Origin of the sequence: Staphylococcus sp. AntiMn-1 (assembly GCF_001663395.1) — a bacterium.
Lineage (GTDB): Bacteria > Bacillota > Bacilli > Staphylococcales > Staphylococcaceae > Staphylococcus > Staphylococcus equorum.
Window position 1 is genome coordinate 2,479,068 of record NZ_CP012968.1, and the last position, 57,671, is coordinate 2,536,738.

The 57,671-nt window shown below is 33.4% G+C and carries 55 protein-coding genes, 3 pseudogenes and 1 riboswitch (2 of these 59 cut by a window edge); of the genes and pseudogenes, 35 read left to right on the forward strand and 23 right to left on the reverse strand.

All coding sequences use genetic code 11. The features are described from left to right. A protein-coding gene (locus AOB58_RS11860) for a LysR family transcriptional regulator (protein WP_021338462.1) crosses the window boundary here: on the reverse strand, positions 1-490 show its 5' portion. Its footprint begins 386 nt before the window's first position; 490 of the gene's 876 nt are visible here — the first part of the coding sequence; its start codon is at positions 488-490; its stop codon lies off the left edge, out of view. A gap of 143 nt (positions 491-633) precedes the next feature. Between AOB58_RS11860 and AOB58_RS11865 the strand changes: the two are divergent. From AOB58_RS11865 to AOB58_RS11905, 9 genes and pseudogenes are all read left to right on the forward strand, one after another. After that, a pseudogene (locus AOB58_RS11865) lies at positions 634-1,907 on the forward strand (YjiH family protein). Between the two features lie 47 nt (positions 1,908-1,954). Beyond that, the gene (gene hutU, locus AOB58_RS11870) at positions 1,955-3,619 is read left to right on the forward strand and encodes a urocanate hydratase (protein WP_021338460.1); all 1,665 of its coding nucleotides are present in this window, start codon (positions 1,955-1,957) and stop codon (positions 3,617-3,619) included. Further along, complete coding sequence (gene hutI / locus AOB58_RS11875; protein ID WP_064783493.1) at positions 3,616-4,854, forward strand: imidazolonepropionase; 1,239 nt, start codon at positions 3,616-3,618, stop codon at positions 4,852-4,854. Before hutU ends, hutI begins: the two co-directional genes overlap by 4 nt. Before the next feature lie 209 nt (positions 4,855-5,063). Continuing rightward, positions 5,064-6,236, forward strand: coding sequence for a SulP family inorganic anion transporter (locus AOB58_RS11880; RefSeq protein WP_021338459.1), 1,173 nt, complete (start codon positions 5,064-5,066; stop codon positions 6,234-6,236). After that, positions 6,236-7,360, forward strand: a complete 1,125-nt coding sequence (locus AOB58_RS11885) for an amidohydrolase (RefSeq protein WP_064783494.1) — start codon at positions 6,236-6,238, stop codon at positions 7,358-7,360. The genes AOB58_RS11880 and AOB58_RS11885 overlap by 1 nt, the downstream gene beginning before the upstream one ends. Positions 7,361-7,445: 85 nt before the next feature. Then, positions 7,446-8,327, forward strand: coding sequence for an SDR family oxidoreductase (locus AOB58_RS11890; RefSeq protein WP_064783495.1), 882 nt, complete (start codon positions 7,446-7,448; stop codon positions 8,325-8,327). Between the two features lie 70 nt (positions 8,328-8,397). Continuing rightward, positions 8,398-9,009, forward strand: a complete 612-nt coding sequence (locus AOB58_RS11895) for a flavin reductase family protein (protein WP_056935839.1) — start codon at positions 8,398-8,400, stop codon at positions 9,007-9,009. A gap of 127 nt (positions 9,010-9,136) precedes the next feature. Next, a riboswitch (SAM riboswitch) is annotated at positions 9,137-9,238 on the forward strand. Between the two features lie 122 nt (positions 9,239-9,360). Then, the gene (locus AOB58_RS11900) at positions 9,361-10,653 is read left to right on the forward strand and encodes a Na+/H+ antiporter NhaC family protein (protein ID WP_021338455.1); all 1,293 of its coding nucleotides are present in this window, start codon (positions 9,361-9,363) and stop codon (positions 10,651-10,653) included. Positions 10,654-10,933: 280 nt separating this feature from the next. Then, positions 10,934-11,440, forward strand: coding sequence for an SRPBCC family protein (locus AOB58_RS11905; RefSeq protein ID WP_002506882.1), 507 nt, complete (start codon positions 10,934-10,936; stop codon positions 11,438-11,440). Between the two features lie 322 nt (positions 11,441-11,762). Here the strand turns inward: AOB58_RS11905 and AOB58_RS11910 are convergent, their stop codons facing one another. Beyond that, positions 11,763-12,527: a MurR/RpiR family transcriptional regulator gene (locus tag AOB58_RS11910; RefSeq protein ID WP_002506883.1), complete on the reverse strand. Its 765-nt coding sequence runs from the start codon at positions 12,525-12,527 to the stop codon at positions 11,763-11,765. Positions 12,528-12,747: 220 nt separating this feature from the next. Between AOB58_RS11910 and AOB58_RS11915 the strand changes: the two genes are divergently transcribed. Beyond that, complete coding sequence (locus AOB58_RS11915; RefSeq protein ID WP_064783496.1) at positions 12,748-14,346, forward strand: alpha-glucoside-specific PTS transporter subunit IIBC; 1,599 nt, start codon at positions 12,748-12,750, stop codon at positions 14,344-14,346. A 72-nt stretch (positions 14,347-14,418) separates the two neighbouring features. On the opposite strand, the gene AOB58_RS11920 is transcribed toward AOB58_RS11915, so the two are convergent. Then, a complete protein-coding gene (locus AOB58_RS11920) occupies positions 14,419-14,949 on the reverse strand; it encodes a hypothetical protein (RefSeq protein WP_021338452.1) in 531 nt (176 codons plus the stop codon). Positions 14,950-15,215: 266 nt separating this feature from the next. On the opposite strand from AOB58_RS11920, the gene AOB58_RS11925 reads away from it, so the two are divergent. The 3 genes from AOB58_RS11925 (at position 15,216) to AOB58_RS11935 (ending at position 17,131) form a co-directional block, all read left to right on the forward strand. Further along, complete coding sequence (locus AOB58_RS11925; RefSeq protein ID WP_021338451.1) at positions 15,216-16,130, forward strand: bile acid:sodium symporter family protein; 915 nt, start codon at positions 15,216-15,218, stop codon at positions 16,128-16,130. Between the two features lie 160 nt (positions 16,131-16,290). Further along, positions 16,291-16,935, forward strand: coding sequence for an HAD family hydrolase (locus AOB58_RS11930; protein WP_064783497.1), 645 nt, complete (start codon positions 16,291-16,293; stop codon positions 16,933-16,935). Positions 16,936-16,939: 4 nt separating this feature from the next. Further along, positions 16,940-17,131 carry a hypothetical protein gene (locus AOB58_RS11935; RefSeq protein ID WP_002506888.1) on the forward strand — a complete coding sequence of 64 codons (192 nt, stop codon included), beginning with the start codon at positions 16,940-16,942 and terminating at the stop codon, positions 17,129-17,131. 130 nt (positions 17,132-17,261) lie between these two features. On the opposite strand, the gene AOB58_RS11940 is transcribed toward AOB58_RS11935, so the two are convergent. The 3 genes and pseudogenes from AOB58_RS11940 to AOB58_RS11950 form a co-directional block, all read right to left on the reverse strand. Beyond that, the gene (locus AOB58_RS11940; RefSeq protein ID WP_002506889.1) at positions 17,262-17,444 is read right to left on the reverse strand and encodes a hypothetical protein; all 183 of its coding nucleotides are present in this window, start codon (positions 17,442-17,444) and stop codon (positions 17,262-17,264) included. Next, on the reverse strand, positions 17,441-17,800 hold the full coding sequence (locus tag AOB58_RS11945; protein ID WP_002506890.1) for a hypothetical protein: 360 nt from the start codon (positions 17,798-17,800) through the stop codon (positions 17,441-17,443). Before AOB58_RS11945 ends, AOB58_RS11940 begins: the two co-directional genes overlap by 4 nt. A gap of 72 nt (positions 17,801-17,872) precedes the next feature. Continuing rightward, a pseudogene (locus AOB58_RS11950) lies at positions 17,873-18,702 on the reverse strand (formate/nitrite transporter family protein). A 293-nt stretch (positions 18,703-18,995) separates the two neighbouring features. Between AOB58_RS11950 and AOB58_RS11955 the strand changes: the two are divergent. Continuing rightward, positions 18,996-20,384, forward strand: coding sequence for an amino acid permease (locus tag AOB58_RS11955; RefSeq protein ID WP_002506892.1), 1,389 nt, complete (start codon positions 18,996-18,998; stop codon positions 20,382-20,384). Between the two features lie 226 nt (positions 20,385-20,610). After that, a complete protein-coding gene (locus AOB58_RS11960; RefSeq protein WP_064783498.1) occupies positions 20,611-22,041 on the forward strand; it encodes an alkaline phosphatase in 1,431 nt (476 codons plus the stop codon). A gap of 155 nt (positions 22,042-22,196) precedes the next feature. On the opposite strand, the pseudogene AOB58_RS11965 reads toward AOB58_RS11960, so the two are convergent. The 6 genes and pseudogenes from AOB58_RS11965 to AOB58_RS11990 form a co-directional block, all read right to left on the reverse strand. Further along, a pseudogene (locus AOB58_RS11965) lies at positions 22,197-23,071 on the reverse strand (MurR/RpiR family transcriptional regulator). Between the two features lie 2 nt (positions 23,072-23,073). Further along, entirely contained in the window at positions 23,074-24,513 is a 1,440-nt protein-coding gene (locus AOB58_RS11970; RefSeq protein WP_021338444.1) for a PTS transporter subunit EIIC, read from the reverse strand. A gap of 76 nt (positions 24,514-24,589) precedes the next feature. After that, positions 24,590-25,477: an N-acetylmuramic acid 6-phosphate etherase gene (gene murQ, locus AOB58_RS11975; RefSeq protein WP_064783499.1), complete on the reverse strand. Its 888-nt coding sequence runs from the start codon at positions 25,475-25,477 to the stop codon at positions 24,590-24,592. A gap of 2 nt (positions 25,478-25,479) precedes the next feature. After that, positions 25,480-26,532 (reverse strand): MupG family TIM beta-alpha barrel fold protein, encoded by a 1,053-nt coding sequence (locus AOB58_RS11980; protein WP_021338442.1) that lies wholly within the window; start codon positions 26,530-26,532, stop codon positions 25,480-25,482. 98 nt (positions 26,533-26,630) lie between these two features. Further along, positions 26,631-26,960: a hypothetical protein gene (locus AOB58_RS11985; protein WP_002506898.1), complete on the reverse strand. Its 330-nt coding sequence runs from the start codon at positions 26,958-26,960 to the stop codon at positions 26,631-26,633. A gap of 224 nt (positions 26,961-27,184) precedes the next feature. Beyond that, positions 27,185-27,877, reverse strand: coding sequence for a helix-turn-helix transcriptional regulator (locus AOB58_RS11990; RefSeq protein ID WP_021338440.1), 693 nt, complete (start codon positions 27,875-27,877; stop codon positions 27,185-27,187). A gap of 452 nt (positions 27,878-28,329) precedes the next feature. Between AOB58_RS11990 and AOB58_RS11995 the strand changes: the two genes are divergently transcribed. From AOB58_RS11995 to AOB58_RS12025, 7 genes are all read left to right on the forward strand, one after another. Further along, the gene (locus AOB58_RS11995) at positions 28,330-29,124 is read left to right on the forward strand and encodes an inositol monophosphatase family protein (RefSeq protein ID WP_064783500.1); all 795 of its coding nucleotides are present in this window, start codon (positions 28,330-28,332) and stop codon (positions 29,122-29,124) included. 128 nt (positions 29,125-29,252) lie between these two features. Continuing rightward, positions 29,253-30,206 (forward strand): LCP family glycopolymer transferase, encoded by a 954-nt coding sequence (locus tag AOB58_RS12000; protein ID WP_064783501.1) that lies wholly within the window; start codon positions 29,253-29,255, stop codon positions 30,204-30,206. 318 nt (positions 30,207-30,524) lie between these two features. Beyond that, positions 30,525-33,479: a formate dehydrogenase subunit alpha gene (gene fdhF, locus AOB58_RS12005; protein ID WP_002506902.1), complete on the forward strand. Its 2,955-nt coding sequence runs from the start codon at positions 30,525-30,527 to the stop codon at positions 33,477-33,479. Next, positions 33,479-33,943, forward strand: a complete 465-nt coding sequence (locus AOB58_RS12010; protein ID WP_064783502.1) for a helical membrane plugin domain-containing protein — start codon at positions 33,479-33,481, stop codon at positions 33,941-33,943. The genes fdhF and AOB58_RS12010 overlap by 1 nt, the downstream gene beginning before the upstream one ends. A gap of 291 nt (positions 33,944-34,234) precedes the next feature. Next, entirely contained in the window at positions 34,235-34,468 is a 234-nt protein-coding gene (locus AOB58_RS12015) for a hypothetical protein (protein ID WP_021338436.1), read from the forward strand. 25 nt (positions 34,469-34,493) lie between these two features. Further along, a complete protein-coding gene (locus AOB58_RS12020; protein WP_064783503.1) occupies positions 34,494-35,270 on the forward strand; it encodes an N-acetylglucosaminidase in 777 nt (258 codons plus the stop codon). A 181-nt stretch (positions 35,271-35,451) separates the two neighbouring features. Continuing rightward, complete coding sequence (locus tag AOB58_RS12025; RefSeq protein ID WP_064783504.1) at positions 35,452-36,576, forward strand: FAD-dependent monooxygenase; 1,125 nt, start codon at positions 35,452-35,454, stop codon at positions 36,574-36,576. A gap of 101 nt (positions 36,577-36,677) precedes the next feature. On the opposite strand, the gene AOB58_RS12030 is transcribed toward AOB58_RS12025, so the two are convergent. The 5 genes from AOB58_RS12030 to AOB58_RS12050 form a co-directional block, all read right to left on the reverse strand. After that, entirely contained in the window at positions 36,678-37,634 is a 957-nt protein-coding gene (locus AOB58_RS12030; RefSeq protein WP_002506907.1) for a 2-hydroxyacid dehydrogenase family protein, read from the reverse strand. 266 nt (positions 37,635-37,900) lie between these two features. Continuing rightward, entirely contained in the window at positions 37,901-38,215 is a 315-nt protein-coding gene (locus AOB58_RS12035) for a DMT family transporter (RefSeq protein WP_002506908.1), read from the reverse strand. Continuing rightward, complete coding sequence (locus tag AOB58_RS12040; protein WP_064783505.1) at positions 38,215-38,535, reverse strand: DMT family transporter; 321 nt, start codon at positions 38,533-38,535, stop codon at positions 38,215-38,217. Before AOB58_RS12040 ends, AOB58_RS12035 begins: the two co-directional genes overlap by 1 nt. Positions 38,536-38,895: 360 nt before the next feature. After that, complete coding sequence (locus AOB58_RS12045; protein ID WP_002506910.1) at positions 38,896-39,360, reverse strand: CHAP domain-containing protein; 465 nt, start codon at positions 39,358-39,360, stop codon at positions 38,896-38,898. 339 nt (positions 39,361-39,699) lie between these two features. After that, positions 39,700-40,071 carry a DUF4870 domain-containing protein gene (locus tag AOB58_RS12050; protein WP_002506912.1) on the reverse strand — a complete coding sequence of 124 codons (372 nt, stop codon included), beginning with the start codon at positions 40,069-40,071 and terminating at the stop codon, positions 39,700-39,702. 258 nt (positions 40,072-40,329) lie between these two features. Between AOB58_RS12050 and AOB58_RS12055 the strand changes: the two genes are divergently transcribed. From AOB58_RS12055 to AOB58_RS12065, 3 genes are all read left to right on the forward strand, one after another. Beyond that, complete coding sequence (locus AOB58_RS12055) at positions 40,330-41,400, forward strand: NAD/NADP-dependent octopine/nopaline dehydrogenase family protein (protein ID WP_002506914.1); 1,071 nt, start codon at positions 40,330-40,332, stop codon at positions 41,398-41,400. Positions 41,401-41,427: 27 nt separating this feature from the next. Continuing rightward, on the forward strand, positions 41,428-42,822 hold the full coding sequence (nhaC, locus tag AOB58_RS12060; protein WP_002506915.1) for a Na+/H+ antiporter NhaC: 1,395 nt from the start codon (positions 41,428-41,430) through the stop codon (positions 42,820-42,822). A 121-nt stretch (positions 42,823-42,943) separates the two neighbouring features. Next, positions 42,944-43,441 carry a hypothetical protein gene (locus AOB58_RS12065; RefSeq protein WP_064783506.1) on the forward strand — a complete coding sequence of 166 codons (498 nt, stop codon included), beginning with the start codon at positions 42,944-42,946 and terminating at the stop codon, positions 43,439-43,441. A gap of 186 nt (positions 43,442-43,627) precedes the next feature. Here AOB58_RS12065 and AOB58_RS12070 read toward each other — a convergent pair whose 3' ends face one another. After that, positions 43,628-44,377, reverse strand: a complete 750-nt coding sequence (locus AOB58_RS12070) for a CHAP domain-containing protein (protein WP_002506917.1) — start codon at positions 44,375-44,377, stop codon at positions 43,628-43,630. A 497-nt stretch (positions 44,378-44,874) separates the two neighbouring features. Here AOB58_RS12070 and AOB58_RS12075 point away from each other — a divergent pair, with 497 nt between their 5' ends. From AOB58_RS12075 to AOB58_RS12090, 4 genes are all read left to right on the forward strand, one after another. Further along, on the forward strand, positions 44,875-45,927 hold the full coding sequence (locus AOB58_RS12075) for an LLM class flavin-dependent oxidoreductase (protein ID WP_002506918.1): 1,053 nt from the start codon (positions 44,875-44,877) through the stop codon (positions 45,925-45,927). Between the two features lie 14 nt (positions 45,928-45,941). Beyond that, the gene (locus AOB58_RS12080) at positions 45,942-46,301 is read left to right on the forward strand and encodes a hypothetical protein (RefSeq protein ID WP_002506919.1); all 360 of its coding nucleotides are present in this window, start codon (positions 45,942-45,944) and stop codon (positions 46,299-46,301) included. Positions 46,302-46,651: 350 nt separating this feature from the next. Beyond that, entirely contained in the window at positions 46,652-46,999 is a 348-nt protein-coding gene (locus AOB58_RS12085) for a transcriptional regulator, SarA/Rot family (RefSeq protein ID WP_021338429.1), read from the forward strand. 185 nt (positions 47,000-47,184) lie between these two features. Continuing rightward, complete coding sequence (locus tag AOB58_RS12090) at positions 47,185-48,264, forward strand: PTS sugar transporter subunit IIC (protein ID WP_002511464.1); 1,080 nt, start codon at positions 47,185-47,187, stop codon at positions 48,262-48,264. Between the two features lie 71 nt (positions 48,265-48,335). Here AOB58_RS12090 and AOB58_RS12095 read toward each other — a convergent pair whose 3' ends face one another. From AOB58_RS12095 to AOB58_RS12110, 4 genes are read right to left on the reverse strand one after another with little or no spacing between them, the layout of a single operon-like run. Continuing rightward, positions 48,336-49,034, reverse strand: coding sequence for an amino acid ABC transporter permease (locus AOB58_RS12095; protein ID WP_064783507.1), 699 nt, complete (start codon positions 49,032-49,034; stop codon positions 48,336-48,338). Positions 49,035-49,048: 14 nt separating this feature from the next. Continuing rightward, positions 49,049-49,732 carry an amino acid ABC transporter permease gene (locus tag AOB58_RS12100; protein ID WP_002506924.1) on the reverse strand — a complete coding sequence of 228 codons (684 nt, stop codon included), beginning with the start codon at positions 49,730-49,732 and terminating at the stop codon, positions 49,049-49,051. Continuing rightward, positions 49,732-50,586 (reverse strand): amino acid ABC transporter substrate-binding protein, encoded by an 855-nt coding sequence (locus AOB58_RS12105; RefSeq protein ID WP_064783508.1) that lies wholly within the window; start codon positions 50,584-50,586, stop codon positions 49,732-49,734. The genes AOB58_RS12100 and AOB58_RS12105 overlap by 1 nt, the downstream gene beginning before the upstream one ends. Then, positions 50,586-51,332, reverse strand: coding sequence for an amino acid ABC transporter ATP-binding protein (locus tag AOB58_RS12110; RefSeq protein WP_002511462.1), 747 nt, complete (start codon positions 51,330-51,332; stop codon positions 50,586-50,588). Before AOB58_RS12110 ends, AOB58_RS12105 begins: the two co-directional genes overlap by 1 nt. Positions 51,333-51,482: 150 nt before the next feature. Here AOB58_RS12110 and AOB58_RS12115 point away from each other — a divergent pair, with 150 nt between their 5' ends. The 4 genes from AOB58_RS12115 to AOB58_RS12130 all read left to right on the forward strand — a co-directional run bounded on the left by AOB58_RS12115 (position 51,483) and on the right by AOB58_RS12130 (position 55,209). Beyond that, on the forward strand, positions 51,483-52,634 hold the full coding sequence (locus AOB58_RS12115) for an acyl-CoA dehydrogenase family protein (RefSeq protein WP_102134931.1): 1,152 nt from the start codon (positions 51,483-51,485) through the stop codon (positions 52,632-52,634). Positions 52,635-52,796: 162 nt separating this feature from the next. Continuing rightward, on the forward strand, positions 52,797-53,699 hold the full coding sequence (locus AOB58_RS12120; protein WP_064783509.1) for an ABC transporter substrate-binding protein: 903 nt from the start codon (positions 52,797-52,799) through the stop codon (positions 53,697-53,699). A 177-nt stretch (positions 53,700-53,876) separates the two neighbouring features. After that, complete coding sequence (locus AOB58_RS12125) at positions 53,877-54,425, forward strand: biotin transporter BioY (protein ID WP_002506929.1); 549 nt, start codon at positions 53,877-53,879, stop codon at positions 54,423-54,425. Positions 54,426-54,462: 37 nt separating this feature from the next. Further along, positions 54,463-55,209, forward strand: coding sequence for a GNAT family N-acetyltransferase (locus tag AOB58_RS12130; protein WP_031265836.1), 747 nt, complete (start codon positions 54,463-54,465; stop codon positions 55,207-55,209). 122 nt (positions 55,210-55,331) lie between these two features. On the opposite strand, the gene fdhD is transcribed toward AOB58_RS12130, so the two are convergent. After that, positions 55,332-56,138: a formate dehydrogenase accessory sulfurtransferase FdhD gene (gene fdhD, locus AOB58_RS12135; protein ID WP_031265834.1), complete on the reverse strand. Its 807-nt coding sequence runs from the start codon at positions 56,136-56,138 to the stop codon at positions 55,332-55,334. 199 nt (positions 56,139-56,337) lie between these two features. Between fdhD and AOB58_RS12140 the strand changes: the two genes are divergently transcribed. Both AOB58_RS12140 and AOB58_RS12145 read left to right on the forward strand, forming a co-directional pair. After that, the gene (locus AOB58_RS12140; RefSeq protein WP_064783510.1) at positions 56,338-57,351 is read left to right on the forward strand and encodes a LacI family DNA-binding transcriptional regulator; all 1,014 of its coding nucleotides are present in this window, start codon (positions 56,338-56,340) and stop codon (positions 57,349-57,351) included. A 96-nt stretch (positions 57,352-57,447) separates the two neighbouring features. Continuing rightward, a protein-coding gene (locus tag AOB58_RS12145) for a galactokinase (RefSeq protein ID WP_064783511.1) crosses the window boundary here: on the forward strand, positions 57,448-57,671 show its 5' portion. It continues 937 nt past the right edge of the window; the window shows 224 of its 1,161 coding nt (coding positions 1-224); it begins with the start codon at positions 57,448-57,450; the stop codon falls past the right edge of the window.

The following is a 57,671-nucleotide window of genomic DNA, read 5'->3' on the forward strand; positions in this document are numbered from 1 at the left end:
ATTCTTCGTATAAAGGAATAGATTTAATATCTTCATGACTAATTTGTTCGTTTGTCAAAGCGAGATGATTTTCAAAATTGATGAGTTGTTCCAGTATTTTATTTTGGTCATGCACTTCAGATACAAGATAAGTCTGATTAGGATTATATTTTAAATGGATAGAAAGCACTTGAGAAATCCATTGATTTGCTGATTCTAAAATAGATAATTTGATTTTAGGCGCATGTCCCATATTGAGGTCATACATTTTTTCGATTGTTTGATGATAGTTCTGTATCAATTGTTGCGCGTAATTATAAAAATGAATTCCTTTTTCAGTGATTTTAATATCCTTAGTAGTTCTCATAAAAAGGTCATAACCTAAATTGGCTTCCATTTTTTTTATTGTGGTCGTTAAAGACGGTTGACTAATATGTAAAAAGTTAGCAGCTTTAGTGAAACTATTATATTTCACAACGGCGACAAAATACTCTAATTGAATGATTTTCAATATAATTCCTCCGTGAATATGTATTTACCTTATAGTTTTAAACTATCAATAATTAGTTTATTTATATTGGTAGTATATACCATATCATATTATACTGAGAGATATAGCGGGAGGCGTACTTTCATGTTAGGGGCGTGAAGTACATGTGGAAATTTTTCATTTATAGCTTAATTGGCATTATATGTTTCTTTGTACCTATAACGATTAATGGTAAATCAACAATTCTGATTGATCATATTGTTCAGTGGATTACATTTTTGGTGAATCCAATTTTACCTTATTATGTATTACTTTTAATCATTATAGGTGCATTGCATCCATTTATTAATAAAAAATGGAACAAATCAAAAACTGATATTATCTTTAGCTTATTTAAAGTATTAGGCGTCTTTATTGCTTTCATGATTGTCTTTGATTTTGGACCAGGATTTGTATTGAAAGAAAGTATTGGACCGTTTTTATACGATAAATTAGCGATACCGCTAAGTGTGTTAATCCCAGTAGGGGCTATTTTATTAACATTTTTAGTAGGTTACGGATTATTAGAATTTATTGGCGTAATTATGAGACCAGTCATGAAGCCTATTTTTAAAACGCCTGGTAAATCAGCAGTTGATGCGGTTGCCTCGTTTGTAGGTAGTTATTCAATTGGCTTATTAATTACAAATAAAGTCTATAAAAATGGTGGATATACACATAAAGAAGCAGTTATTGTTGCGACAGGTTTCTCAACTGTATCTGCTACTTTCATGATTATAGTAGCCAATACATTAGGTATTATTGAACATTGGAACCTTTATTTTGGTTCACACTTGCAGTGACTTTTATAGTTACTGCTATCACCGTACAACTCCCACCTATAAGATTTGAGAAAAACACGACATATCAGAACCAACCATATAAAGAAGAAAAACGCAGAAATATGCCTTTATTAAAAGAATCTTGGTTAGAAGCTAAGTTGGCAGTTAAAAATGCTGACTCATTAATAGGGAACGTACGTGAAAATTTACGTGACGGCGTCGTAATGACAATTGCGATATTACCATCTATTATGTCTATCGGCTTCTTAGGTTTAATTATTGCTGAATATACACCGATAATAGAATATGTATCTTATATTTTTTATCCATTTATAAGTATATTCCCAGTTCAGGATGTAGCAATATTAGCACAAGCTTCAACCATTTCAATTGTTGAGATGCTATTACCTGCTGCCATTGCACAAACTGCTGATTTAGCTACGAGATTTATAGTAGCAGTAATAAGTGTTTCGGCGATTATCTTTTTCTCGAGTGTGGTACCTGTGATTCTTTCAACTGAGATAAAAATTTCAGTTGGTAAATTGGTCTTGATATGGTTTGAAAGAGTAGTGCTTACATTACTAATCACGATACCATTCGCATTATGGCTATTTTAAGATTTATTAAACAAAGGTTAATTAATTAAAATGAGGAGTGATTTTTCATGAGAAAAATAGTAGCAAAAAAAGGTTTAGATATTGAATGTAAAGGCTGGGAACAAGAAGCAGTGCTTAGAATGTTGTATAACAACTTAGACCCAGAAGTAGCTGAACGTCCTGAAGATTTAGTTGTATATGGCGGTATTGGTAAAGCTGCTAGAAATTGGGAAGCATTTGAAGCGATAGAAGAGACGTTACGTTCATTAGAAGCGGATGAAACAATGTTAGTGCAATCCGGAAAACCAGTTGCTGTATTTAAAACACATGAAGAAGCACCGCGTGTATTAATTTCAAATTCCGTACTTGTACCTGAGTGGGCAAATTGGGATCACTTTAACGAATTAGATAAAAAAGGGTTAATGATGTATGGACAAATGACAGCGGGTAGCTGGATATATATTGGTTCCCAAGGTATTGTTCAAGGTACTTATGAAACATTTGGTGAGCTTGCTAATCAACATTACGATGGCAAGTTAAATGGAACAGTAACTTTAACAGCTGGTCTAGGTGGCATGGGTGGTGCGCAACCACTGGCTGTTACGATGAATGGCGGTGTTGTAATTGGTGTAGATGTTGATGAGACACGTATTGATAAACGTATAGAAACGCGTTATTGCGATGTGAAGACACATGACTTAAATGAGGCATTACGTTTAGCCGAAGAAGCACGACAAGAGGGCAAACCATTATCTATAGGACTTGTTGGTAATGCTGTAGACACACACAGAGCCATTTTAGATAAAGGATTTAAAATTGATGTTGTTACTGACCAGACAAGTGCACATGATCCATTGAACGGATATATTCCACAAGGTTATTCCTTAGAGGAAGCAAAAGCGCTACGTGATAAAGACCCTAAAGAATACGTTGCATTATCGCAAGATTCAATGAGAAAACACGTTGAGTTAATGATTGAATTCCAAAAAAATGGTGCAGTTGCTTTTGATTACGGGAATAACATTAGACAAGTTGCCTATAATAATGGCTTAGAAAATGCTTTTGATTTCCCAGGATTTGTACCAGCGTATATTAGACCTTTATTCTGTGAAGGTAAAGGACCATTCCGCTTTGCAGCTTTAAGTGGAGATCCTAAAGATATCGAACGTGCAGATGAAGAAATGAGAAAACTATTCCCAGATAATGAAAAGCTTATTCGCTGGTTAGATTTAGCTCAAGAAAAAATTGCATTCCAAGGATTACCTTCTCGTATAGCTTGGTTGGGCTTTGAAGAACGTGCCAAAATGGGCTTAGCCTTAAATCGTTTGGTTCGTGACGGAGAAATTTCTGCACCGGTCGTTATCGGGCGTGATCATCTTGATTCAGGATCTGTTGCGAGTCCAAACCGTGAGACAGAAGGTATGAAAGATGGTTCAGATGCTGTGGGAGACTGGGCAGTATTAAATGCTTTAATTAACACAGCGGCTGGTGGCTCGTGGATTTCGTTCCATCATGGCGGTGGTGTAGGTATGGGTTACTCATTACATGCTGGTATGGTCATTGTCGCTGATGGTTCAGAACGCGCAGATCGTCGCTTAGGACGTGTATTAACGACAGATCCGGGTATGGGTGTTGTAAGACATGCAGATGCAGGTTATGAATCAGCAATTAATGTTGCTAAAGAAAAAGGTATCAAAATTCCAATGATTACGGGTAAAGGAGATATAAAATGAACGATTTAATTATTCAAAACATTAAAGAATTAATTTTACCAAAATCTACAGAGCGTCCTTTAAAAGGAAAAGATTTAGACGAATTAGAAATCATTGAAAATGGAACGGTTGTTGTTAAAGATTGCAAAGTGGTTTACTCGGGTGCCCATACAGATGAATATGAGGCGAAGGAAACAATCGACGCTACAGGGAAAGTTGTATCACCATCACTTGTTGAAGCACATACTCATTTAGTGCATGGCGGTTCAAGAGAACATGAAATGTCGCTTAAAAGACAAGGCGTTTCATATTTAGAAATACTTGAGCAAGGTGGAGGTATTTTATCCACAGTAGAAGCTACACGAAATGCAACTGAAGAAGAGCTATTTAATAAAGCTGAAAAGAATTTGTTAACGATGATACAACATGGAGTCTTAGCTGTTGAAAGTAAGAGTGGTTATGGTTTAGATAAAGAAAGTGAACTCAAACAACTACGTGTATCCAAAAGTTTAGCAGAAAAATATAACTTAGATATGAAACATACTTTCTTAGGTCCGCATGCAGTACCAAAAGACGCGAAATCTAATCAAGCTTTTTTACAAGAAATGATTGATTTACTACCTGAAGTTAAACAGTATGCTGATTTTGCAGATATCTTTTGCGAAACAGGCGTATTTACAGTAGAAGAATCTAGAAAATATATGCAAGCAGCAAAAGATTTAGGTTTTGATGTTAAAATCCATGCAGATGAAATTGATCCATTAGGTGGTCTAGAATTAGCAATTGATGAAGGTGCAATTTCTGCAGACCATTTAGTTGCGTCAAGTACAGAAGGTAAAGCGAAACTTAAAGATAGCGATACAGTAGCTGTATTACTACCAGGTACCACATTTTATTTAGGTAAGGAGCAATACGCAGATGCTAGAGGTATGTTAGATAATGGTGGAGCTATCGCAATTGCAACAGACTTTAATCCAGGGAGTTGTGTGACAAACAACTTACAACTTGTGATGTCGATTGCTGCGTTGAAATTAAAATTATCACCGAATGAGATTTGGAATGCTGTTACAGTGAATGCAGCGAAAGCAATTGATGTTGATGCTGGAACAATTAATAAAGGTGACAAAGCCAATATCGTTATTTGGGATGCACCAAACCATGAGTATATTCCGTATCATTATGGTATAAACCATGCTGAAAAAGTAATCAAAGATGGTCAAATACTTGTTGATAACCAAATTAAATTAAATAACTAATAATATTGAGTCTGGGGCATATACGTATGTCTCAGATTTAATTGTTATATTGTTGTGAATTGAGTGAACTTGAAAAGAGCTAATGCAAAGCTCTTTTTCAAGTTCACTCTTCTTTTTTAAGTGTAAATTAATTAAGTTTGAGTTGATTAAATATTTTGACAATTATGGTACCATGTTATTTAAAGCATACATGGGAGGTGACATCGAATGTGGGGCAAACTACTTATGTTAAACAATGGAGCGGGGATTTAAGTCAAAATATGCTCACAGGTATATTACTTGCCCTTGCATTACTTCCAGGCGCAATTGCATTCTCTTTCATCGCTGGCGTAAGTCCAACGATAGGCATGTTAAGTACTGGTTTGATGATGCTCGTGTTGAGCTTTACTGGCAATAGAACGTTGATGGTCTCAGCGCCAAGTAGTGGTGTGTCGCTAGTAGTTGCACCATTAATGGCAAGTCATGGTCTGAAAGCGCTTATTTTAGCTACATTGTTTATGGGCGTCATACAAATCATATTAGGATACTGTCACATAAATAAATTGTTAAACTTTGTACCTACGGGTGTTGTTATTGGTTTTATGAATGCATTAGGTTTATTATTGTTTACATCCCAATTAAAGCATATATTTAATATTTCAGCTTCGACATATGCGTTTGCAATAGCTTCATTCTTTATTATTTGGCTTGCAGGGCAATATATCAAACTTATACCAGCACCTTTAATAGCAATTATTATATTGACGCTACTTGCGGGAGTGATTAAGCCAAACATTCAATATGTTTCTGATATGGCTTCAATACATATAAAAATGCCAATACCTTCCATACCAAATGAAATGAGTGATTTGAATATAGTGATGGTTGCATTACTTTATGGTGTAGCAATGGCTATCGTAGCCGTAATCCAAACGACGTTAACAGCACAAATGGTTGATGTTGTAACTTCGACAACTAGTGATAAGAATAAGGAATCTATTGGTCAAGGCATTGCAAACTTTATCGTTGGCTTGTTTGGAGGTTTTGGCGGTAGCGCACTTGTTGGACAATCGCGCTTTAACATAGCTATGGGTGCAAATTCGAGAGTGTCTACTTTCATCACAGGCAGTTTTTTATTGATTTGTTTATTTATATTTGGAGAAATTATCGGACGAATACCTATGGCAGTGTTAGCTACTGTGTTGATCACAATTTCACTTGGTACATTTGATAGACGAACGGTGCCATTCATTCGCAAAGCACCTTTGTTAAATAGTACTTTAATTATATCTACTGTATTGCTTATTTTAATTACGAATAACCTTGCATTAGGCGTCGTTGTTGTAACGATAAGTTATTACATGATTTTCCGTTTTATTAATAAGAAAGGACGTGACATATAATGCCACAATATGAAGATTACGTGAATTGGAGAAGAACTTTACATCAATACCCTGAACTTTCAGATGCTGAATATGAGACGACAAAAAGATTGAAACGAATATTAGAAGCGTATGATATTAAAATAATTGATTTACCATTAGAGACTGGTTTAGTTGCTGAAGTAGGACAAGGTGAAACATTCGTAGCTGTAAGAACAGACATTGATGCTTTGCCTATTCATGAGCAAGTGGTACATGAATTCACTTCAACAAATAAAGGCGTTATGCATGCATGTGGACATGATATACACATGGCCAGTATTTTAGCCGTAGCAACAAGACTTAAAGACATTGAAAGCCAATTAAAAGGGCGTGTCCGCATTATTTTTCAACCTGCAGAAGAACTGGGTTATGGTGCACTACATATCACTGAATCAGGAGCGATTGATGGTGCAAAAGCTGTGTTAGGCTATCACAATTATCCGTCGTTAGACGTGGGTGAATTTGGAGTGAAACCTGGTGTAATTACGTCATCTGTAGATCGTTTTGAATTTAAAATAAAAGGCACAGGCGCGCATGCTGCTAAACCAGAACAGGGTAATGATCCTGTCATCGTTCTAGGACAATTAATTAACAGTGTTCAATCGATTGTGAGTAGAAATCTATCTGCTTTTGATAGCGCAGTTGTAACTATAGGTGAAGTATCTAGTGGAAATACATGGAATGTCATCGCTGATCAGGCATATGTCCAAGGTACTGTGAGAAGCTTTGATGAAGATAAACGTGTTTATATTGAAGAACGACTTAGAGCAATTGGAAGTGGGCTTGCAGAAGCGTTTGATGTCGAAATAGAAACACTATATCATCGTTTACCAGGCGCCGTTAAAAACGATGAGAAATTAACGGATGACGCTATCGAAGTAGCGAAACAAGTTGGATATAATGTAGAAGTTATGGATAAACCTTTAACAATTGGGGAAGACTTTTCTGGTTTTTCAAATAAATATCCAAGTGTCTTTGCATTTATTGGGTCGAATAGTGAATATGATTTACATCACCCTAAGTATGACCCAGATGAACGTATTCTAGAAAAAGTACCTGAGTATTTTGTTACATTTGTGCAAAAATTATTGAACGAAGTATAAGTTGTCAAACACTTTATATATGTATTAACTCCTATAAAATTTGGGTAATGTAAAGATATAATAATTATTGAAGGAGTGTTGTATTATGGCAGCCCAAGATCCAAGAACAAAATTTTCAAATGCAGATTTTCCAAAACAAGAACAAGCGGTTCCTGGTTTACAAAAAGAATTAGAACCTAAACCAGATTGTGGGGAAACTTCATATATTGGTTATGGCAGATTAACAAATTATAAAATGTTGGTGACGGGTGGAGATTCTGCCATTGGAAGAGCAGCAGCTATAGCGTATGCAAAAGAAGGCGCAGATGTAGCGATAAATTATCTTCCTGAAGAACAAGCAGACGCCGAAGAAGTACAAGAAGTGATTGAAGCAGCAGGTAGAAAAGCTGTTTTAATACCAGGAGATCTCCGAAATGAACAATTTAACTATGATTTAGTAGAGCAAGCTTATAATGCACTAGGCGGTTTAGACAATGTAACCCTTGTAGCAGGACATCAACAATACAGAGATGATTTAAAAAGTTTTGATACAGCTTCATTTACTCAAACATTTGAAACGAACGTTTATCCTATATTTTGGACAGTTCAAAAAGCACTAGATTATTTACAACCGGGTGCTACAATTACGACGACTTCATCAGTGCAAGGATATAATCCAAATCCAATTTTACATGATTATGCAGCCTCAAAAGCAGCAATCATTTCATTAACTAAAAGTTTATCTGAAGAATTAGGTGCTAAAGGTATTCGTGTGAATTGTGTAGCACCTGGGCCGTTTTGGTCTCCTTTACAAATATCTGGTGGCCAGCCACAATCTAAAATACCTACATTTGGTCAAAAAGAAGTATTAGGTAGAGCAGGACAACCTGTTGAACTTTCAGGAGTGTATGTACATTTAGCTGCCGAAGAATCGAGTTATACGACTGGGCAAGTTTATGGTGTAACAGGCGGAACTCAGTTAGACTAATGATATCAAAAGTTAGAAATCTCTATGAGATTATCTAGCTTTTATTTTTTGAAAGGTATGATAATACAATATGAAACAATTTAAAGCAGATACACTCTCTAAAAAACAAAATTATAAATTACTGAGTGGGAGTATTATTCCAAGACCGATTGCATTTGTTACTTCTCAAGACAAGTCAGGTCATTTAAATGCAGCGCCATTCAGTTTCTTTAATATAGTGAATAGCGCACCGCCAATGATTATGATTTCTACTGTACGCTCAGAAGGTAAACGAAAAGACACGTCAGTCAATATTGAAGAAACCGAAGAATTTGTCGTTCATATTACTGATGAAACCATAGTTGAAGAAGTTAATAAAACGGCAGCACCAATAGAACGTACAAGTAATGAGCTAGAAAGAACAAATTTAACATGTATTGATTCAGAACTTGTTTCTGTGCCAGGGATACAACAAGCAAAAATCCGTATGGAATGTAAATTAAACAGAATTATTCCATTAGGGGATCCACAAGAAGGTTCTGATTTAATTATTGGTGAAGTCGTTATGTTCCATATCGATGATGATGTATACTTTGAAGACAGTAAAATTGATGCCCAAGCGTTAACAGCTATTTCTCGCTTAGCTGGCAATGACTATGCATCTTTAGGAGAAACATTTACGATTGTGCGACCTACTGAATAAGGGTGTTACACTTGTTGAAAATATCGTATGGTTGCAAAGTAATGTTGACAAACGTGCTTTAACGTATTAAGCTAAATCAGTATTTCACGAATTACAGTTAAAATATACTGTAATAAAACAATTTAATAACTTATCTAGAGAAGTGGAGGGACTGGCCCGTCGATGCTTCGGCAACATGATGATGCGTGTGCCAATTCCAGTAGCATAGATGTATGCTAGAAGATAAGAATGAAGACACAACGTTTACTCTTTTCTTCAATAGAAAAGAGTTTTTTTATTTTCAAAAAGAAACACAAAGAAATAGCGGTGAATAAATTTCACGCTTTTACCCTTATAGAAAGTTGGTTTTGTATGGAGAAGACAAAGAAAGGTAATGCTTGGGCATTGATTCCATTGCTCGTATTTGTAGGTTTATTTTTAGGTGTAGGTATTGGTACAGGAGATTTTTCAACAATGCCTTTAAATGTAGCTATTTTAGTAGCATCTATTGTAGCTTTGATTTTAAATAGAAAAGAAACGTTTCATAAAAAAGTGGAAGTCTTCACAAAAGGCGCGGGTCATTCAAATATTATTTTAATGATGCTCATCTTTATACTGGCTGGTGCCTTCTCTCAAACTACTGAAGACATGGGCGGCGTACAATCTACAGTTAATTTAGGACTGTCACTTATTCCAGAGAATTTAATTATCGTAGGCTTATTTATTATTTGTATGTTTGTTTCGCTTTCAATGGGTACATCTGTAGGTACAGTAGCAGCTATAGCGCCTGTTGGATTTGGATTGAGTCAAGCAACAGACGTCTCAGCAGCTATTACAATGGCTACAGTTGTAGGTGGTGCAATGTTTGGCGATAATCTATCAATGATTTCAGATACAACAATCGCTGCCGTACGTACTCAAAAGACAAAAATGAGTGATAAATTTAAAGTGAATATTAAAATTGTGTTGCCAGGTGCTATATTTACGATTATAGCTTTGTGGTTTTTAACAAATGGAGCACAAATTGATGCAAGTAAAAGTTATGATTATAATATTATCAAAGTCTTACCTTATTTAATGGTACTAATATTAGCATTAATTGGTATTAATGTAATTATTGTACTTATCGGTGGGATCGCATTATCAGCAATAATCGGCCTTATAGATGGATCATTTGGTTGGACAGGCTTATTAGAGTCCATTTCAAAAGGTATTATTGGTATGGAAGATATTGCGATGATTGCCTTACTTATCGGAGGCCTCGTAGCGCTTATTCAACATAACGGCGGTATCACATGGTTACTTCACTTTGTTCGTAATAGAGTGAAATCGAAACGTGGCGCAGAATTAGGTATAGCTGGGTTAGTCAGTGCAGCGGATATTTCAACAGCGAATAATACGATATCGATACTGATGTCTGGCCCATTAGCAAAAGAAATTTCAGAAGAATATGATATAGATCCAAGAAAATCGGCAAGTATTTTGGATATGTTTGCGAGTTGTTTCCAAGGTCTCTTACCTTATAGCCCGCAGTTAATTGCAGCAGCAGGCGTGGCGTCTATATCGCCATTTGAGTTATTACCCTACTCTATTTATCCAATGATTTTGGGCGTTTGTGGTTTGATTGCAATCTTCTTTAACTTACCAAGATTAAATAAGAAATAAGGCGTTAAAAGGGAAGGCGAATCAGTGCAGTGTTTGTATCTGATGAACCTCCCTTTTTATTATGCTTTGATATACAGTAAGTTTATAAAAAGTACTTAAATACATGTTTTTGCGAAAGTGACGTTTAAAATTTTGACGTTTACTGACTATTGACGATAAAATATAGAAGTTGAACGTTTTAAAGTAAAGACTAGAACATTTTATGATTCATAGGATTATTGTTTAGAAGTCTTGTAGAATAGGTTAGAATAGAATTAAGAGTGAAAGTAGGTGAACAATCGTGGGTAAATATAATGTTGAAAATGAATACGTTGAGATACGACTTGAACGACTATTTAAAGTTGAACCAGAATTATTATATCAAGCATGGACAGATCAACGTTTTCTTAAACAATGGTTTATGACAACAGATAGAACAAATAAATCAATTCATATTAACGCTGAACAAAATGGAAGTTATGAAATTGTTGACGTTCGTAAAGGGAAAGAAAATGTAGTAAAAGGTTCTTTTATTACGTTAACGCCATATGAATATATCGTCATGACAATTGGTATGCCAGAGTTAAGTGATTCTGAAGATACCATTGAAATTGAAATATTCGAAAGAGAAGCGGGCATCGCTCAAATGATTTTTAATTATAAAGCTTTTGTGCCAAAAGAACGTAGATATACAATACTGGAATATAAGCAGAAGAAAAAAGAATATCATGATTCTACTGCGCATGGTTTCGAAATATTATTTGATAAATTACAAGTGGTATTAGAAGAATTTGAATCAGACCTTTAATATTTAATAAGATATTTTGAATATAAACTGTTAGCAAAGTTTTAGCTTTGTTGACAGTTTTTTTACGTTTTCCACCAAGTATAATATCTACTTTACAATAAATGTTTCATACTTACTTGTAGGGCACAAATCCTAGCTTGTAAATTTTACCTCGTATTGTTCCTACAAATGTCCCATATGAAATCAGGTTGGAAATACCATAAGGTAAATTGAAATTACCCCAATCCATAAGTATATGCTAATGGATTAGGGTAAGGGTTTTTGAACATAGAGATGTGTAGTTATATTTCAAAAGTAAGCTCAGGATAAAGGAGGTGAATTATTACGATATAATTTCACCTTTTTCTATGCGCTCATTAAATTTACGCAATAATGTTTCGAAAAATATGTGATAACTTATAAAGCTTGAATAATCTATACCGTCAGCAAGATAAAATGTGTTGCTAGAAACATAAATATTATAATTAGCTTTTTGAGCAAGTGTATTATCATTTAAAGTAGTAATGGAGAAAAAATATTTTTGACGTAACTGTAATAAGTTGGTGATATCTGATAATTGATGAGATTCACCAGAAAGAGAAATAATGAAGAAAATATCTGTAGGTGTAGTTCTATTAAGTACCATTTTAAATTCGTGTACATCATGTAATACAATAATATTTTTATGAATTGTTAACAAAATACGTTGCGCTTCTTGGGCTACATTCATTTGCGCGACACCTGTTCCATACAAATAGACGGTCTCTGCTTCGTTGATTTTATCAGTGACAAGATTATAATCGATACGTTCTAAATATGTAAAAGTATTTTCGACGTCTTGTTTGAATCCTTCGATAGAGTCGGAAGGGAGATTATGAGATTTTTCAGTTTCAAACTTTAAGTAAGATTTAAAGTCACTATAACCATCAAAACCTAATTTACGCGTAAAACGATGAATCGTTGCATTTGAAGCATGTGTAAATTCTGCTAAGTCTTGAATTTTCATGGTTTTACATTCTGTCGTATGTGTATTGATAAAATGAGCAATATGTAAGTCATTCTCATTTAATTTATTAAAGTTATTATTAACGCGTTCATCTAAAAACAATATGATAACCTCGCACTTCATGAAAATATTTTCGAGTTTTGGAAATATAATCTGATTATACAAAACTATTCGTAATGTAGTCAAACCATTGCTTATATGTAAGCGTTTCCTTTAGTATTGAGATAAGATTTGAAACAAAAGAATCTAAAAATGATAAATTTACATATAAGTATTTGAATGTAAGTTATCTAAATTTAATAGTATTTGGGGGTATATTTCTATGAACGCAATTAAACGATTTGGGAGTGCGATGATAGTTCCAGTATTGATGTTTGCTTTCTTCGGTATTGTTTTAGGGTTTGCTACATTATTTAAAAATCCTGCAATAATGGGAAGTATTGCAGAAGATGGGACGACTTGGTTTAGAATATGGTCCGTAATAGAATCTGGTGGTTGGGTAATATTCGATCACATGGAAATTGTATTTGCTGTCGGGTTGCCACTTTCTTTAGCTAAAAAAGCACCTGGTCATGCTGCACTAGCAGCGTTAATGGGTTATCTAATGTTTAATACATTTATTAACGCTATTCTCACGCAATGGCCACATACATTTGGAGCTAATTTGGAAAAAGGTGTCGAGAATGTTACTGGACTCAAAGCAATTGCTGGGATCGAAACGTTAGATACCAATATTTTAGGTGGTATCATAATTTCTAGCATTGTGACATGGATACATAATAGGTTCTATAGTAAGAAACTGCCTGAAATGTTAGGTGTGTTCCAAGGGTTAACATTTGTAGTAACGATTTCGTTTTTTGTTATGTTACCTATTGCATTAATAACATGTATTGTTTGGCCTACGATTCAAGGTGGCATTTCTTCATTACAAGGATTTATCATAGGATCAGGTTACATTGGAGTATGGCTATATCACTTCTTAGAAAGAGTGCTTATTCCAACTGGTTTACATCACTTTATTTATGCACCAATTGAAGTAGGCCCGGTAGTGGTAAACCACGGATTAAAAGCAGAATGGTTTGCGCATGTAAATGAATTTGCGACGAGTACAAAGCCATTGAAAGAACAATTTCCTTATGGATTTATGTTACAAGGTAATGGTAAAGTATTTGGTTCGATAGGTATTGCATTAGCAATGTATTCAACAACACCTAAAGAGAATAAGAAAAAAATTGCAGCGTTACTTATCCCAGCTACATTAACTGCTGTAGTTGTAGGTATTACAGAGCCATTAGAATTTACATTCTTATTTATTGCACCTTATTTATTTGTATTGCACGCATTATTAGCTGCAACAATGGATACACTTATGTATGGATTTGGCCTCGTAGGTAACTTTGGTGGCGGTCTATTAGACTTCTTTGCTACGAATTGGATACCTTTAGCACAAAATCATTGGTTAACATATGTAATTCAAATCATTATTGGTCTTGTATTTACAGCTATTTATTATTTCTTATTCAGATTCTTAATTTTAAAATTCAATATTCCACTTCCTGGTCGCAAGAAAGACGAAGAAGACGTGAAGTTGTATAGTAAAAATGATTATAAGAGTAAAAAAGGTAGTGATGACAAAGCAAACACAATATCTACTGGTAATGAATTCGAAGATAAAGCAAATTATTATTTAGAAGGCCTTGGTGGTAAAGAAAACATCAAGGACGTAACAAATTGTACGACACGCTTAAGATTAACAGTGAATGATATAGATAAAGTAGAAGATAGTGGTTATTTCACGCATAATCAAATGGCACACGGATTAGTTAAAAGTGGTAAAAATGTCCAAGTCGTTGTTGGTATGTCAGTACCACAAGTAAGAGAAGCTTTTGAAAACATCGTTAACGAAGAAGAGCAAGATTAAATAAATAATAAAAAATAAGCACAGCCCGTATGGAACGGTTCCATACGGGCTGTGTTTCATTATATAAACGAATTACGAAATCCTAGCTTTACTCATTAATCGTGGTTGGTATATTGCACCAAGTACATCAATGTTATGAGTAGCAACCATTTGGATGAGTTTCGCGAAAACTTTAGGAGAACAAGAAACATTTATTTTATCTCTATTGAAGGTATATGTAATATGCTCCGTTTGATTGATTAAGTTCAAAATATCAATAACTTTATCTTTGACAAAAGCGTCGTAAAGCCCATCGATAGTCAGTTCAAAACGTTTAGAAGATAACAATAAATGATCAAGATCTAATAACTTTTCAGAATGATTACTTTCTATAATTTGATAAATTAAATAATTATGAAAGCTAAGAAAACTAATAATATATGGTAACTGGTATTTTGGTAAGTTGACCTTTAATGCATACAAGTTATTTTCTTTGAAAATTGAAAACTTAAATGAGTTGCAAAAATTAATTTGCTTACATAATTTAGTTAAATTTTTTCGTGTGGCGCGTTTGTTAAGTCCACCTATATTTAACACAAAAGTTTCTGTTCTATCTAAAAACATATTATACCTCCATATCTATATAAAGTGTCATATGGATATTAATCATAATATTCTTTACACTTAAAATTATACAAGTTTTTATTTCTATTAAATTGTACCACTCTTTTAAAATGTTGGCACTAGGTCTTTAGAACGAAGTTAGAAATTATTTTTGAGTTTGATATTATCGTATTTATAAAAGTTGGAATATTTTGAAAATTCAGTTGTATAGGCGTTTAAAGTATGATACATTTTTCTTTATTAATACATAGAGGAAGTGTTTAGAGATGTTATCAAAAGTGAGTCGGTTTGCAACAAACACATTCTTGATATGGATGTTAATCGCTGCAATAATTGGATTTATTTTTCCAACTCAGTTAGCTACGTTAAGTGGTTGGGTACCATATTTACTTGGTATCGTAATGTTGGGTATGGGGTTAACCATTGATCCTAAAGATTTTAAAATTGTATTTCAATCGCCTAAGTGCGTAATAATTGGTGTGGTTTTACAATATACAATTATGCCTTTAGCAGCCTATTTAATTGCTAAATTATTTCAATTACCACCAGAAATTGCAATTGGTGTGATATTAGTTGGGTGTTGTCCAGGGGGAACATCAAGTAACGTTATGAGTTATTTAGCAAATGCAAATGTTGCGTTGTCTGTAGCTATTACAAGTGTCTCTACGTTACTTGCACCGTTCTTAACGCCAGCATTAATTTATTTATTCGCACATGAATGGTTACAAGTCTCATTTATGAGTATGTTTTGGTCAGTTGTGCAAGTGATACTTATCCCTATTGCGATTGGTTTTATATTACAAAAAGTATTTAAAAAATTCGCTGATAAGTCTGCAACTGCATTGCCAATCGTTTCTGTAATTGCTATTTCCCTCATACTCGCTTCAGTAGTAGGTGGGAGTAAATCACAAATACTAGAAACAGGATTGCTTATTTTTGCAGTAGTCATATTACATAACATTGTTGGTTATGTAGTTGGATATACATTAGCAAATATATTTAAACTGGAACGCGCTGATAAAAAAGCTGTTTCGATTGAAGTTGGAATGCAGAATTCAGGGTTAGCAGTAACATTGGCTACCGTACATTTTAGTCCTTTATCGGCAGTACCAGGAGCAGTATTTAGTTTGGTACACAATATTACCGGACCGATTTTAGCAAAATATTGGAATAAACGATAATACACTAGAAGCATATATAATAAGCTCACTTCAAATTTGGAGTGAGCTTTTAATTGGGATATTACCATTTTAAAACCGAAAATACATATTTCAAAATTAAAATATGATAAGCTAGCATTAATATAATTTAACAAAACAAGTGGACAGAGGAGGATATATGATGTATAGAGCAGTCGTATTCGATTTTGATGGCACGATTATTGATACAGAAAGACATCTATTTGAAATCATTAATAAACACTTAAAAAAAAATAATTTAACTGAAATAACATTGGATTTTTATCGTCAATCTATTGGGGGAGCCGCAACGGATTTACATCATTATTTAGAAGGTCAATTAGGCAAAGAAAATAAGCATGAAATTTATGTTGAACACAATAACACGAGCGTTGATTTGCCAATCATTGATGCAATGAAACAGTTAATGGATTATTGCAAAAAATGTCATATACCAATGGCGATTGCGACGAGTAGCTATAGAGCTGATATCAAACCAGCATTTGAAAGTCTAGGATTAAGCAATTATATCGATATCGTTGTAGGTCGAGAAGATGTTGAAGCGGTTAAACCAAGCCCTGAACCATACCTCACTGCTGTTCAAAAACTTAATTACAATCCAGGAAATTGTTTAGCGATTGAAGACTCAGTTAATGGTGCAACTGCTGCAGTTGTAGCTGGTTTAGATGTTATCGTCAATACAAATACAATGACAGAAAAACAAGATTTTAGCGAAGTGGCATTTACTGGAAAAGATTTAACCGGTGAAGAAATCATTACGACATACTTTGAGAAAAATAGAGATTAATTAAATGAGTGGATATTTAATTTTATTTTTCTTGGGTGGACCGATTGTATTGGCGATAAGTAATTTACTATTAGGCCCAATTTTCAATAAAAAAATACCATTTAAAATACACTTTAGATCATTTATGGTAGGCACAGTGGTTTATTTGTTAGGGGCTAGTTTAATATATTATTTTGTACTTCAAGATAAATTGTAAATTTGTACCTGATATTAAATTTAAAAAAGGGGCTTCTATACGGAGGCCCCTTTTAGCACGCAAACAAAGCACTGTTGCGAAGTCAACTGTATTATATATGTGAGCTTATATTTAATATAAGCATTGTTAATTATAAAAGTTGGAAAATCAATGTTGCTACAACGAGGACGAGTAGTATTGAATCTATACCTACCATGATTGCAAAACGCGTATTTTTTTCACCAGTTTCTTTAGAAGCTTTTACTGCTTTTAAATTAGGAATCAAACTTACAATCAGTAAAATGATTACAATAACGCCTATAATCATACTCATGATCTGTCACCACCATTTTTATTTTTTTCTATATATTCCCAAACATAACCAGCGATGATACCAAGAATTAAACCGACAATAATACCAACTTTTATAGTAGATATTAAAGCACATATGATAATAGCTATTAACAATGCGATTGGAATCGTGATACCAAATTTATATTTTCGCTCTGGTGAATCAACAATAGAAAATAAGACATAATATAATATAGCAAATACTACAATTACAAGTAGACTTTTTAAAATTAATTGTCCAATTGAACTATCTGAACCAGAAACATAATTTAATAAGAAAAATAACACCCCAAAGATAAGAGAAACTGTAATTGTTTTTTTTAGTAAAATTTTATTCATGTTGAACTCCTTTGTAATAAAATCTAATGAAAATTATACCATAGAAAGTTTGAAATATAGAATGTCGCAAAATTAATGTAACCTTTCACCATCATATTGATGATGATCATTTAAATAGGCGTAAAACAATCCGATAATCAACCCCCCGCCAATATAGTTTCCAAAAGCAGCACCAAGTAAATTAATTAACGTAGGGATCACTGACATTAAATCACTTTGATAAACGAGTCCACCAGCAAATAATACAGAATTATAAACGACATGTTCATAACCCATAAAGGCGAATATGGATACGCCAAACATCATGACAAACATTTTAGCTAGAATGTCATCAATTTGCATGGCGATAACTAATGAAATATTGATAAAAAATTAGCGAATATACCTTTGATTAAAATTGCTAAAAATCCTGCAGCAAATAGCTTATGTTCAATTGCAACTTCAAGTTGAATGAACATCTCTGGAGATATAATATCTGAAAGTCGCGTGAGTGTGAAAAATATTAAGCCTCCAGCCATATTCCCAATGAAGCATAAGGTGAAAATTTTTAAGACACGCATAGGACTAATAACACGATAATACAATCCAACAGTGAAATACATAAAATTACTTGTTAATAATTCTGAATTGGTGAATAGTATTAGTACTAGTGCGAAACTAAAGGCGATGGATGAAACTAAATTTGTCACACCAGAGGCCACATCGCCTCCGAGGCTAGCTTTAATTAACAACACGAATACAGTAATGATACCTAAGATAAACCCGGCCATCGTGGCACGTAATAGATAACGCTTTAAGTAAAAACTTTGAAGTACGTCCTTGGTTCTAATCGTTTCAACTACATGGTTAATCCATACCTTACCATAGAAGACTTTATCCCATTTAATGTTTTTCTCATTCAATTACTTATCCTCACTTTCGATAGGTTCGGACAAGTATACTATGCTAATTAATATTTGTGAATAAATTCACAATATCTACATAATAAATTTCATGATGATAGTTGAAAAATAAAAAATTGGAATTTGTAAAATTACTTTGCAATTTTTGACGAAATAAAATACAATTAATAACGGAAATGTAAGCCCTTACATAAATCGAAAATAATTATTCCAATTTTTAGAATTTATAGTATAATGGCGACATAATAAGTGTTTCATCTGTACTTACAATCGAAAGAGATGGGGTTTGAATTATGAACGAGAACAAAGAATTACATAGGGGGCTAGGTGCACGTCAAATGCGCATGATTGCACTTGGCGGGACAATTGGAGTAGGACTATTTATGGGCGCAACAAGCACTATAAAGTGGACAGGTCCTTCTGTTATATTTGCATATTTAATAGCAGGTATCTTTTTATTTCTAGTAATGAGAGCTATGGGGGAGATGGTTTATTTATATCCTACCACAGGTTCTTATGCTAACTTTGCAAGTGATTACATACATCCAGTGGCAGGCTATTTAACTGCTTGGAGTAATATATTCCAGTGGATTGTCGTCGGTATGAGTGAAGTGATAGCCGTAGGAGAATATATGAATTATTGGTTTCCGGATTTACCACAGTGGATTCCAGGTGTACTGGTAGTAATATTATTAGCCAGTGCTAATCTAGTGTCAGTTAAAGCTTTTGGTGAATTTGAATTCTGGTTTGCAATGATTAAAGTAGTGACAATTATCTTAATGATTATTGCAGGATTTGGATTAATCTTCTTCGGATTAGGTAATGGAGGAGAAGCACTTGGTTTATCTAATTTATGGGCACATGGTGGATTCATGCCTAACGGTTGGATTGGATTCTTCTTTGCACTGTCTATTGTTATAGGCTCTTACCAAGGTGTAGAATTAATCGGTATTACAGCCGGAGAGACAAAAGACCCTCAGAAAAATATTAAAAGTGCCGTTAATGGCGTCATTTGGCGTATATTGATTTTCTATATTGGTGCGATCTTTGTAATTGTAACAGTTTACCCTTGGGATCAATTAGGTAACATTGGTAGTCCATTTGTTGGAACATTTGCAAAAGTTGGTATTACGTTTGCAGCTGGCTTTATTAACTTTGTAGTATTAACTGCTGCTATGTCTGGATGTAACTCTGGAATATTCAGTGCGAGTCGTATGACATTTACATTATCTCAAAGAGGACAAATGCCTAAATTCTTTTCAAAAGTTATGAAAAATGGTGTTCCTGTGTGGACAGTAATAGCAATTTCTATTGGTATTTTAATTGGAGCATTACTAAATGTTATCTTACCTTTATTTATTGAAGGTGCTGAGAGCGTCTTTGTTTATGTATATAGTGCATCTATTTTACCAGGTATGGTACCGTGGTTTATGATTTTAATTAGTCATTTGAAATTTAGGAAACGTTCTCCTGAATTAGTAAAAGATCATCCCTTTAAAATGCCAGGCGGAGCATTTACAAACTACATTACAATGGCATTCTTTATTACAGTATTAATTGGAATGTTATTCAATAAAGAGACAGTTGTTTCTGTAGTAATTGGTATTGTATTCTTATCGTTTATGGCGATTTTCTATTTCTTAAAAGGCTATCATAAGTTAGATAAAGATAAACAAATTTAATATAGGTTGAATTAAATGTAGGTTGGCTATTTTATGACTAAAATTACAAAGTTATAAAATAGCTAACCTTTTTATTATAAAAACGTCTATCAAAACCATAGGTATATAAGCATTTACACAACTAGTGTTTTACAGAAAATTTACATTATTAAAATATTGAGACAAAATTAGAGTATTACACTTAACATGTAAGCACAATAATACATATCAAAGGAGTTATTAATTTATGAAACTATTAAATAAGTTAGCAACTGTAACTGTAGCTAGTGCAATTGTTGTTGGATCTGCATTAGGAAATGTACAATCAACATATGCTTCTGGTGATGGAAAAGCATCAAATGATACACCTGATGTGTCGTATATGGGAAATACTGAAAATCCTAAAAATGTAATATTTTTAGTAGGAGATGGCATGGGACCATCTTATAATTCAGCGTATCGTTATTTTGCAGATAATCCTGAAACAAAAGAAATGGAAAAAACTGCGTTCGATCAACATCTTGTCGGCAATCAACGTACAAATCCAGCTGACCCGAAAGAGAATGTAACTGACTCAGCAGCATCAGCTACTGCGTTTAGTTCTGGTCATAAAACATATAATGGGGCAATTGGTGTAGATGAAAATCAAGAAAATGTTAAAACAGTATTAGAACAAGCAAAAGAAAATGGCAAATCAACAGGCTTAGTTTCCACTGCTGAGATTACAGATGCAACACCTGCAGCCTATGCATCACACGTAGACTCACGCGATAAAAAAGATGAAATTGCACAACAATTTTACAATGATAAAATTAACGGCGAACATAAAGTAGATGTCTTACTTGGCGGTGGTGCAAAATATTTCGGTGAAGAAAATGGCAACTTAGCAGATAAATTTAAAAAAGATGGCTATGACGTTGTAGATAATAAAACAGATTTACAAAAATCAACAAGTAAACAAGTATTAGGTTTGTTCGCTGATGGAAATATGCCATTACAAATAGACGCCCCTGATAAAAATCCTAAATTATTAGATATGACAGAAACTGCAGTTAATAAATTACAGCAAAATGATAAAGGGTTCTTCTTAATGGTGGAAGGTGCTTCGATTGATAAAGCAGGTCACCCAAATGATGTTACTGGTGTAATGTCAGAAATGGAAGGTTTTGAAAAATCATTTGATTATGCTATGAACTATGCTAAAGAACATAAAGATACACTTGTAGTGGCAACTGCAGATCACTCAACAGGTGGTTTATCAATTGCCAAAGGTGAAGATTACCTTTGGAACCCTCAAGTAATCCACGATATGAAACATTCAGGAACATACATGACTGAACAAATTGCCAAAGGCGAAGATGCTGAAAAAGTAATTAATGAAGGTTATGGATTTGATGTAGAGGCATCTCAAATTGATAAAATTAAAGATGAAGCTGAGAAGTTGAAAAAATTAAATGAAGATGATGATGCATATGAAGGGCAATTACAAGAATTACAAAACGCAATTCAAAAACCAATAAATGATAAATCGAATACAGGTTGGACTACAACAGGACACACAGGTGAAGACGTGAACACATATGCTTATGGCCCTGGTAGTGATAAATTCCAAGGAAATATAGATAATACTGATAATGCTAAAAACATTTTTGAAATCTTAAAAAGTGAAGCTAAATAAATAAAATATCAATACTTAGGATAACTTAAAATAAGGCACTAAAAATTACTATACGATTTACTAGTCTCTTATTTTAATTCACAAAAAAGCACCTATCAAGACAGCGTATTTTGCTGACGATAGGTGCTTTTTTATAGTTCAACTTAACATATAGATTAATGTTTGAATTGAATTTTAGATAAATGCTTACGATAATTATCTAAAGCCATTTTAGACTGTGTAATAGAGTCTAATGCACTTTGATAATTCAATGCGATATAGCGATAGTAAAGTATATCTACTGTAAAAAGTTGAGCAAATAATGATGTTGTTGCAGCCATACGTAGTTCGTTTTCATCCGTTTGACCATATATTAAAGTATGGTCTGAAACTTTTGCAACAGGATTATCATTAGAACTAGAAATTGTAATAATTGGAATGTTATAGTCTGTTGCGACTTTAGCCATGGATTGCATTTCACTATGATTACCTTGATTTGTTACAAAGATAATACAGTCATTTTCATCGTGTGTTGCTAATGTTGACATAAATAAATGTGTTTCTTGTAACAAACGGACATTGAGTCCAATGCGTGATAATTTTTGAAATAAATCAGTAACGATTACGAGTGAAGCACCATAACCAAATAGGAATATTGTATTTGAACGCTTCATTGTTTCACAAATACTGTCAATACTATATTCATCTATGTACGTTGATACATAGTTCATCGTGTCTGTTGCACGAGATAGTATTTTTGTTTTAGCGTATCGACTGACTCATTATCCGCCAATTCAAGGTGATTATTATGGATTGCATCATCAGGTAAATAACGAGAAATGGCAATTTTTAATTCTTGGAAACCTTTATCTGTAATTTTTTTACTAAATCTAACGATGGATGCTGTGCTAGTATGGATCTCGTTAGATAAATCTTGTACTGACATATTGATGATTTTATGTGGTGAATTCAAAATAAAATCTGCAATCTTTTTCTCACTTTTAGTTAACTGAGCATAATTGCTGTCAATTTTGTAAAGTACGTTGGTCATAATTAATCACCTAAGCTATCAGATTCTCTCATAGTCTTCGTCGTACCTAAGAAATAGGTGAAGACGAAACCACCTGCGTACGCAGCGAGTAGTCCTGCAATATATCCTAAATACATATGATCTGAAATCAAAGGTAACAATGAGATTCCACTAGGTCCAATTGCAGTTGCCCCAATGTGACCAATACCTCCAACAACAGCGCCACCAATACCTCCACCAATACATGCAGTGAAGAATGGTTTGCCTAACGGTAAAGTGACACCATAAATTAAAGGTTCTCCGATGCCTAAAAATCCTACAGGTAGTGCACCTTTGAGTGTATTTCTTAATGTTGTATTTTTCCTACATCTTACCCATAAAGCTAAAGCAGCACCAACTTGACCAGCGCCTGCCATTGCAGCAATAGGAAGTAAATAAGTTGCACCTGTTTGATTAATCATTTCAATATGAATAGGCGTAAATATATGATGTAATCCTAACATAACTAGCGGTAGGAAAAAAGCACCGATGATAAAGCCACTAAAAACGCCACCGATACTGATTGTAGCATTGATGACAGATACTAAACCGTCAGAAACAAAGCCAGCTAATGGCATAAAGATAAATATAGTTAATAAACCGATGATAAATAACGTAATAGTTGGTGTGACAATAATATCTACTGCATTAGGGACAATTTTATGTAATCGTTTTTCAACGATACTAAGAAGCCATACTGCAAAAATAACGCCAATAATACCACCTTGACCAGGTTGCAGTGGTTCGCCTGTAAATATATTAGTAATAGCATTTTCATCAGTTAATCCTGTGAGTAATGTGGTACCACCAATAACACCACCTAACCCCGGCGTTGCGCCGAATTCTTTGGCTGCATTAATACCTGTGAAGATAGCTAGATAAGCTAACATACCATCTTTAATTACATTGAACACTGTGACAAGTTGTGTAACCCAGTCACCTGAAATTTGGCCAGCAGCTAAAAGATTACTTAATACTGCAGCAATACCACCAATTAATCCGGCACCAATAAAGGCTGGGATTAACGGAATAAAGATATTGGCAATTGTTTTTAATAATTTATTAAAGGCGCCACGCTTTTGTTTGCTTTGAATTGCTGTTTTATTTTCTTGTGCTTTTGCTTCAGCATCAGCTTTATAATTCGTTGAGTTATGAGGGATTGTTTCCCCTAGACGTACACCGCTTAATTGAGATATATGATCCGCTACTTTATTAACAGTACCTGGACCAACTACCACTTGCACGCGTTCGTCTTTTACGACGCCCATAACACCTTGAGTTGCTTTTAATTTATCATAATCTACTTTGTTTTCATCGATTACTTTAATTCTGACACGGGTCATACAATTAATAACATTATCCATATTATCAAGGCCACCAACAGCGTCTATAATATGTTCAGCGAGTTTTTGTTCTTTAGTCATCCTATATACCTCCTTATTGCATCATAGTTATATGGTTCATGTGGCAACGTGACATTGCTATTTAAATCAGAATAAATTAATTTTTTATTGCTTGTTTAATAATATTGTCATTTTGACGTAATTTTGTTTCTGCTTCAGCTTTTGAAATATCACATAGGTACATAACGACTGCTTGTTTAAGGTTTTGGTCTGCGTCATTATAAAGCTTTTGAGCTTCTTCATATGGAATATCACAAATATCTTGAATAATACGCACTGAACGGTCAACTAATTTATGGTTTGTGGCTTTTACATCTACCATAAGATTGCCATAAACTTTTCCCACACCAACCATTGTGATTGTGGAAATCATATTAAGGATTAGTTTCTGTGCTGTTCCTGATTTTAATCTCGTAGATCCAGTTAATACTTCTGGACCGACATTAACTTCTATAGGGAATTCTGCTAGTTTGCTAATTTCTGTATCGACATTGCAAGAAATGGCAACTGTATGGGCACCTAACTCTGTAGCGTATTTTAAACCGCCTTTGACGTAGGGCGTAGTTCCACTGGCCGCAATGCCAATAACTACATCGTTGTCTGTTAAATCAATGTGTTTTAAATCATCATGTGCTAGTGATTCACTATCTTCAGCACCTTCGACTGCGACTGTCATGGCAGGTTGTCCACCGGCTATTAATCCGATGAATTCATCAGGTGTTGTATTAAATGTAGGCACACATTCTGCTGCATCGAGTACGCCGAGTCTTCCACTCGTGCCTGCGCCCATATAGATAATGCGGCCACCTTTTTTAAATTGCTTCGTTGTAACTTCAATGACTTTAGCTAAGTCAGGCAATATTTGTTTTATCTGTTGAGGTACTTTTTGATCTTCTTCATTCATAGTCTCTAAAGCTTGTTGAATAGACATTTCGTCTAAGTGCATGGTAGCTTCATTTCTTGATTCAGTTATTAAATTACTCATTTTTACAGCTCCTTATTCTTGTACGTAAATTCAAATGTGTCATTAGGGCGCATGCATTGAATTAATGGTAAATCGGTCTTTTTAACTTCACCTACAACATTGATGTGATTATGCGGTGGTAAATCATTTTTAATAATTTGTAATTCACCTTGATAACGTCCGTTTAGTTTATTATCCACGGTTATGGCACCGAAATTTCGACCATTTGTTGAAAATGGTTGAATCTCTGTATCACAATAAAGACGAGCTTCTTGTGATCTAATAACGTGAGCTGGATTATCAGCACGTACCGTATGAGGTTTAAATAATATTGATGATACTTGGTCATCTAAAAGCATAATATTTAGGTTGAAATGTCTGTGGTGTAAAAAAGTAATGAGTTGTTGTGCAGCATGTGAATCAATGAGTGGATCTCCAATCATTACATGTTCTACTAAGTGATCTTTAAGTAACTGTGCACTTTGAATAGGGTGCTGATATCTTGTGGATTCAATTGTTGGCAAACCTTTATATAGAGGGCCACGCAATGTTGAACCAGTGATGAAACCAAATATATCTGCTTGTGCGTTATATTTTAAAATCAAATTGTTTTGTGACGCTACGAATTGCGGCTCCAAACCAGTATCAGGTCTTGGATAATAATTATGGCAATAACAAAGATAAGTAAAATCTTTAAGCTCATGGTAAAGCTGTTGCAATAATTGCTCTGAGATGATGCTAGCATTGATACAACATTTGAATCCGTTACTGATAATATCGTTGACGACATTTAAAGAAGTACTATGATCGATACGGATCATAAATTCTGCTGTCTCATATTGATGTAAGAATTGATAGAAATTGTGATCCAGCAACAAAGGATTGATATCAATCATATATGTAAGCTGATCATTAGATAAATAATCTAAAAGTTCTCCCAAATAGCGATATTTAGTACTTTCGTTTTCTTCAGGAATTTGTACAGACGTAAAAATGGTGCTGTAGCCTGAAGCAATCATCCGTTTGATATATGGTTTGTCGATGGGCTGTCCAAGATATATAGAAAATCCATGCATTGCTATCACTCCTTATATTGCTGTAATCGTTTTCATTGTACAACACATGAAAAACTATTACAATTTTAATTTATAAAAATCTTCATAGTGTAATATTGTTACAAAAGAGGGGTTAATAATTGGTGGATACGAAATAAACGTTGCTGAATATCACTTATATATTTCGTTGTATTACCTATAGTTAGTTCATCTATAGGCTGTTCAATTTGTTCAGAAAGAAATTGAAAGTAATTGTAGTGAATAAGAGAAGTATGATGCTTTGAGACGCTTTTTAGAGCGGCGTATTCTTTATCGATATAATCATGAATATTTTGTTTGTAGTCGTTTTTCTTTTTATGATTGGTGACGATTGCAAATTTATATATTTCTAGTAAGTTCAATAATTTACTGATGTGTTGTTCTAAATGATGGAATTCTAAGTTATACATAAAGACTTCCTTTCATAAATGTGATGAAGCTGTTTAATTTAAATTGAAAATATTTCATTGTGCTTAGGGTGAATTTAAATAATCAACATACAATATTGAATAGAATAGGAAGGTAATTATAAACTTGTGAAAAGAAGAGAGAAATTTTGAGAAACGACTTTAGGAATTAATAAACTATTTGCTTATCGAAAAAATATAAGTAATTAAAAATCCAACTGAGACAATTAGGACTCAGTTGGATTTAAAAATTGTTGATAATTATTTATAGTAATGTCTTGAGTCTTGATTGTCTTTTCAAATGAATATGAGATATCGTGTATATCAATAATAGGAATCTCATTTGTTTTACCCAAACCAATTTCAAAGACGACTGCTTTCCACAAACCTTTTTCACATAATAATCCAATAAAAATAACATTTTCAGTGCCTATACTTGTACCGTTATTGTATTCCATTGCCATAACATTTCTTTCAGTACAATAAATGAGGACTTCAGAAAATATAGGTGGTAAATTTGTATGTTGTCGGTGATCAAATTTAATATAACGGTCTAGCTTTTTCAAAGCGCGTCGCATTTTTGTATAAGGTAAATTCAAACATTTTTTAATAATTGCATTAACTTCTTCTTTATAAGGTAACGTAGTGTAAGACTGACTTTCATTAAGCACTAAGAACAAAGCGGATAGTTGATTCTCAGTCAGCTCAATCTCATAACTATTTGGTGTTTCTTGAAGTTGGTAGCCACCTAGTTTACCGTGCTTTGCTAAAATTTTCACACCTTGATCTTCTAAATCTTGAATATCTCTTAAAATCGTTCGTTTTGACACGTCTAAGTTTTTTGCTAACTCTGAAGCGGTAATTTGTCTATTCTCTTGAATAGCTAGAACAAGTTTATTTTGTCTCTCGCGTTTATTCATTAGAAAGTCACCTCCCAAATGATTACATATTACATTTATTATATCATAAAAGTGACAATGACGACATTTAGAAAAACTTTTTTTAAAAAAATAAAGAAAACGCTTACATTAGTTAAAAACTTATGTTAATATGTAATTAGTAACAAGGGGGTAGCGAGTAGATGACAAAGGGGTAGGCTATTACATATAGTTTTGTTAACATCTAATTCGTTCACGTTACTAATCAAACATCTTCAATATTTATTACTTACTTTCCTTTCTATTTAACCGACTAGCTACGCTGGTCGGTTTTATTTTTATGTCATAGCAACAATATGTGTGCCAAAATGTTTTAGTGGTTATGATATATCATATATTTCATTAATATTTCTATGATAAAATATAATAAATTAAAGATAGTTCATACTTAATAAGGAACATAATAATTTATAAATTTAAAGAGGTGCCTATACATGGAAAAAGAACAATTAATTTATATCGATGATGCCGTGAGGTCTTGGCTTGAAACATTGGATAAAATCATCCCGAAGTTAATCGAGGATATGGTTACAAGTACGAAACAAAATAGGTTTGATTTAGTGACAAATGTTGATAAATCAATACAACATAACTTCGAACAATTTTTAAAGCAAAATTTTCCAGAACATCAGTTGTTCGCTGAAGAAAAGTCGAATGAAGAAGTGCATCCTAAAGAAGGACATGTATGGGTTATGGATCCCATTGATGGAACGACAAATTTAGTTAAACAACAAGAAGATTACTGTATTATTCTAGGCTATTTTATTGATGGTGAACCAATGCTGTCATATATTTATGATTACCCACATGGCCAACTGTACAAAGCAGCTAAAGGGTATGGTGCATATGTGAATGGTAAGCGACTAGAAAAACCCGAAAGTATTGATTTACAAGATGCGATTATTTCATTTAATACATTAGTTATGAATGATGAGACCATTCATGGACTAAATGATGCTTCATTTAGTCATCGTTTTATCGGTTCTTGTGGTTTAGATTCAATCCGTGTAATCAAAGGACAATTTGGAGCGCATGTTAACACAAATCCAAAACCTTGGGATATCGCAGCGCAATTCTTGTTTGCCAGTGAACTTGGACTTAAAATGACGACATTAGATAATACGGCACTAGACTTTTCTAAAGCAGGTCCATTTATTATTAGTAACAATGCTTGTCATGAAGAAGTATTAGGTATACTAAATTCTGGAGATGGATACAAAATACAATAAGAAATCACTGTATTAAATATTTATTATATAAATGATAGGTCTAAAGCACTATGTCAAATCCAAGTTATTAATATATAATGTATTACTAAATGAGAGAAAATTGAATACAGAAACGGAGAATGATAAGAGTGAATCGTTCTAAAAAAAATAAAAAAATGGGCTTACCAACAAAATTAATATTGTGGTTCTTTGGTATATTAGTTTTATTAGCGTTACTAGCAGTTATTTATTTAGGGTTTAAAATATTTTCTGTTGGAGGATCAATTCATAATCCTTTAGACAGAGATAAATCTTCATTAAGAGATAAAGACGTCAATTTAGATGATGGTGATCCATTTACGGTTGCTTTGTTTGGTGTGGATTCTGATGCCAAAAGAGATGCTGAAGGTGGCGGTCAACGTAGTGATACAGTAATGGTATTATCGATTAATCCACAGAAAAAAACGACAGAAATTGTCAGCATTCCACGAGATACACAAGCGGAAATCGTAGGTAAAGGTACTACTGAAAAAATCAACCATGCATATGCTTATGGTGGACCTGATATGGCAGTGAAATCAGTAGAGAATTTATTAAATGTACCTATTGATCACTACGCAACAATAGATATGGACGGTATGCAAGATATGATAGATACTGTCGGTGGTATCAATGTAACGAGTAACGCGTCATTCTCATATGATGGTTATCAGTTTAGTGAAGGCGTTCAATCCCATATGGATGGAGAAGAAGCGATGGCATTTATTAGAAGTCGTAAAGAAGAGGGCGCTGGCGGAGACTTTGGTCGTCAAGAACGTCAACAACTTGTTATTCAAGGCTTAGCTAATAAACTTACAAGTATCAGTTCAGTTACACATTTTAATTCATTAATGAATCATGTTGAAGATAATGTGAAAACGGACCTTACAGTTGGAGAATTAAACAAAATAAGAAGTAATTATAATGATGCAAATGAACAGGTCAATAGACACCAGTTAGATGGACAGGGTGGCATACAAGATGATGGCTTGTACTATTTTATACCAAGTGAGAGTTCACTTAGTGAAATTGAAGAAAGCATTAAAGATAATTTAGGAATGTAATTTAAATGAACTATAGATTTTGGCGAATGCTAAAATCTATAGTTTTTTTATTATGCCAGTATTTATGAAATAACATAAAGATTATTGATCAAAAAGAATTATAAAATAACTTTTTATAAATATTAAGTTTTGAGCCATAAAGTACAACTAATATAATAAAATGTGAAATAAGGTGGAAATCCTTAACATTTAAATGAAATAGATATACAATATAGATAACATTATCTTAAAAAAGTGTGGGCTTTTTAGATGGAATGTTATTCAGCACCTAATAGATATATAACGCGGGCATCATAAATAATAATAGGGGTGAAGAGAATGCAAGAACATTTGATTGTCTCATTAGATGGCAAAGATTATCTTGTAGAACCAGGGACGAATTTACTTGAGTTCATCAAATCTCAAGATACATTTATTCCATCAATATGCTATAACGAATCGCTAGGTCCAATACAAACTTGTGACACGTGTACTGTTGAAATAGACGGTAAAATGGCACGTGCGTGTGGTACCACAATTGATAGACCGATGATTGTTAATACGCAAAATGATAACGTACAAACAAGCCAAAAAGAAGCTTTAGACAGAATCTTAGAAAATCATATGTTGTATTGCACAGTTTGTGATTATAACAATGGCGACTGTGAAATACATAATACAATGGACCAATGGGGTTTAGAGCATCAAACTTATGAATATAAAGAAAAGCCATACGAAAAAGATTACGGTCCTTTCTATCGTTACGATCCAAATCAATGTATTTTATGTGGTCGTTGTGTAGAAGTATGTCAAGACGTTCAAGTAAATGAAACACTTACAATTGATTGGGAACGCCAACAACCACGAGTGATTTGGGATAATGATACTTCAATCAACGATTCATCATGTGTAGGTTGTGGTCAATGTGCAACAGTCTGTCCATGTAATGCAATGATGGAAGTCAATATGGAAGGCAGTGCCGGCTATATGACTGATTTAGAGCCTGGATCATTAGCAGCTATGATTGATTTAACGAAAAAAGCGGAACCAGGTTATGGTCCGTTGTTTGCAGTTTCTGACTCAGAGGCAGCAATGCGTGAAGAGCGTATCGAAAAAACTAAGACAGTATGTACATACTGTGGTGTTGGTTGTTCTTTCGATGTATGGACAAAAGATAGAGAAGTTATAAAAGTTCAACCTCAACAAGAATCACCAGCTAATAAAATTGCAACGTGTGTTAAAGGTAAATTCGGTTGGGATTATATTGATTCAGAAGAACGTCTCACAAAACCATTAGTACGTAAAGATGGTCAATTTGAAGAAGTTGAATGGGATGAAGCACTAAAAGTTGTGTCTGATAACTTTAATAAAGTTAAAGCCTCTCATGGTTCAGATGGCTTAGCATTTATATCATCTTCAAAAGCAACAAATGAAGAGTCTTATCTTATGCAAAAGCTTGCAAGACAAGTCATTGGCACAAATAATGTAGATAATTGTTCACGTTATTGCCAAGCACCAGCAACAAAAGGGCTATTTAGAACGGTAGGTCATGGTGGTGACTCTGGTTCAATAGATGATCTTGAAATTGCAGATATGGTTGTCTTAATTGGTACAAACACAGCAGAAGCTCATCCAGTTATTGCTTCACGTATTAAACGTGGTCATAAGCTATATAACAATACTTTAAATGTGTTTGATATACGTAAACATGAAATGGCTGAACGCGCAGATAATTTCTATCAGCCTAAACCTGGTACTGATTTAGTTTGGTTGTCAGCAGTGACTAAATACATTATCGATAACGATCTTCATGATAAAGTATTTATCGACGAATGGGTGAACAGCTTTGAAGCGTATCATAAATCATTAGCGCCATTTACAATGGATTTTGCGGAAGAAACAACGGGCATCTCTAAAGAAGCTTTAATAGACTTTGCACATCAACTTGTAGATGCTGAATCAGTATCAATCGCATGGGCAATGGGTGTGACACAACAAGACATTGGTAGTGACACTTCAACAGCGATATCTAATTTATTATTAGCAACAGGTAACTATAGAAGACCAGGCACAGGCGCTTATCCTTTACGTGGTCATAATAACGTACAAGGTTGTAGTGATATGGGGAGTATGCCTGACAAATTCCCAGGATATCAAAGTGTTACTGACGATGAAATAAGAGCAAAATTCGAACGCGAATATGGTCAAACATTACCTAGAAAAGTAGGTAAAGATAACCATCAAATGATGGAAGGCATACATGAAGGAGAAATTGATGCACTTTATTTATATGGTGAAGATACAGGTATCGTTGACTCTAACATCAACTATGTACAAGCTGCATTGGAAAAAGTTGGCTTCTTAGTAGTACAAGATGAGTTCTTTACATTTACTGCTTCATACGCAGATGTAGTGTTACCAGCAAGTCCATCATTAGAAAAAACAGGCACATTTACAAATACTGAGCGTCGTATCCAACGTTTATACCAAGCTTTAGAACCTAAAGGTGACTCTAAACCAGACTGGGAGATTATCCAAGCTGTAGCCAAAACTTTAGGTTATGATTGGAACTATACACATCCAAGTCAAATCATGGATGAAATCGCAAGATTAACGCCATCATATTCAGGTGTGAACTATGATCGTTTAGAAGGATATAACAGTTTACAATGGCCAGTTGCAGAAGATGGTACAGATCAACCGACACTGTTCTTAGAAGGCTTTAATTTTGATGATGGAAAAGCGAAGTTCTATCCATTAACATTTGATAATTTCTTTAAAGTAAATGAAGAATATGATTTACATGTAAATAACGGTCGTATATTAGAGCATTTCCATGAAGGCAATATGACTTATAAAGTACCAGGACTTCAATACAAAATGCCAAATGCATTTGTTGAAGTATCTCCTGAACTAGCTGAGGATAGAGGTATTCATGAGGGGGCAGAAATTAAATTAATTTCTGAAACTGGTGAATTAGAACTTGTGGCACATGTGACGGATAGAGTTAAAGGTAAAGAAATCTATATCCCATTAAATAATAATGCTATGGAAAATGGTGACCATGGAGCGATTAACTTATTAACAAATAGTGATGTAGACAAAGATACAGATACTCCATCTTATAAACGTACAAGCTGTCGCATGGAAGTGAAGACAAGAAGAGGTAAATCACCACTTAACCCTACGAACTTCCGTGTAAATAAACAACGTCAACCACAATACAGCGTTCGAGTTGAAGACAAATGGAAACGTAAAGATTATACTTTCCCAGGAAGTCAGGTGGATAAATAATGGCTGAAAGAATAACGAATATTAAACGCATGCAAAAAACTGAAACAGAGATTAAAGAGGAAAATTTAGCTGAAGTGACAGATGCAATTGTTGCAAACAAAGATAGCATTTTAAAAGCAATAAACATCATTAGCACTTTAGATGATGCTAAATTGCTAGATGCTATGTCTGGTGCAATTAAAAGTAGAGGCGTTATAGCCAATAAGTTCTCTGTTGAATTAAATAAAGAACAATATTCAGGTTTGATTTCAAATATGGCTTCACTTGTATTTTTATTAGGTGACTTAGATGTAAATGACTTATCTGAGATGTTAAATAAAGTAAACAAAGGCTTACGTGTTGCAAATCAGGCCAATCCGAATCAAAAAACATCGATTACTGGCTTGATGGGTATGTTGAAAGATGATGAAATGAATCGTAGTCTGACATATATGATGAATATGCTTAGAGGTATGTCAAGATAAGTATTCCCTAATAAATAGTTAAAATAAAAGTTAGAGGCTGGGACATAGCACATGTCTCAGTCTCATTTTTTATGTTGACAGTAGTTGACTGAATTGAAAATGCACTTATATCAAGCTTTTAAAGAACTTCTACTTCATTTATGAAGATAAGCAGTTTTTATACAAGCGCTTCAGCCTATTGTTTTAAAATTGACATATTGAAACAATGGTAAATATGATACAATTTCTATTATTAGAATTAAATTTTATAAATTTTTAAGGGCGAGGAGTGGAAGGCTTATCAACGCGAAAATGATTAAAATCATGGCGGTTATCTCAAATGTATTTCTAGTTTTGGGAATTGTTTTTTTAATAATGATGAATATGGTAATGGCTATTACAATGTTCGCAGTTTCATTAGTCATCAGTTTAATGATATTCAATATGTTGTTTAGAGATAAGAAAGCTATGAGGATAGCGCTTAACATTTCTTTTGTAGTTGTCTTAATTGCTATTATTATTGCTTATGTTACATTAACTAAATAAGTGTAAGCTAGGGAGTTATTATATAATGAATGAAATTATAAAGAAAAGATTAACATTATTTATTATGCTCATTATCATCATTGTATTTACGATTTTATTAATTATAAACGAAACACACCTATTTGATGATAAAAAGACACATTCTTTTGATGAAGCGGTAGATAAGCAACTTGGTGAAGGCACTTTAAATATGACAGAAAAAAACGGTCGATTTGTTGAGGCTTCAAAAGCTGATGTTAAAAAAGCTATGGATGTAAATGATGACAAAGATAACTTGAATCATATGGATATTTCTGAAAAAGTGTTAATGTCAGAAAAAGAAGTAAATGATATTTTAAAAGATAAAGGGATATTGAAAAATAAAGGTGATGCATTTTTAAAAGCACAAGACAAATATGAAGTTAATGTGTTATACCTTGTGAGCCATGCGCTTGTTGAAACAGGTAATGGTAAATCTGAATTGGCTAAAGGTATAGAAGATGATGGTAAGCATTACTATAATTTTTACGGTATAGGTGCATTTGATGAAAATGCAGTACACACAGGTAGCAGTTTTGCTAAAAAGCAATCTTGGACTTCACCAGAACGCGCAATTATGGGTGGAGCTAAATTTATAAGAGGTAATTACTTTGAAAATGAACAATTATCATTGTATCGAATGCGTTGGAATCCTAAATCACCTGGAGAACACCAATATGCAAGTGATGTAGAATGGGACGAAAACATCGCCACATTTATGAAGGTTTATTATGATAAACTGGGTATAAAGAAAGATCATATTAATAAGGATTATTATTTGTAAAAATTGAGTTATAATATATTTATGACGAAAGATAACAGGGTGTTTTCATGATACGTTTGTTATCTTTTTTGTGTGATGACTTATTGACAATACTTAGGCTAATATCAAAGAGCTTATTAATATAAAGTTTTATAAAAGTGTTAATATCGAATAGACTAGGAAAATTTGGAGTGAATTGAAAATGAAAATAGCTATAGTTGGCGCGGGTATTGGTGGATTAACAACTGCAGCATTATTAATTGAACAAGGACATGATGTCAAAGTATTTGAAAAAAACAATGAAGTAGCTGAAATAGGTGCAGGTATCGGCATTGGTGGTAACGTTATTGAAAAATTAGGAAAGCATGATTTAGCAAAAGGGATTAAAAATGTTGGGCAAATCATTGATACAATGGAAGTGCGAGATGATAAAAATAACGTGCTATCCAAAGTGAAGTTAAAAAAGAATACGGTGAACTTAACAATGTCTCGTCAAGATTTAATAGATGTGATTCAATCTTATGTACCGGAAGAAGCAATCTATACAGATCATTTTGTAACTCATATTGATAATGGCGATTTAAAAGTGACTTTACATTTTAATACACAACAGCAAGAAGCATTTGATTTATGTATTGGTGCAGATGGTGTACATTCTAAGATAAGAAATACGGTTGAACCTAATAGTAAGCCTGAATATCAAGGCTATACAGTGTTTAGAGGATTGGTAGAAGATGTGGATATTAAAGATGCTCAAATTGCTAAAGAGTATTGGTCTACGAAAGGGAGAGTAGGGGTTGTACCTTTATTAAACAATCAAGCCTATTGGTTTATTTCTATTAATGCGAAAGAAAAAGATAGTAAAATGAAAACCTATGGTAAACCTCATTTACAAGCCAGGTTTAATCGTTTTCCAAATGAAATAAGAACCGTATTAGATAAACAAAGCGAAACAGATATTTTATTAAATGATATTTATGATTTAAAACCGCTGAAAACATTTGTTTATCAACGTGCTATTTTACTTGGTGATGCAGCGCATGCAACGACGCCAAACATGGGACAAGGCGCTGGACAAGCAATGGAAGACGCGATTGTCTTAGCAAATTGTCTTCAGTCATATTCGTTTGATGAGGCGTTACAACGCTATGATAAATTACGTGTAAAACACACTAAAAAAGTAATTACACGTTCTAGAAAAATAGGCAAACTCGCACAACGTAGTAATAAACTGATTGTAGCTGTAAGAAATGGCATTGCAAAGGCTTTGCCAAATAAGTTAGTTACGAACCAAACTAAGTTTTTATATAAATCCAAAAGTAAATAAACTTGGAATATTTCAAATTAAAGCACCCATCCATATTTTTAATGGATGGGTGCTTTAATTTGTACTAAGTATTTAGAACTAAGCTTTTAGCAACTAATTCTTTAATTTACTAAAAACTTAGGTTTTTTATCATTTAGCTTACTAATTGTGTCATTCGCAACAATTTTAGACATCATATCACGAGATTCATATGTCGCATTACCAATATGTGGTGTGAGTACTACATTATCTAGTGATTTTAATTCGTCGTTTATTTCTGGTTCAAATTCGAAAACATCTAAAGCAGCGCCTTCAATTTCTTTATCTTTTAATGCTTGTACTAAAGCTTGTTCATGAACGATAGGGCCTCTCGAAGCATTAATTAAATAACTCGTTGACTTCATCATTTTAAATTGTTCAGTGTCAATTTGATGATGTAAATCTGGATTATATGCAGCGTTAATTGTTACAAAATCTGCATTTTTTAATAAAGTTTCTAAGTCTACATACTTGGCGCCGATTTCGCGTTCTTTATCGACTTTTTGGTTAGGGCCAGTATAAAGCACATTCATATCAAACGCTTTGGCACGTCTTGCTACAGCAGCACCAATTTCACCTAAGCCAATAATACCAATCGTTTTACCAGAAACTTCTCTGCCACGGAAGAACAATGGTGCCCATCCGTCAAAGCCAGTTGTACGGCATAATTTATCACCTTCAGCGATACGTCTTGCAACTGCAAGTACGAGTGCAAAAGTTAATTCAGCTGTAGAATTTGTTGAAGCCTTTGGTGTGTTTGTAACGTCAATGTCTTTTTGACGAGCATAGGCTACATCTACGTTATTAAAACCTGCACCATAGTTTGCGACGATTTTTAAATTGCTACCTGCATCAATTACTTCTTTATCTACGTTGGTAGACAACAGACTAATTAAAGCGTCAGCATCTTTAACCCCTTGCTTTAAAGTATCTTTATCAATGATACCTTCGCCTTCATACATTTCAACCTCATAACCTTGATCTTTTAACAAGTCAAAACCTACTTCAGGTACTGGACCTGCGATATAAACTTTTACCATGTATAATCCCTCCATTATATATTTAGTATATTAAACTTCAAAGCACTAAACAAATTATTATATTTATTAAAGAAATATTTGTGTGTTCTTTTATATAATGACGAAAAAGCTATAGAAAACGATTTCTTTGTTGCTTCTTTATATATCATAAAGTATATAAGTCATACATAGCATTCTTAAAAAAGCAATAATCCACTATTAAACAATGAATTATTGCTATTATTTTTATATCATGATTTAGAAAGTGTATTTTATTATTTGTTTTTCTAACTTATGAGCTTTAAGCCCACTATGGAAAAAATAATCAAACCAATAAAGAATATACGTTTTGCATTTTTAGATTCATTGTATATCAACATACCTACAAGTGTGCCACCGCCAGTACCGATGCCACTCCAAATTGCATAAGCAGTTCCCATAGGAATGTCATTCATTGCTACTTTGAGCGTGCTAAAACTACAGATAAAAGCAATTGCTAATAAGACGACTAATGATTTCCTTTTAGTGCGTGTAATTTCATTTAATATGACTACACCGATTACTTCTAATAGACCTGCAATGAGTAAAATAAACCAAGCCATTAGTTTTCAGCCTCCTCTGTAGTTAATTTTAGACCGATAATACCTACTACCAATAGTGTAATTAAGATAATTTTCATAGAGTTAAAAGGATCACCGAAAAATAACATATCCACTAAAACAGTACCGACTGCGCCAATACCTACGAATACGGCGTAAACAGTGCCGACGGGTAATGATTTACACGCAGCAATAACAAGAAAGAACCTTATAATAATAATGATGATCGTACCAATCCAACTAAGTAACGAATCAGCAGTGTTTAAGCCAGTGACCCATAATATTTCTATAAGTCCAGCAAGTATAACTTTGAACCATTGCATCGTTGTGCCTCCTTTTTTCATCAAACGCTCTTATTTTCTCAAATATTCTGTTATACTGCAATATTAAAAATCATATAAAAAAATTTAGTGCTAAATGCTGTTTTTTTAATTATAGCGCGTGATGTCCTCATATTTATTTTGATGTGGTTATCTCTATAAACGGATATTGATGAATGATTGAGTATATTATTTTAAAAAGGGGCAGTGTTTTGCTCCGATGATTCACTAGTTAATCAATCATAATTCGAAGACTATAGGATGAGGAAGTGCCCACGAAAAACACGCACAAAAAAATGCCAACAAAGTTCTAGACTTTGTTGGCACTCTGACATATTCTAATTTATATTGTACTAGCGAATATTAGTTAACGTGGATATAGTTATATGAACCTGCTTCACCAGCAGAGATAGTACGTTCACTTACAGAGTAAGGTCCGCCGCTATAATTCATTTCTGAAACCGTTACTGAACCGTCATTGTTTACATTTTCAACATATGCAACGTGGCCCATTGGTCCTTCAGATGATTGTAAGATTGATCCAGCTTCTGGAGAGTTGTTAACTGTGTAGCCTGCAGATGAAGCTGCTGAAGCCCAGTTATTTGCATTACCCCATGTAGAACCGATACCTCCGCCTACTTTATCAAATACGTACCAAGTACATTGACCTGAAGTGTATAAGTTAGCACTTGAGCTTGAAGTTTCTTGTGTAGTAGTTTGTGTTTGTTGAGTTTGCTCTGCTGCACTTGCTTCATTTCCTTGGTCTAATCCTACGATTGCTGCGCCGATACCTGCTGTGATAGTTGTTGCTGTTACTAATTTATTCATAATTAAAAAATCCTCCCAAATTTGTACGTTCTTAATATTTATTATTTATGTTATTCGTTCGATAGTCTTTAAAGTTAATGTTTTATTTTTCGCTTTGCTTTCAACGACAAGTAATACTCTAACAGATGAATTTAGGTTTGTGTGGTTTGTTACGCTTTTGTAAAACAATTAAAAAAACCTCACATATCGTTGTAATAAACGACATGTGAGGTTACAGAAAGGTATCGGCTTGTAATGGTTTGTAAAGAGCTATGGTATAAGGTTTTACAATAACTTAACATTCAAAATAACTAATTTGTATTACAACAGTTGTAATAAGTCACAAAATTTAGATTCATTTTATTTGAAAAATCTAATTGAAAGTGGTGGTAAATAGTCTTCTCCATTATATGCTTTTACAGCAGCTACGATAGTAAATATAAAATTCAAAATAGCTATGATAGGGAATAAGATAAAACCTATTATGATAAACATCGCTATTGAAGCAACGATGAGCCAAATCATATAAGAAAGTAAAAAGTTGAAATAATTTTTACCAGTCTTGTCAATGAATGGTGAATCTTCACGTTTAATGAGCCAAATAATTAGTGGTGCTATTAATGAAGTGAAAAAACTTAACACATAGATTAAAGTACCCATTAATCTATCATCGCTACTTGGTTCTTGATTTATAACTGTAGAAGATTGGTTTGTATTATATTGTTCATCCATATGAATCACGCCTCCCTTATTAGCATAACTATAACAAATTTTATTCTTAAATGATATTTAATTTGAAAGGCTACAATTTAAAAATTAGCAAAGTGAATTTTTTAAAATATAGTGTATTTAATGGGATGAAACAAATGAATATAATGCAACTAGGGATAGGTTGAATACCAGTGTTTATCAGAAATCTAAATTGGATATACATTATAGTAATGTTTAAAACACTCATATATACAAATCATTAGAGAAAGAAGGGTATTTATGAAGATAGCAATCGTAGGATCAGGAAATGGTGCTGTTACAGCAGCATTAGATATGAAACATAAAGGACATGAGGTGAAGTTATATTGTCGAAATCAATCTATTGATAAGTTTGACAAGGCGATAGCGCAAGGCGGGTTTACGTTTAATAATGAAGGAGAAGAAACGTTCATTGAATTTACTGATATCAGTGATGACATGGAATATGTTGTTAGTGATGCAGAAATAATTCAAGTTATTATACCATCTACATTTATTGAGCATTATGCACATACGATGGCACCATTTATTAATGATAAGCAATTAATTTTCTTTAATATCGCAGCGGCAATGGCTTCAATTCGATTTATGAACGTCTTAGAAGATATGCGTATAGAAGTTATGCCGATATTTGCTGAAGTGAACACATTAACTTATGGGACGAGAGTGAATTTTGATGAAGCTCACGTGGACTTATCATTAAATGTAAGAAAGGTTCATTTCTCAACATATGATAAAGAACATTTAAGTGATAGCTTTGACAAAATTGAAACGCTATATCCATATGTTGTAAAAGAGGAAAGTCTTTGGAAAACAAATCTTGAGAATGGGAATCCAGAAGTGCATCCAGGTCCAACATTACTCAATGTAGGACGCATCGATTATGCAGATGACTTTGCATTATATGAAGAAGGTATAACGAAACATACTGTTCGTTTATTACACGCAGTAGAATTAGAACGATTAACTTTAGGACGTAAGTTAGGCTTTGAATTGTCTCCAGCTAAAGAAGCACGTATTGAACGTGGTTATTTAGAAAGAAAAGATGAAGATGAACCTTTAAATAGATTGTTTAACACGAGTCCAGTGTTTTCACAAATCAAAGGACCAAACCATGTGAAAAATCGTTATTTAACAGAAGATATTGCATACGGACTCGTATTATGGTCTAGTCTTGGTCGTGAAATTGAGGTTGAAACGCCAAACATTGATGCCATTATCGTGTTAGCATCTACTATTTTAGAGCGTGACTTTTTTGAAGAAGGACTCACTATTAATGAATTAGGCAAAGAAAAATTGGGGCTTAATTAATTTAAACTAACAATAGGGGGACTGTGTATGACAAGACAACCAACATTTTTAGAATCAATTTCTACTATTATAGTAATGATTATAATAGTAATTACAGGATTTGTTGTTTTTGAAATTCCAATACAAGCTTTATTAATTTTAGCATCAGCATATGCTGCATTTATAGCAAGACGTGTTGGGTTGAAATGGCAAGATTTGGAAGAAGGTATCACACATCGCTTAGCTACAGCAATGCCAGCTATCTTTATCATTTTAGCGGTTGGAATTATCGTAGGTACATGGATGTACTCAGGGACTGTCCCAGCTTTGATCTATTATGGGTTAGAATTTTTAGATCCTAATTTATTTTTAGTATCTGCATTTATTATATGTGCAATTACTTCAGTTGCCACAGGGACAGCATGGGGCTCTGCGTCTACAGCCGGCATAGCGCTAATGGCTATAGCGACACAATTACATATTACGCCAGGTATGGCAGCAGGTGCCATAATTGCAGGGGCGGTGTTTGGTGATAAAATGTCACCACTTTCAGATACGACAAATTTAGCAGCTTTAGTAACAAAAGTGAATATCTTTGCGCATATAAGAGCCATGATATGGACGACTGTACCAGCATCAATCATCGGCTTAATCGTTTGGTATTTTGCAGGTATGCAATTTGGTGGAAATACTAATACGTCACAAGTGAATCAAATGCTTAGCGAATTATCTAAAATTTATAATATAAATATTTTTGTATGGATTCCTTTATTGATTATTATTACGTGTTTGTTATTAAAAATATCGACTGTACCTGCAATGCTTATTTCAAGTTTGAGTGCAATCATTGTTGGCGCATTTAATCATGGATTTAATATTGTAGATGGATTTAAGTCCACTTTCGATGGTTTTAATAAAGGCATGGTGGCGGCAAGTAGTGGAGATTTATCAGATAGAGCCATTAATTTGGTTGAGCAGGGCGGCATGATGAGTATGACAGAAATCATTGTTACTATTTTTTGTGGCTATGCCTTCGCAGGTATTGTTGAAAAAGCAGGTTGTTTAGATGTTATTTTGAAAACAATTTCCAAAAACATTAATTCAGTTGGACAATTAATACTAGCGACCGTAATAGGTAGCTTAATAATGGTACTCGCTGCTGGTGTGGCATCTGTAGTCATTATCATGGTCGGTGTGTTAATGATGGAAATGTATAATGATATGAATTTAGATCGTTCTAATTTATCAAGAACACTAGAAGATTCAGGTACAATGATTATTCCACTTATTCCATGGGGAACATCAGGCATTTATTATACACAACAGTTAGGTGTATCAGTGGATCAATTCTTTATTTGGGCAGTACCATGTTATCTATGTATCATATTTGCAATTTTTTATGGATTTTCAGGTATTGGCATTAAAAAAGCAAAGAGTCAATAAACTAAATGATTTAAATCTATATCGTTGAAAGAGAAAAACTTATAATTCTTAATATAAATAATGAATTATAAGTTTAAAAATATATAATTCGGTTATATATAACTATGGATGAGGTGATTCTATGTTATATCTAGTGATAATTGTAGCGATATTACTATTGGCATCAGGAATTCATCAATATTTCAATGTAGATAAAAAAGTAAAGACTCCTTCTATAATCTATTTTTCAATCGGTTTTGTATTGTATATTGTAGCGATATTACTTTATAGGACCGAATTGTTAAATAGTTCAACGATAATACATGAAATTTTACTAACTACGATATTTGGACTCATTATATTTTGGATTAATTCTCATCGAAATAAGAGTAGCGATACAATTTACTACACGATTATTATTGTTATATTAACAATCGTAGTAGCGATTTTACCGTTGGCAGCGACGTCAATAATTTCATTGCAAACAATGTTTATTGTAAGACTTATTTTTTCAGTTATTTTACTCATAATAGGTGTATGTGTGTTATATACACGGATTAAAGGTAAAGCTTCAGAAAGTTTTCCATTACTTTATTTGATGGCCTTTATATATTGGATAGCGACAGCGTATTGGTTTTAATAAGTATAAGACTTTAGAAGACTGAAACATAAAAGGGGCCAAGATAGAAATCAAATTTTGAATTCTATCTTGGCCCCTTTTTCCATTTAATACTATAGCTGAATAATCACTAAAGTGAAGAACTTTAAGAAAAAATAGCAAAAAAAGACAATCCTCATGGATTGTCTTTTTTATTTAAAACATTTATTAGTGAATATAGTTGTAAGATGAAGCTTGGCTAGCTGAGATTGTACGTGAAGTAACAACGCCAGCACCTTGGCCGTAGTTCATTTCAGAAACGTTAACTGAACCGTCGCTGTTTACATTTTCAACATAAGCAACGTGACCCATTGCGCCAGTTGATGATTGTAAGATTGAACCTTGAGAAGGTGAGTTGTTTACAGTGTAACCTGATGCAGCTGCAGCGCTTGCCCAGTTGTTTGCGTTACCCCAAGTAGAACCAATTTTACCGCCAACTTTATCAAATACATAATATGTACATTGACCTGAAGTATAAAGGTTGCTTGATGACCCTGAAGTGTTAGCCATTGAGTTTGATGAACTTGATGGTGCGCTAGTAGTTGTTACTTGAACATTACTATTTGAAGTAGAAGTTGAAACAGCTCCGCTTCCACCAGTACCTTGGTTATTTGTTGTATATGATTGGTTTGAGTTACTGTTAGTAGCTGTAGAAGCATTTTGATTGTAGCTATAACCACTGTTATTGCTTTGAGCATTGTTGTTGTGACCTTGGTCAGCATTGCTTGGGTTCCAGTTACCTTGCCAAGTGTAATTATAGTTACCTTGTTGATCTATTGTATATGAATAGCTGTATGATGTTGGATCATTTGGGTTATACCCACCATTGTTATTTTCTGAAGCGTCTGCATCATTTTGTGCAAAAGCAAAAGTAGCGATTCCTGCAGTAGCGATAGTAGCTGTAGCGATTTTTTTCATTGTTAAATTTCCTCCTAATAATTGTAAATCATTTATCCCAGTCTCATAAAGACATTTTTTATAATTTTTTTCGCTGTTTTAACGACAAGAATTACTTTATCAGAAAAAACACTGTTTGTGGGGTTTGTTATCGTTTTGTAATTTAGTTCTAATAATGAAGTGCGTAATGTAACAAAAGGAAGAGAGGCATTTTAGGCTTAAAATGCCGTTAATATAACCTTTACAAAATTTACAGTGTATAATTGCACTTCAGTTTATTACAAAGCTGTAAAATAACAGAAAATTACAAACAATAAAATATGAGAGAATTTAGTTATTTAAATATTTGAAAAAACACTTTAAATAAAGACTATATAAAAAGTATTGAATTAAGGTTAATGTAAATTAAATGCTGTTCTAATAGGAAAGAAAAGAATTAGAGCATTGAAATTGACATGTTCTAATGAAGTATTTAATATAGAAGTATAAAAATTATACTTAGTTTGTGAGGTGATTATTTGAAAATAGAACTTGGTTTGACATCATTTGCAGATAATATTGATATTCATATGGAAAATGGACGACAAGCAGCTATAAGTAATGGACAAAGAATTAGAAATATAATAGAAGAAATAGAAACAGCTGACCAATATGGTTTAGATGTATATGGTTTGGGAGAACATCATCGAGCAGATTATGCAGTATCTGATCCCGTTACAGTGTTAGCAGCAGCAGCTCGTAATACAACGCATATAAAGTTAAGTAGTGCAGTAACAGTATTATCTTCTGATGATCCTGTTCGAGTTTATGAACGTTTCTCTACATTAAATGCAGTTTCTAATGGACGTGCAGAAATAATGGTAGGAAGAGGTTCATTTATTGAATCATTTCCATTATTTGGCTATGATTTAAAAGACTATGAACAACTCTTTAATGAAAAAATAGATTTATTAATGACCATTAATAAAGAGAAAATTGTAAATTGGGAAGGGGAGTTAAGACCTTCTATTGAAAATTTAAGTGTTTATCCTAAGGCGGAGCATGGGCCTTTACCAATTACGATTGCAACTGGAGGAACGCCAGAATCTTCATTGAAAGCAGGAGCATTAGGATTACCTATAACTTATGCTATAATTGGCGGTGATCCAAAAAGATTTAGAAGAAACATTGATATGTACAAATCTATTGCTAGATCTTACGGACATAATATAAATGAATTGCCTATAGCAACGCATTCGTGGGGTTACATTGCTGAAACAGATGAGTTGGCAAAACGTGAGTTTTTCCCATCGGTAAAAGCGAGTCATGATATATTAGCCAAAGAACGGGGTTGGCCACCATATGATGAAAACAGCTTCGATCGTGAAGCAGGTCCACATGGCGCTTTGTATGTTGGAAGTCCGGAAACCGTTGCACAAAAGATAATTGAAACAATTGAAGCACTAGGCCTTACTCGTTTTATGCTGCATACACCTGTAGGTTCTATGCCACATGATAAAACAATCAATACAATTAAATTGTTAGCAGAGCGAGTAAAGCCTATTGTAGATAAATATTTTGAAAACAAATAAAAGGAGCGTTTATAATGATATTACGTTATTTAACAAATTTAAAATTAGCTAAGGAATTATATGATGCATCAAAACCTAAACTTAAAGGTGATCAATCAATGAAAGAATCTTTTGTTGAAGTGTTTAATTTGCCATCGAATGCAATGCCATTGGCAGGAGCACTTGAAGCATTAAGTGCTGTATTTTTCGTTTTAAGCTTTGCAAGTAAAAGATTATCACGTATTGCATCACTTATAACAATTTCAGTTTTAGGTGTAGCAGCATTTAAACACTTTGAAGCAGGACATGGTAAAGCAGGTGCTAAACATGCATTAGATTTAACAAGTTTAGCAGCATTAAGCTTCATAGATACAGTTGATCTTAAGAAAAAATAATAATGATAGAACTCAATCATTTAAAATAGCAATCGTTTAAATGCACAGCAAATGTTGGATAATAGTCTAACATTTGCTGTGCATTTTTGTATGAATTGATATAGCTCATTTAAAATATCAAAATGCATTATTTTAAATAGAGATATTTGATAATTGAAATTTTTACACCTATGTCTTTTTTTAGTAATAAAAAGGGTGAATGAACCACTAAAATTTAAAAATAAAAATAAAAGATTAAAAAAAGAGTAGGAATTGTTCATATTTTTCATAGTTAAGCATATTGAATTAAAGGCGTTAAATAGGATAAAATTAAATTCCTAACATCAAGATATAACAAAAGGAGTGGTTTTGTGAATGAACAAAATTTCAAGTCACTAAATGAACTTATTGCAACTTATCAACAAGGTAGGAAATTTTTTAAAACAACGAAAAAGAACTATAAACTAAATTACGAAGAGGTACTGATATTAAATTATCTGTATAATAGTAAAGAGAATGACGTCACTGCAAAAGAAATTGCTCAATACTCAGAATTGAAACCATACTATTTAACGAAGGCTTTACAAAAGCTTATAAAAATGGATTTTTTAAATAAAAAAAGAAGCAATATAGATGAAAGAACTGTAGTAGTATATATAAATCAAGCACAACGTGATAAAATTAATGAACTTATTGAGAACTTACAAGAACAGTTTTAATGTGTGAAAGCTTGATGATAATAAGGTTGTGCGTAAGTCTAAATGGTTTGAATATTCTGAATAATGTAATTTTATAATTATAGTTATATATTGTACGAAAATATGATTTGAGAACCAAATTAAATGTGCTATACTAATATTTGTCTAATGAAAGCGCATACAAAACGGTTTGGAAAGGTGTTTTTATGAATTTATTAATCGGGATCATATTTTTAGGGATTGTTTTAGCTTTGTTTACATTGTTCACGAGTAAAGCACCAAATGGAGGCAAGGCCATGGGGGCCCTTGCTAACGCAGCTATTGCTTCATTTCTAGTAGAAGCTTTTCATAAATATGTAGGTGGAGACTTGTTTGGTATTCCATTCTTAGGAGATTTAGGTGATGCAGCTGGAGGACTTGGCGGTGTTGCAGCTGCAGGACTCGTAGCATTAGCTATGGGTGTATCTCCAGTTTATGCATTTGTAATTGCTGTTTCATGTGGAAGCATGGATCTTTTACCTGGCTTTGTTGCAGCTTATATTGCGAGTTTCGGTATGAAATGGATGGAACAAAAGTTACCAGATGGGCTTGATTTAATTGCAGCGATTATTGTCATCGCGCCTATTACACGTTTAATTGCTATTGGTACAACACCATTAGTAGATGCGACGTTATTACAAATTGGAAATATCATTAAAGAATCTACGACTTCAAGTCCTATTCTAATGGGCATTGTACTTGGTGGTATTATTACTGTTGTTGCTACTGCACCGTTAAGCTCAATGGCATTAACAGCATTATTAGGATTAACTGGTACACCAATGGCTATCGGTGCTTTAGCAGTATTTGGTTCATCATTTATGAATTTTGTATTATTTAAGCGTATGAAGTTTGGAGATCGTAAAACAACGATTTCAGTTGCAATAGAGCCTTTATCTCAAGCTGACATTGTGACAGCAAATCCAGTACCAGTATATTTAACAAACTTTGTAGGTGGTGCGCTCTCAGGTGTAATTATCTCTATGTTTGGTTTAGTAAATGATGCGACAGGTACAGCTACACCAATTGCTGGGCTTATGGTTATGTTTGGATTTAATAATGCATTAACTGTAATAATTGTGGCACTAATGTGTGCATCAGGAAGTGCACTTTGTGGTTATATAGGCTCAGTTGTTTTTAAAAACTATCCTATAGTTACTAAAGATGAATTACAACATGGCACAATGCCGAAAAAAGTAAAACAATATTATAAACTTAAAGCGGAATGCATGGAAAGTTTAGCTTAAATATAATAAATTACAAAAAAACTGTTTCTGAAATAACATTTCAGAAACAGTTTTTTGTTTGATATCGTTATCTAAGAAGCATTTGCTCTTAAGTAACGCGTCGTATTACGTTCCATTTTCGCAAAGACGAACTCTAATATTATTGCTAACAACCAGTAAAATATAGCTGCTACTGTATAAACAGGAATAAAACGATAACCTTCATTTGCAATAACACGACTGACTGCCATAATTTCAGTTACTTGAACAGCGAATGCTAGGGAAGTACCTTTGATTAACATAATGAATTGATTTTCTATGTTAGGCAATGCATAAGCAAAAGCTTGTGGTAATACAATTTCTTTATAAATGCTGAATTTTGATAGTCCGACAGTTTGCGCAGCTTCAATTTGATTTTGATCTACGGATTGAAGACCGCCTTTAATTGATTCAGAAAGATACGCTACGGCATGAAAAGAAAAGACGATAAAGGCAATCGCTAAAGGTGAGAATATGTCAGGATTGATTGTCAAAGTGAACTGATTATTTAAAAAAAGTATAAATGAAGGTATTCCATAATATAGTATGAACAATTGAACGATTAATGGTGTACTTCTAAAAAACGAATTATACACGATTATAAGTTGAGATAAGACAGGTACATGTTTGATACGAATAATCGCAAATAACGTCCCGATAATAAGACCTACGAACATAGCTACAATGGAAATAATAATTGTATTTGGCACGCCTTTAAGCACTTCACTTATAGTATATAGAATGAATGACAAAATGATTTTCCTCCTTAAACGCTATATGGTTTTTGTGTTCGTTTATCAATTAAAGTAAAGGTACCTTGAATAATTAGAGCAATAATCCAGTATATGATTGAAATTACGATATAAACCTCTAGCATACCGAGTCCGTAATTGTTTCCAATGATTAGTTTGACTTGTCCCATCATATCGATGATACCAATGGTGAAAGCTAATGAAGTATCTTTGACAAGTTCTATGATTTGAGTTGTTAAATTTGGTATGCTATTTCGTAAAGCTTGAGGTATAATAATATCTTTTAAAATTCTAGGATAAGATAAACCAATTGTTAATCCAGCTTCAATTTGACTATATTCCACGGATTGATAACCTGCTCTGATAATTTCAGAAAGGTATGCACCTGTATGTAAAGTGAATGCTAAGATAACAAAAAACAATCTACTGAAATGGTTAATATCTATATGAATAAGTAACAATAATTGAGGTAATGCAAAATATACTAAAAAGAGTTGTAATAATAATGGTGTACTCCGTATAAATGAAAGATAAACTCTTACAATAGGAGCGAGTATTTTTGTCTTTTTGATACGAATCATTGCTAAAATAAAACCAAGTATGATTGCGAAAAAGAGAGAAACAATTATCATCAATAAAGTTAAAGGTAATTGTTGTAACACTTGTCCAAACAAATCTAACCAATTGACTGATCCCATTAGTTTGTCACCTCCAATTTATCTTTCTGCTCATTAATTTCACTTAAATCATCAAAGACATTTATATCAAAATATTTTTTTGAAAGTGATTGTAATTTGCCTTCATCTTTAAGTTCTTGGGTTGCGCGATCCACGTCATCGTGAAGTTTTTGGTGTTTTTTATTATAAACGATATGCAATGGTTCTTTCTTCACAATACCACCTATTTTAACGTCGGCATTTATCTGTTCTTGGATTGCTTTATATGTGTTCCAGTTTAAAAACATGGCATCACGACGTCCTTGGCTGACCATTTTTAAATTGTCTCCATTTGAAGGTTCTTGTATTGTATTGATGTCAATTTTGGGACTATGGTCTTTATTAAACTGCGTGAGTATAGAATATAAACCACCACTTGGCGCCATAGGAGTGATTTTTTTACCCGGTAAATCTTGTAAACTATGTATGTCATTGTTGCCATTGTTTACTACTAATAAAGGTAGCGCATAACTGTAAGGCACATCTTGATAGAGAAACTGTTTTTCACGTTCTGGTGTTTTGAAAAACCAATTTATCCCCATATCAAACTTGCCTGAACCAATCCCAACTAAATTCGATTCCTCTTCACCGACTTCATATTTAAAATCATATTGAGGTAATTTCTTTTCTATTAATTTCATATAATCCATATCTAAGCCGACAAACTCATTATCTTTATTTGTATATAAATAAGGTGGATTAACTTCAGCAGAAAGTGCTACTTTAACTTCTTTTTTCTGAGAATTACTATTTGAAGCATCATTATTACCACATGCTGTTAGTACGGAAACCATCATTAACATTAATAAAAATGTGAAACTTCTTTTTAATGTCATTAAATGTCACGCTCCGTTTCAACTCTGTTTAAAAAGCGATGGATTCTCTCAGATTTTGAATCTTCCAATACTTCTTGTGGCGTTCCACGATGGATAATTTGCCCATCATCAATAAATATAACTTGATCAGCAATTGCTTTTGCAAATTGTATTTCATGTGTAACGAGTACCATCGTCATACCTTCTTGAGCAATCGATCTAATCAGAGATAAGACGCTTTGAATTGATTCAGGGTCTAAAGCAGAAGTAGGTTCATCTAATAAAAGAACTTTTGGATTGAGCGCAAGTGCACGAACAATACCTACACGTTGGCTTTGACCTCCAGATAGCTGAATAGGGTATTTATCTTTTTGATTTAATAAATTCACGCGCTCTAAATAAGATGTAGCAATATCATTAGCTTGTTTGGAAGTGTAATTTTGACCATGTATTAAACCTAAAGTGATATTTTCAAGTATTGTTTTGTTTTTAAATAAATTGTAATTTTGAAACACCATAGCTGATTTTTGACGTAATTTAGCAATATCTTTATTTGTGTGGTGTGCAGCATCAAATGTTTCATCCCCGATTTCAATGGTGCCAGATTTAGGAAGCGCGAGTGCGTTTAACGTTCTAAGTAAAGTTGTTTTCCCGGAGCCACTTGGCCCTATAATTGCAGTAACCGTGCCCTGTTCTTGTGCAAAGCCAACGTCGTTAAGTATCGTGTTCTCGTTGTATTTATGTATGATATTTTTAACTGTAATCATTCAATTTCCCCCAGTATGTCAATAAATACAAAATATCATATTAATTCTTATCGGTAAAGTAGGGATTTGGTGCTGAAAAGCTTTCTTTCAATAATGGCGAGTGTTAAACTAAGTTTAAATAGTAATAAAGTTAATGATGAGGTGATGAAAGTGAATTATTCCGCATTAATACATACGGATATTCAAGAAAAATGGATTGCAAAACTAGATACAGTTAAAACGCAATTTAAAGAGAAAGCGGAATATAATGATATCCATTCGCGCTTTCCTTATGAAAATATTGAATGGCTAGTGAAAGAAGGATATACACTGCTTACTTTACCTAAAGCATACGGTGGTGAAGGGGCAACTGTTGAGGATATGGTTATATTACAAAGCTATTTAGGATCTATTGATGGTGCGACTGCACTTTCTATAGGATGGCATTTAAGTGTAGTAGGCCAATTATATGAACAACAAATGTGGGAACCAACTATGTTAGATCGCTTTGCTGAAGCAGTGAAAAATGGAGCGTTAGTAAATAGAGCAGTTAGTGAAGCTGAGACTGGTAGCCCAACACGTGGCGGAAGACCTGCGACAAACGCTGTTAAAGTAAATGATGGATTTGTTGTTAATGGAGTAAAAACGTTTACTTCAATGAGTAAAGGGCTGACACATTTTGTTGTGAGTGCTTATTATGAAGACATCGATCAAGTAGGTTTTTTCTTAATACAAAAAGATACACCTGGTGTAGAAATTGCAGATAATTGGAATATGATAGGTATGCGTGCAACTGAAAGTCATGATTTATTATTAAATGATGTGCACATCTCGCAAGAAAACTTTGTTGAAATAAGAGGCGCCGGTGGTAAGAAACCGAATGGCTGGATTTTACATATACCAAGTGTGTATCTTGGTATTGCACAAGCAGCAAGAGACTATGCTGTAGATTTTGCTAAAAATTACAGTCCAAATAGTATTGAAGGTACAATTGGTGATATATCAACTGTGCAACAAAATATTGGGAAGATGGAAGCTCAATTATTATCTGCACGCCATTTCTTGTGGAGTACTGCTGCGATATATAATCGTGAGGTTTCAGGTAGTAAGGTTTGGAATGAAACATCAGCAAGTAAAGTGTTGGTAATGAACCAAGGGTTAGAAGTTATAGATACAGCTATGCGAATTGTTGGTGCTAAAAGTCTTCAAATGGAAAGACCATTACAACGCTATTATAGAGATATGCGCGCAGGTTTACACAATCCACCGATGGAAGATATGGCGTATACGAATATTGCACATAGTGTATTAGATCATTTTTAAAAATATATAAACAAACAGTTAAAATACATATAGACAAATTGTCTACATGTATTTTTTGTTATCCAAAAAAATTTGAAGATACTTATGATTACTATTGTAAATTTACTTTAGTCATTATATAATCGATTGGTAGTGATAATCATTTTCAATGGAGGAAAATTTATGAAAAAATTATTGTTTCCGTTAATTGCTTTAGTGCTTATTTTAGCAGCATGTGGTAATAATTCGGACAGTGACTCAAAAGCTGAAACAAAGTCTTATAAATTAGATAGTGGGAAAAAGATAGATATACCAAAAGATCCAAAACGTATAGCAGTAGTTGCTCCTACATATGCTGGTGGAATTAAATATCTTGGTGGAAATATTGTTGCGGTAAATGAACAAGTCGATAGTAGTAGCCTCCTTAAAGATAAATTTAAAGATGTTGAAAAAGTTGGCGAGAATGATGTTGAGAAAGTAGCAAAAACGAAACCAGATCTAATCGTTGTATATTCTACTGACAAAAATATAAAAAAATATAAAAAGATTGCGCCAACAGTCGTATTTGATTACGGCAAACATAAATATTTAGATCAACAAAGGGAATTAGGTAAGTTACTTGGTAAAGAAGATGAAGTAAAAGAATGGGAAGACAAATGGAAAGTACAAACTAAAAAAGATGGTAAAGAAATTAAAGATAAAATTGGTGAAGACGCAACAGTTTCAATTTTTGATGAATTCGAGAAAAAACTATATAGTTATGGACCAAACTGGGGTCGTGGCGGAGAAGTATTGTACCAAGCATTTGGCCTTAAAATGCCTGATAAATTAAATGATTTAGTTGAAAAAGAAGGTTGGGCTGAAGTGAAACAAGAAAAAATAGCAGACTATGCTGGCGATTATATTGTTTCGACAAGTAAAGGGAAATCAACGCCAGCTTATGCCAAAACTAATCTATGGAATAACTTACCAGCAGTTCAAAATGACAATGTGGTTGAAGTGCAAGCTGAAACTTATTGGTATAATGACCCATATACTTTAGAATTTATGAGAAAAGATTTAAAAGAGAAATTTTTAAATAACTAATATACCGAGTTAAATTAATAAGTATTACGATTAATACTATAATCAGCTTTAAAAAAGCGCAATTCAACGACTTAACACCGTTGAGTTGTGTTTTTTTATTATATATAAAGTATTGTAAACTTTTATTTTTAATAGTTAACATTTATGGTATAATTTTTTTCATTAGGAGGATTGACTATGACGACAAAATATTTAGTATACACTGCTTTAATGACAGCAATTATTGGTGTATTAGGGTTTGTACCAGCTATTCCATTGCCAATTATGCCAGTACCTATCGTATTACAAAATATTGGTATTTTCTTAGCGGGAATTTTACTTGGACGTAAATACGGGGCGCTTAGTGTAATTGTATTATTATTACTTGTAGCAACTGGCTTGCCATTATTATCTGGTGGACGTGGTGGTATAGGTGTATTCGCAGGACCCTCTACTGGCTTTTTAATCATGTATCCAGTCATTGCATATCTAATTGGTTTAGTAAGAGATTTGTATTTCAAAAAAATAAACTTTACTGTATTATTAGTTACAACAATTATCTTTGGTGTTATTTTATTAGATATTGTAGGTACAATTGTTATGGGGCTTATGACTAATTTACCTATTTCAAAATCAGTGACTTTATCACTTGTCTTCATGCCTGCGGATTTAGTCAAAGCAATTATTGCAAGTTTGATAGGTAATATTATGCTTAATCATAGTCGTTTTAAACAATTAATAAAATAAATATATAAGGGCAGGTGATTGAATCGTGGTGATTTCGATGAAAGATATATTTCAACAAGGTGATGTTTTTGTGGATGATACACTAAAGACAATTTATCTGACACCTGACGAACCCTTAGTCTACGATGTGAATAAATGGGATTATAAACAAATGCCGTCTATCATATCTTGGGAACAAGATATGAAAAATCAATTAGATATGCATAAAAAGCAAGCATCTCATCATTTAGCATTTACATTTCCTGAGAATACACTTTTAGATCAACAATGGTTAGATAAAATTCAAACATATGATTTTGAACTAGGACTAATGGAACTCTATGCAATTGAGTCCCAGAATATAAAAAAACATAAAAATGATCAAATTAAAGTCATGTTTGTTACTGAACAAACATTAGAAGATTATATTACAATTTATCGTCAATTTGCTGAACCGTTTGGCAAAGCGTATGCAGACGAAAGTATTGAAGTAATACGCAATCAATTCAATAAAGATAGTAAATCTCGTGTAATCGCATATAAAGCAGATGTGCCAGTAGGGATTTTGGATTTAATCATTTCACAATGTACTGTGGAAATTGATGGTTTTGGTGTAGATGAAAGTTATCAGAAACAAGGCATTGGCAGTACGATGCAAACTTTTGTGGCGGAAGTAGCTGATACGAAACCGATTATATTAATAGCTGACGGTGAAGACAGTGCTAAGGAAATGTATATCCGACAAGGTTACATATATATAAGTTACTGTTATCAAATTTTAAAAGAAAATGCTAAACACATTTAAATAATATAATTATTGAGACTGAGACATAAATACTCATGCTCAAAAAAAGGACGCATCCGTATCAAATGGATGCGTCCTTTTTATATTTAAAATCTTATTTCTGTAAAGGTCTAGATTATAAATTAATATTCGGAAGTTTCAACAGGTGTTATGCGTTCCGGATGACTGTAAATGTTGAAATTACCATCTCTAATAAATCCTATGGCAGTAATGTTTAAATCTTGAGCAAGTGTCACTGCTAATGTTGTCGGAGCAGATTTCGATAAGATGACGCCAACACCGATTTTCGCAGCTTTGATTAATATTTCTGATGAAATACGACCGCTAAATATCAACACTTTATTACGTACAGGTATATGTCGTTGTATGCAATAACCATATAATTTGTCTAGTGCATTATGACGACCAATATCTTGACGATGCTCAAAGAAGGTATCGCCATCACTAATCGCAGCATTATGAAGGCCACCAGTTTGTTTGAAAATTTTACTGGCGCTTTGCAAACGGGTCATCATATTGAGTACTTGAGTTGGATTTAACACAATTTTAGACATAGAAGTCTTTGCGACTGCCGCGTCATTTTGAAAATAAAACTCTCGACTTTTACCACAACAAGACGCAATCATGCGCTTTGTTGAATATTCGAAACGTTCACCGAGAGATTTGGTCAATTCAACATGAGCAAACCCTTTGCTATCATCTATTTGGATAGATTTTAAGTCATCATTTTTTAAAATAGCTCCTTCAGATGCTAGGAAACCTAAGACAAGCTCTTCTAAGTGGTTCGGGCTGCAAATTATAGTCGCAAATTCTTCGCCATTTACCATAATTGTTAATGGAAACTCAGTAACGTAATGATCTTTTGTTTCTACTAACTTACCGTTCTCAAACCGTACTATGGGTTGATTGGTCAGTATATCTTCATGCATGAGTACACCCCGTTTCATATTCACTCTTCCATTTTAGCGCATTTTTCAATGTAAAAAAAAGATTCAGTTTATGAATATAACAAAGGATTTTTAATTTACACATTGTAATATTTATAATGGTTTTTAAAATGGTCAAGATTGATTAAAAGGATATATACAAGTAAACTTATGGTAAACAATTAAAGAGGTGAATTTCGATATGGCAAGTATACGAGATATTGCACGTGATGCAGAGGTAAGTCCTGGCACTGTTTCACGCGTATTAAATAATGATCCAACATTGTCAGTTTCAAAAGATACGAGAGAAAAGATTCATCGTGTTGCAAACGAACTACAATATCAAAAATCAGCTAGAAAAAATAAAAGCATTCAAATCATTACCTATGCATCTCGAGCTAAAGAAATGTCAGACCCTTATTATAGAGAGATACGCTTAGCAATAGAAGCTGAAGTTAAACGTTTGAATTTGTCTTTGAAGCGCACAATTAGAATCGATGGAAACGATAAAAATCTAGATTTATATAAAGTCGACAAGGCAGGGGCAATTATCGTAGTAGGTAATTTTTCTACAGAAGCATTGAACACACTACGTGAATATAATGAAAATATAGTTGTCATTAACAATCCTAATACACCGAAATCAATAGATGCTGTCTATTCAGATTTACACTATTCTATGACCAACTTATTGGATGAAATCAAGTCATTAGGAATGACTCAAATTGCGTATATCGGTGGTAGTCATATGATTAGAGATTTAGCCGGGACACCGTTTTCAAATCATACAGATGTTAGATATAAAGCATATAGAGAATGGTGTTCTGAACATCAAATTAACGAAATAACTATGATTAATGGCTGGAAAAAAGAAAATGGTGAAGAAGCTGTAAAAATATTGTTAAATGCGCATCGGTTACCTGAAGTTTTTATAGCAGGGAACGATATGATTGCTATAGGTATATTACAACAAATTCAATATGAAAAAATAGCAATTCCAAAAGATGTTAAATTGATAAGTTTTAATGATTTAGAAGTCATACAATATGCTGTGCCTTCTATAAGTAGTGTGCACATACCAGTAGATGAATTTGGTAGAACTGCAGTGCGAATGGCAGAAGAGCGCATTAATAAAACGAGACACGTTGCCATACATGTCGTAGTAGAAGCACAGCTTAAAGAGCGGAATACTTTTAAAACAAAAAGACAATCTTAATTGACAAAACATTTAGTAAACAAGTAAACTTTAATTATGTTTACTAAAAGGATATCATTATAGATGAAATGATTTATATAGGAGGAGTGGGTTATTATGTTACAAGCCATGCATGATAAGTTTGAAACTTTGTTTGGCGTTAAGGCTGAAGTCAGTGCTTTTGCTCCGGGACGCATTAATTTAATAGGCGAACATACGGATTACAACGGTGGGTATGTTTTTCCAGCTGCGATTGAGTTGGGTACATATGGCCTAGCTACAAAGCGAGATGATAAACTTATTCAACTTTATTCAAATAATTTTGAAGAGGTTGGTATGAT

What these genes read in the sequence shown, in the direction of transcription:
- AOB58_RS11900 (WP_021338455.1), top strand. Translation starts at nt 9,361, where the DNA reads ATGGAGAAGACAAAGAAAGGTAATGCTTGGGCATTGATTCCATTGCTC.
- AOB58_RS11920 (WP_021338452.1), bottom strand. Translation starts at nt 14,949, where the DNA reads ATGTTTTTAGATAGAACAGAAACTTTTGTGTTAAATATAGGTGGACTT.
- AOB58_RS11930 (WP_064783497.1), top strand. Translation starts at nt 16,291, where the DNA reads ATGTATAGAGCAGTCGTATTCGATTTTGATGGCACGATTATTGATACA.
- AOB58_RS11940 (WP_002506889.1), bottom strand. Translation starts at nt 17,444, where the DNA reads ATGAGTATGATTATAGGCGTTATTGTAATCATTTTACTGATTGTAAGT.
- AOB58_RS11890 (WP_064783495.1), top strand. Translation starts at nt 7,446, where the DNA reads ATGGCAGCCCAAGATCCAAGAACAAAATTTTCAAATGCAGATTTTCCA.
- AOB58_RS12030 (WP_002506907.1), bottom strand. Translation starts at nt 37,634, where the DNA reads ATGGTAAAAGTTTATATCGCAGGTCCAGTACCTGAAGTAGGTTTTGAC.
- AOB58_RS11885 (WP_064783494.1), top strand. Translation starts at nt 6,236, where the DNA reads ATGCCACAATATGAAGATTACGTGAATTGGAGAAGAACTTTACATCAA.
- AOB58_RS12040 (WP_064783505.1), bottom strand. Translation starts at nt 38,535, where the DNA reads ATGCAATGGTTCAAAGTTATACTTGCTGGACTTATAGAAATATTATGG.
- AOB58_RS12110 (WP_002511462.1), bottom strand. Translation starts at nt 51,332, where the DNA reads ATGATTACAGTTAAAAATATCATACATAAATACAACGAGAACACGATA.
- AOB58_RS11915 (WP_064783496.1), top strand. Translation starts at nt 12,748, where the DNA reads ATGAACGCAATTAAACGATTTGGGAGTGCGATGATAGTTCCAGTATTG.
- AOB58_RS12045 (WP_002506910.1), bottom strand. Translation starts at nt 39,360, where the DNA reads ATGAATAAATTAGTAACAGCAACAACTATCACAGCAGGTATCGGCGCA.
- AOB58_RS11935 (WP_002506888.1), top strand. Translation starts at nt 16,940, where the DNA reads ATGAGTGGATATTTAATTTTATTTTTCTTGGGTGGACCGATTGTATTG.
- AOB58_RS12035 (WP_002506908.1), bottom strand. Translation starts at nt 38,215, where the DNA reads ATGGCTTGGTTTATTTTACTCATTGCAGGTCTATTAGAAGTAATCGGT.
- AOB58_RS11945 (WP_002506890.1), bottom strand. Translation starts at nt 17,800, where the DNA reads ATGAATAAAATTTTACTAAAAAAAACAATTACAGTTTCTCTTATCTTT.
- AOB58_RS11980 (WP_021338442.1), bottom strand. Translation starts at nt 26,532, where the DNA reads ATGCATGGATTTTCTATATATCTTGGACAGCCCATCGACAAACCATAT.
- AOB58_RS12125 (WP_002506929.1), top strand. Translation starts at nt 53,877, where the DNA reads ATGACGACAAAATATTTAGTATACACTGCTTTAATGACAGCAATTATT.
- AOB58_RS12140 (WP_064783510.1), top strand. Translation starts at nt 56,338, where the DNA reads ATGGCAAGTATACGAGATATTGCACGTGATGCAGAGGTAAGTCCTGGC.
- AOB58_RS12065 (WP_064783506.1), top strand. Translation starts at nt 42,944, where the DNA reads ATGTTATATCTAGTGATAATTGTAGCGATATTACTATTGGCATCAGGA.
- AOB58_RS11995 (WP_064783500.1), top strand. Translation starts at nt 28,330, where the DNA reads ATGGAAAAAGAACAATTAATTTATATCGATGATGCCGTGAGGTCTTGG.
- AOB58_RS11985 (WP_002506898.1), bottom strand. Translation starts at nt 26,960, where the DNA reads ATGTATAACTTAGAATTCCATCATTTAGAACAACACATCAGTAAATTA.
- AOB58_RS12025 (WP_064783504.1), top strand. Translation starts at nt 35,452, where the DNA reads ATGAAAATAGCTATAGTTGGCGCGGGTATTGGTGGATTAACAACTGCA.
- AOB58_RS12070 (WP_002506917.1), bottom strand. Translation starts at nt 44,377, where the DNA reads ATGAAAAAAATCGCTACAGCTACTATCGCTACTGCAGGAATCGCTACT.
- AOB58_RS12100 (WP_002506924.1), bottom strand. Translation starts at nt 49,732, where the DNA reads ATGGGATCAGTCAATTGGTTAGATTTGTTTGGACAAGTGTTACAACAA.
- AOB58_RS11970 (WP_021338444.1), bottom strand. Translation starts at nt 24,513, where the DNA reads ATGACTAAAGAACAAAAACTCGCTGAACATATTATAGACGCTGTTGGT.
- AOB58_RS12050 (WP_002506912.1), bottom strand. Translation starts at nt 40,071, where the DNA reads ATGGATGAACAATATAATACAAACCAATCTTCTACAGTTATAAATCAA.
- AOB58_RS11990 (WP_021338440.1), bottom strand. Translation starts at nt 27,877, where the DNA reads ATGAATAAACGCGAGAGACAAAATAAACTTGTTCTAGCTATTCAAGAG.
- AOB58_RS11960 (WP_064783498.1), top strand. Translation starts at nt 20,611, where the DNA reads ATGAAACTATTAAATAAGTTAGCAACTGTAACTGTAGCTAGTGCAATT.
- hutU (WP_021338460.1), top strand. Translation starts at nt 1,955, where the DNA reads ATGAGAAAAATAGTAGCAAAAAAAGGTTTAGATATTGAATGTAAAGGC.
- AOB58_RS12020 (WP_064783503.1), top strand. Translation starts at nt 34,494, where the DNA reads ATGAATGAAATTATAAAGAAAAGATTAACATTATTTATTATGCTCATT.
- AOB58_RS12105 (WP_064783508.1), bottom strand. Translation starts at nt 50,586, where the DNA reads ATGACATTAAAAAGAAGTTTCACATTTTTATTAATGTTAATGATGGTT.
- AOB58_RS12055 (WP_002506914.1), top strand. Translation starts at nt 40,330, where the DNA reads ATGAAGATAGCAATCGTAGGATCAGGAAATGGTGCTGTTACAGCAGCA.
- fdhD (WP_031265834.1), bottom strand. Translation starts at nt 56,138, where the DNA reads ATGCATGAAGATATACTGACCAATCAACCCATAGTACGGTTTGAGAAC.
- AOB58_RS12120 (WP_064783509.1), top strand. Translation starts at nt 52,797, where the DNA reads ATGAAAAAATTATTGTTTCCGTTAATTGCTTTAGTGCTTATTTTAGCA.
- fdhF (WP_002506902.1), top strand. Translation starts at nt 30,525, where the DNA reads ATGCAAGAACATTTGATTGTCTCATTAGATGGCAAAGATTATCTTGTA.
- AOB58_RS12010 (WP_064783502.1), top strand. Translation starts at nt 33,479, where the DNA reads ATGGCTGAAAGAATAACGAATATTAAACGCATGCAAAAAACTGAAACA.
- AOB58_RS12130 (WP_031265836.1), top strand. Translation starts at nt 54,463, where the DNA reads ATGAAAGATATATTTCAACAAGGTGATGTTTTTGTGGATGATACACTA.
- AOB58_RS11895 (WP_056935839.1), top strand. Translation starts at nt 8,398, where the DNA reads ATGAAACAATTTAAAGCAGATACACTCTCTAAAAAACAAAATTATAAA.
- nhaC (WP_002506915.1), top strand. Translation starts at nt 41,428, where the DNA reads ATGACAAGACAACCAACATTTTTAGAATCAATTTCTACTATTATAGTA.
- AOB58_RS12090 (WP_002511464.1), top strand. Translation starts at nt 47,185, where the DNA reads ATGAATTTATTAATCGGGATCATATTTTTAGGGATTGTTTTAGCTTTG.
- AOB58_RS12080 (WP_002506919.1), top strand. Translation starts at nt 45,942, where the DNA reads ATGATATTACGTTATTTAACAAATTTAAAATTAGCTAAGGAATTATAT.
- AOB58_RS12015 (WP_021338436.1), top strand. Translation starts at nt 34,235, where the DNA reads ATGATTAAAATCATGGCGGTTATCTCAAATGTATTTCTAGTTTTGGGA.
- murQ (WP_064783499.1), bottom strand. Translation starts at nt 25,477, where the DNA reads ATGAGTAATTTAATAACTGAATCAAGAAATGAAGCTACCATGCACTTA.
- AOB58_RS11925 (WP_021338451.1), top strand. Translation starts at nt 15,216, where the DNA reads ATGTTATCAAAAGTGAGTCGGTTTGCAACAAACACATTCTTGATATGG.
- AOB58_RS11955 (WP_002506892.1), top strand. Translation starts at nt 18,996, where the DNA reads ATGAACGAGAACAAAGAATTACATAGGGGGCTAGGTGCACGTCAAATG.
- hutI (WP_064783493.1), top strand. Translation starts at nt 3,616, where the DNA reads ATGAACGATTTAATTATTCAAAACATTAAAGAATTAATTTTACCAAAA.